The sequence below is a fragment of the bacterium genome, from assembly GCA_035505375.1.
Taxonomy (GTDB): Bacteria; Hydrothermota; Tepidihabitantia; order Tepidihabitantales; family Tepidihabitantaceae; genus UBA2258.
Window position 1 is genome coordinate 1 of sequence record DATJQV010000066.1, and the last position, 57,671, is coordinate 57,671.

Annotated in this window: 50 protein-coding genes (1 of these 50 running past the window's edge); 29 read left to right on the plus strand and 21 right to left on the minus strand. The window is 62.1% G+C overall.

Annotated elements, in window-relative coordinates:
* The 5 genes from VMH22_10045 to VMH22_10065 all read right to left on the minus strand — a co-directional run.
* On the minus strand, positions 1–331 hold a 331-nt coding region (locus tag VMH22_10045; GenBank protein ID HTW92035.1), incomplete at its 3' end, for a hypothetical protein.
* Positions 332–413: 82 nt separating this feature from the next.
* Positions 414–1,880, minus strand: coding sequence for a sialidase family protein (locus VMH22_10050; GenBank protein ID HTW92036.1), 1,467 nt, complete (start codon positions 1,878–1,880; stop codon positions 414–416).
* Positions 1,881–1,963: 83 nt separating this feature from the next.
* Complete coding sequence (locus tag VMH22_10055; protein HTW92037.1) at positions 1,964–2,131, minus strand: hypothetical protein; 168 nt, start codon at positions 2,129–2,131, stop codon at positions 1,964–1,966.
* 48 nt (positions 2,132–2,179) lie between these two features.
* Entirely contained in the window at positions 2,180–3,622 is a 1,443-nt protein-coding gene (locus VMH22_10060) for a FlgD immunoglobulin-like domain containing protein (protein HTW92038.1), read from the minus strand.
* A 51-nt stretch (positions 3,623–3,673) separates the two neighbouring features.
* On the minus strand, positions 3,674–5,257 hold the full coding sequence (locus tag VMH22_10065; protein ID HTW92039.1) for a hypothetical protein: 1,584 nt from the start codon (positions 5,255–5,257) through the stop codon (positions 3,674–3,676).
* An 812-nt stretch (positions 5,258–6,069) separates the two neighbouring features.
* Here VMH22_10065 and VMH22_10070 point away from each other — a divergent pair.
* The 8 genes from VMH22_10070 to VMH22_10105 all read left to right on the plus strand — a co-directional run bounded on the left by VMH22_10070 (position 6,070) and on the right by VMH22_10105 (position 15,275).
* Complete coding sequence (locus VMH22_10070; GenBank protein ID HTW92040.1) at positions 6,070–7,764, plus strand: hypothetical protein; 1,695 nt, start codon at positions 6,070–6,072, stop codon at positions 7,762–7,764.
* A gap of 11 nt (positions 7,765–7,775) precedes the next feature.
* Positions 7,776–8,429 carry a corrinoid protein gene (locus tag VMH22_10075; protein ID HTW92041.1) on the plus strand — a complete coding sequence of 218 codons (654 nt, stop codon included), beginning with the start codon at positions 7,776–7,778 and terminating at the stop codon, positions 8,427–8,429.
* A gap of 23 nt (positions 8,430–8,452) precedes the next feature.
* Positions 8,453–9,454, plus strand: a complete 1,002-nt coding sequence (locus VMH22_10080) for a uroporphyrinogen decarboxylase family protein (GenBank protein HTW92042.1) — start codon at positions 8,453–8,455, stop codon at positions 9,452–9,454.
* Entirely contained in the window at positions 9,454–10,851 is a 1,398-nt protein-coding gene (locus tag VMH22_10085) for an ASKHA domain-containing protein (protein ID HTW92043.1), read from the plus strand. The genes VMH22_10080 and VMH22_10085 overlap by 1 nt, the downstream gene beginning before the upstream one ends.
* Complete coding sequence (locus tag VMH22_10090) at positions 10,842–12,005, plus strand: 2-hydroxyacyl-CoA dehydratase family protein (GenBank protein HTW92044.1); 1,164 nt, start codon at positions 10,842–10,844, stop codon at positions 12,003–12,005. Before VMH22_10085 ends, VMH22_10090 begins: the two co-directional genes overlap by 10 nt.
* A 74-nt stretch (positions 12,006–12,079) precedes the next feature.
* Positions 12,080–13,453, plus strand: a complete 1,374-nt coding sequence (locus VMH22_10095; protein HTW92045.1) for a 2-hydroxyacyl-CoA dehydratase family protein — start codon at positions 12,080–12,082, stop codon at positions 13,451–13,453.
* Positions 13,450–14,502 (plus strand): uroporphyrinogen decarboxylase family protein, encoded by a 1,053-nt coding sequence (locus VMH22_10100; GenBank protein ID HTW92046.1) that lies wholly within the window; start codon positions 13,450–13,452, stop codon positions 14,500–14,502. Before VMH22_10095 ends, VMH22_10100 begins: the two co-directional genes overlap by 4 nt.
* A gap of 26 nt (positions 14,503–14,528) precedes the next feature.
* Positions 14,529–15,275, plus strand: coding sequence for an acyl-CoA dehydratase activase (locus VMH22_10105; protein HTW92047.1), 747 nt, complete (start codon positions 14,529–14,531; stop codon positions 15,273–15,275).
* On the opposite strand, the gene ispG is transcribed toward VMH22_10105, so the two are convergent.
* Both ispG and murA read right to left on the minus strand, forming a co-directional pair.
* Entirely contained in the window at positions 15,205–16,344 is a 1,140-nt protein-coding gene (gene ispG / locus VMH22_10110; GenBank protein HTW92048.1) for a flavodoxin-dependent (E)-4-hydroxy-3-methylbut-2-enyl-diphosphate synthase, read from the minus strand. The genes VMH22_10105 and ispG overlap by 71 nt on opposite strands.
* Entirely contained in the window at positions 16,325–17,584 is a 1,260-nt protein-coding gene (gene murA, locus VMH22_10115) for a UDP-N-acetylglucosamine 1-carboxyvinyltransferase (GenBank protein ID HTW92049.1), read from the minus strand. Before murA ends, ispG begins: the two co-directional genes overlap by 20 nt.
* Before the next feature lie 259 nt (positions 17,585–17,843).
* Here murA and VMH22_10120 point away from each other — a divergent pair, with 259 nt between their 5' ends.
* From VMH22_10120 to VMH22_10140, 5 genes are all read left to right on the plus strand, one after another.
* Positions 17,844–19,661: a T9SS type A sorting domain-containing protein gene (locus VMH22_10120; GenBank protein HTW92050.1), complete on the plus strand. Its 1,818-nt coding sequence runs from the start codon at positions 17,844–17,846 to the stop codon at positions 19,659–19,661.
* A 159-nt stretch (positions 19,662–19,820) separates the two neighbouring features.
* Entirely contained in the window at positions 19,821–19,997 is a 177-nt protein-coding gene (locus VMH22_10125; GenBank protein ID HTW92051.1) for a hypothetical protein, read from the plus strand.
* Positions 19,998–20,324: 327 nt separating this feature from the next.
* Complete coding sequence (locus tag VMH22_10130; GenBank protein ID HTW92052.1) at positions 20,325–23,108, plus strand: hypothetical protein; 2,784 nt, start codon at positions 20,325–20,327, stop codon at positions 23,106–23,108.
* Between the two features lie 9 nt (positions 23,109–23,117).
* Positions 23,118–25,700, plus strand: a complete 2,583-nt coding sequence (locus VMH22_10135; GenBank protein HTW92053.1) for a hypothetical protein — start codon at positions 23,118–23,120, stop codon at positions 25,698–25,700.
* A 647-nt stretch (positions 25,701–26,347) separates the two neighbouring features.
* Positions 26,348–26,617 (plus strand): hypothetical protein, encoded by a 270-nt coding sequence (locus tag VMH22_10140; protein HTW92054.1) that lies wholly within the window; start codon positions 26,348–26,350, stop codon positions 26,615–26,617.
* Between the two features lie 120 nt (positions 26,618–26,737).
* Here the strand turns inward: VMH22_10140 and VMH22_10145 are convergent, their stop codons facing one another.
* Genes VMH22_10145 through VMH22_10160 form a run of 4 tightly spaced genes read right to left on the minus strand, consistent with a single transcriptional unit; the run spans position 26,738 to position 31,552 of the window.
* Positions 26,738–27,889 (minus strand): glycosyltransferase, encoded by a 1,152-nt coding sequence (locus VMH22_10145; protein ID HTW92055.1) that lies wholly within the window; start codon positions 27,887–27,889, stop codon positions 26,738–26,740.
* Positions 27,886–28,422, minus strand: coding sequence for a glycerol-3-phosphate acyltransferase (locus VMH22_10150; protein ID HTW92056.1), 537 nt, complete (start codon positions 28,420–28,422; stop codon positions 27,886–27,888). Before VMH22_10150 ends, VMH22_10145 begins: the two co-directional genes overlap by 4 nt.
* Positions 28,423–28,454: 32 nt before the next feature.
* Positions 28,455–29,165 carry a hypothetical protein gene (locus tag VMH22_10155; GenBank protein HTW92057.1) on the minus strand — a complete coding sequence of 237 codons (711 nt, stop codon included), beginning with the start codon at positions 29,163–29,165 and terminating at the stop codon, positions 28,455–28,457.
* Complete coding sequence (locus tag VMH22_10160) at positions 29,162–31,552, minus strand: FAD-dependent oxidoreductase (GenBank protein HTW92058.1); 2,391 nt, start codon at positions 31,550–31,552, stop codon at positions 29,162–29,164. Before VMH22_10160 ends, VMH22_10155 begins: the two co-directional genes overlap by 4 nt.
* A 210-nt stretch (positions 31,553–31,762) precedes the next feature.
* On the opposite strand from VMH22_10160, the gene VMH22_10165 reads away from it, so the two are divergent.
* The 6 genes from VMH22_10165 (at position 31,763) to VMH22_10190 (ending at position 35,181) form a co-directional block, all read left to right on the plus strand.
* Entirely contained in the window at positions 31,763–31,918 is a 156-nt protein-coding gene (locus VMH22_10165; GenBank protein HTW92059.1) for a hypothetical protein, read from the plus strand.
* Positions 31,919–31,927: 9 nt separating this feature from the next.
* Positions 31,928–32,554: a DUF488 domain-containing protein gene (locus tag VMH22_10170; GenBank protein HTW92060.1), complete on the plus strand. Its 627-nt coding sequence runs from the start codon at positions 31,928–31,930 to the stop codon at positions 32,552–32,554.
* Positions 32,494–32,931, plus strand: a complete 438-nt coding sequence (locus VMH22_10175) for a DUF488 domain-containing protein (GenBank protein ID HTW92061.1) — start codon at positions 32,494–32,496, stop codon at positions 32,929–32,931. The genes VMH22_10170 and VMH22_10175 overlap by 61 nt, the downstream gene beginning before the upstream one ends.
* 10 nt (positions 32,932–32,941) lie before the next feature.
* Positions 32,942–33,625 carry a hypothetical protein gene (locus VMH22_10180; GenBank protein HTW92062.1) on the plus strand — a complete coding sequence of 228 codons (684 nt, stop codon included), beginning with the start codon at positions 32,942–32,944 and terminating at the stop codon, positions 33,623–33,625.
* A 107-nt stretch (positions 33,626–33,732) separates the two neighbouring features.
* The gene (locus VMH22_10185) at positions 33,733–34,431 is read left to right on the plus strand and encodes a hypothetical protein (GenBank protein ID HTW92063.1); all 699 of its coding nucleotides are present in this window, start codon (positions 33,733–33,735) and stop codon (positions 34,429–34,431) included.
* Positions 34,432–34,434: 3 nt separating this feature from the next.
* Positions 34,435–35,181, plus strand: coding sequence for a phage Gp37/Gp68 family protein (locus VMH22_10190; protein ID HTW92064.1), 747 nt, complete (start codon positions 34,435–34,437; stop codon positions 35,179–35,181).
* A gap of 26 nt (positions 35,182–35,207) precedes the next feature.
* Here the strand turns inward: VMH22_10190 and VMH22_10195 are convergent, their stop codons facing one another.
* Genes VMH22_10195 through VMH22_10220 form a run of 6 tightly spaced genes read right to left on the minus strand, consistent with a single transcriptional unit; the run spans position 35,208 to position 39,962 of the window.
* Positions 35,208–35,612 carry a four helix bundle protein gene (locus tag VMH22_10195; protein HTW92065.1) on the minus strand — a complete coding sequence of 135 codons (405 nt, stop codon included), beginning with the start codon at positions 35,610–35,612 and terminating at the stop codon, positions 35,208–35,210.
* 35 nt (positions 35,613–35,647) lie between these two features.
* A complete protein-coding gene (locus tag VMH22_10200) occupies positions 35,648–37,366 on the minus strand; it encodes a metallophosphoesterase (protein ID HTW92066.1) in 1,719 nt (572 codons plus the stop codon).
* Between the two features lie 55 nt (positions 37,367–37,421).
* The gene (locus VMH22_10205) at positions 37,422–38,108 is read right to left on the minus strand and encodes a DUF554 domain-containing protein (protein HTW92067.1); all 687 of its coding nucleotides are present in this window, start codon (positions 38,106–38,108) and stop codon (positions 37,422–37,424) included.
* Positions 38,109–38,110: 2 nt separating this feature from the next.
* Positions 38,111–38,980: an MBL fold metallo-hydrolase gene (locus tag VMH22_10210; GenBank protein ID HTW92068.1), complete on the minus strand. Its 870-nt coding sequence runs from the start codon at positions 38,978–38,980 to the stop codon at positions 38,111–38,113.
* A complete protein-coding gene (locus tag VMH22_10215; protein HTW92069.1) occupies positions 38,973–39,338 on the minus strand; it encodes a four helix bundle protein in 366 nt (121 codons plus the stop codon). The genes VMH22_10210 and VMH22_10215 overlap by 8 nt, the downstream gene beginning before the upstream one ends.
* Positions 39,339–39,341: 3 nt before the next feature.
* Entirely contained in the window at positions 39,342–39,962 is a 621-nt protein-coding gene (locus tag VMH22_10220; GenBank protein ID HTW92070.1) for a DNA-3-methyladenine glycosylase I, read from the minus strand.
* Between the two features lie 72 nt (positions 39,963–40,034).
* Here VMH22_10220 and VMH22_10225 point away from each other — a divergent pair, with 72 nt between their 5' ends.
* The 8 genes from VMH22_10225 (at position 40,035) to VMH22_10260 (ending at position 48,101) form a co-directional block, all read left to right on the plus strand.
* Positions 40,035–40,904 carry a hypothetical protein gene (locus VMH22_10225; protein HTW92071.1) on the plus strand — a complete coding sequence of 290 codons (870 nt, stop codon included), beginning with the start codon at positions 40,035–40,037 and terminating at the stop codon, positions 40,902–40,904.
* The gene (locus VMH22_10230; protein HTW92072.1) at positions 40,901–41,980 is read left to right on the plus strand and encodes a hypothetical protein; all 1,080 of its coding nucleotides are present in this window, start codon (positions 40,901–40,903) and stop codon (positions 41,978–41,980) included. The genes VMH22_10225 and VMH22_10230 overlap by 4 nt, the downstream gene beginning before the upstream one ends.
* 90 nt (positions 41,981–42,070) lie before the next feature.
* Entirely contained in the window at positions 42,071–43,051 is a 981-nt protein-coding gene (locus VMH22_10235) for a PhoH family protein (GenBank protein ID HTW92073.1), read from the plus strand.
* Positions 43,041–43,433, plus strand: a complete 393-nt coding sequence (gene ybeY / locus VMH22_10240; GenBank protein HTW92074.1) for an rRNA maturation RNase YbeY — start codon at positions 43,041–43,043, stop codon at positions 43,431–43,433. Before VMH22_10235 ends, ybeY begins: the two co-directional genes overlap by 11 nt.
* 94 nt (positions 43,434–43,527) lie before the next feature.
* Entirely contained in the window at positions 43,528–44,763 is a 1,236-nt protein-coding gene (locus VMH22_10245; protein HTW92075.1) for a hemolysin family protein, read from the plus strand.
* Between the two features lie 99 nt (positions 44,764–44,862).
* Positions 44,863–45,804, plus strand: coding sequence for a CNNM domain-containing protein (locus VMH22_10250; GenBank protein HTW92076.1), 942 nt, complete (start codon positions 44,863–44,865; stop codon positions 45,802–45,804).
* Positions 45,805–45,927: 123 nt separating this feature from the next.
* The gene (gene recO / locus VMH22_10255; protein HTW92077.1) at positions 45,928–46,860 is read left to right on the plus strand and encodes a DNA repair protein RecO; all 933 of its coding nucleotides are present in this window, start codon (positions 45,928–45,930) and stop codon (positions 46,858–46,860) included.
* 575 nt (positions 46,861–47,435) lie between these two features.
* Complete coding sequence (locus VMH22_10260; protein ID HTW92078.1) at positions 47,436–48,101, plus strand: transposase; 666 nt, start codon at positions 47,436–47,438, stop codon at positions 48,099–48,101.
* Positions 48,102–48,150: 49 nt separating this feature from the next.
* Here the strand turns inward: VMH22_10260 and VMH22_10265 are convergent, their stop codons facing one another.
* The 4 genes from VMH22_10265 to VMH22_10280 form a co-directional block, all read right to left on the minus strand.
* On the minus strand, positions 48,151–50,022 hold the full coding sequence (locus tag VMH22_10265) for a hypothetical protein (GenBank protein HTW92079.1): 1,872 nt from the start codon (positions 50,020–50,022) through the stop codon (positions 48,151–48,153).
* A gap of 114 nt (positions 50,023–50,136) precedes the next feature.
* Positions 50,137–50,454 (minus strand): hypothetical protein, encoded by a 318-nt coding sequence (locus VMH22_10270; protein HTW92080.1) that lies wholly within the window; start codon positions 50,452–50,454, stop codon positions 50,137–50,139.
* A 3-nt stretch (positions 50,455–50,457) separates the two neighbouring features.
* Positions 50,458–52,722, minus strand: coding sequence for a T9SS type A sorting domain-containing protein (locus tag VMH22_10275; GenBank protein ID HTW92081.1), 2,265 nt, complete (start codon positions 52,720–52,722; stop codon positions 50,458–50,460).
* 333 nt (positions 52,723–53,055) lie between these two features.
* A complete protein-coding gene (locus VMH22_10280; protein ID HTW92082.1) occupies positions 53,056–54,909 on the minus strand; it encodes a T9SS type A sorting domain-containing protein in 1,854 nt (617 codons plus the stop codon).
* A gap of 387 nt (positions 54,910–55,296) precedes the next feature.
* On the opposite strand from VMH22_10280, the gene holA reads away from it, so the two are divergent.
* Both holA and leuS read left to right on the plus strand, forming a co-directional pair.
* A complete protein-coding gene (gene holA / locus VMH22_10285; GenBank protein ID HTW92083.1) occupies positions 55,297–56,391 on the plus strand; it encodes a DNA polymerase III subunit delta in 1,095 nt (364 codons plus the stop codon).
* A gap of 36 nt (positions 56,392–56,427) precedes the next feature.
* On the plus strand, positions 56,428–57,671 hold the beginning of the coding sequence (leuS, locus tag VMH22_10290; protein ID HTW92084.1) for a leucine--tRNA ligase. Its footprint extends 1,276 nt past the window's final position; only the first 1,244 of its 2,520 coding nucleotides appear in the window; its start codon is at positions 56,428–56,430; its stop codon lies off the right edge, out of view.

The following is a 57,671-nucleotide window of genomic DNA, read 5'->3' on the forward strand; positions in this document are numbered from 1 at the left end:
AATCGGTCACTATGTCGGGCCATTCCGCAAGTGGACTGCCGCGGTGAATGAGCACATCAGCAGGCAGCCATGTCCTACCGCCGTCGGTCGATTTCTGGAACATGATACAGGAGGTGTTCGCCAGAGTGTTCGCCGAGCCGGTCAGCAGCAGCGAGTCTTTCTGGAACGCAACGTAGACCGTCTGACCAGATGGTGTACGTGGTCCAAGCGTTATCGCCGGAGATTGCATCCAATTCGTCGGCACATCACTATGGTCGATACGTACGCTCGGCCCGAACGAGGCAAAGGCGATGGTAACAGGCAAAGCGAGTAGGCATAGCGCATGCTTCATTGCAGGTGCTCCAATCCCGGAGGGGCGGCAATCCCGCCGCCCTGAAAGCTGCCTTCTGCTATACGCCGTCTACTTTCCTCTTCTACCGAGTAATGACGACCTTGGTGACGGCCGACGGCTGACGGCTCGCGGCTGACGGCTCGGCTCGGACGAAGTAGACACCAGGTGCCAGCGCCCGCACATCATTCGCGCCGGGCCTGAGGTCTATGACCTTCCGCCCGCTGACATCGAGCAGGCTTGTGACTTGTGGCTTGAGGCCTGAGGCCTCGGGCTGGAACAGCACGCCGCGGATGACGGTAGCGATTGGCCGTGCGGAGCTGGGCCTGCGGGATTCTTCGGCGATGGCAAGCGGGTTGTTGGTCGCGAACCAGATCCGGAACTGCCCGCCGGAGTTGGGCCCTTGCGCCCAGACCACGTCGGCGTAACCGGCGGAGTCGGCGCCGATGTCCGGGAAGCCGGTACTCAGGGTGTCTTCATTGACGAGTTCGGGATCGGACCAAGAGGCGCCGTGGTTCGACGAGGATGCGTAGTATACGTAGGTTTTGTTGGGTCCCATGGTATACATCGTCAACGCCGTGTGCACGCGGCCGTCGCCTGAGAGGGCGAGCTTGGCGTCGTCGCACGACGGTCGAATCGCTACAGGGCTGCCCCACGTGTCCGGCCCAGAGCAGAACGTACGGAACTCGGTGAGATCCTGGTGGCCGTAAAGACTCTCACCAGCGCCGGTGTAGTCGCAGATGATGTGGTCCCGTTCGGCGACGACATGAGGTGAGGAAGCGTAGTAATCAAACGTGTCGAGCTGGACCCCGGGTTGGAAAGTCAGGCCGCGGTCGAACGAGCGATACAGGTAGGCACACATCCCGATGTGCGGTGTCGAATCGTACCAGTGCGGAACCTCCGCAACCACAAGGTACTGATTCGTACCCGGCTGGATAAAGACATCTGGTTGGTAGCAGCCCCGGTTCGTCGTGTCGTCGTCCACTTGTACAACCTGGCCCCACGTCGCTCCCCGGTCGGTCGACGCGGATGACCAGATGTGTCGGCCGTTCCAGACGCAGAGGAGGTTGCCGGCTGGGTCCGCAGCGATCCGGGCCGAGCCGATCACTCTGTCTAAGCTGTCATCGACTCTGGCCGGTGCGGTCCACGTTGTCCCGCCGTCGCTTGAGCGCTGGCACGAGATATGGTAGTGGCGACCCCCAGTAGTGTCAATGTACTCGTCGATGTATTCGACATAGACGTTGCCGTCCGCGTCGGTCGTGATGTCAGGGTCGGCTGCGTAGCGGTCTCCGCGTCGAATCAGCATGTCCTCGGGCAGCCAGGTTCTGCCGGCATCGGTGGACTTCTGGAACCAGACGTCGCAGCGGCCGGTAGTATCGCCCTCGAACGCAATGTAGACTGGCTGGTGTGACGGCGCGCCTTGGCCGACGGCAATTGCGCAGTAGCCGCACTCGTATTGGGACTGGTACTGGTGATCAACGCGGACGTTCGGCCCAAACGAGGCAGAGGCGAGGGCAGCAGACCAGAGGAGCAGCAGAATCGGTTTCATCATTAGCGTCCAATCTCGGAGGGGCGGGACAGCCCGCCCCTCCCTGAATGCTGTCTCCTGCTATGCGCCATCTTCTTTCTTCTCGCCTACCGGGTAATGACGATCTTGGTGACGGCCGACGGCTGGCGGCTCACGGCTGATGGCTCTTCCCGCACAAAGTAGACACCGGATGCCAGCGCCCGCACATCATTCGAGCCCGGATGGAGGTCGAGGACCTTCCGGCCGCTGATGTCGAGCAGAGCGGCGCGGGACATGACCCCACCTGGGAGGGTGAATCACCGCCGCCGTAGTTGTACTGCGGCTCACCTTGTCATCACGACCTTGGTCACATCAGCGCGGCCCGGCGCGTCAAGACGAATGAAGTAGACGCCATGGGCAATTGCGGCTCCATTACGGTTGGTGCAGTTCCAGACCGCGGAGTGCTGACCTGTCGTCTGGTCTTCGCCGACAAGGCGTCTGACTTCTCGGCCCGTTAGGTCGTAGACAGAGAGGTCCACATGGCTTGGCGAGGCAAGGAAATACAGGACATCAAACCAACCCGGCATGGTCCTCACCTGCAATCCCGAAGACACACGCGGCTCGGTCTGCTTCGCTTCCGCGATCCCGTACCCGGTATCACGCAGAACGTAGATGTCATTCGTGTCAACCCCGACGACGAATATGCGCTGGCGTATCGGGTCGAGTTGGATATCTCGGATCGCCGCATGGTTCACCAGCATCTGTTTCACTATGAACGAATCGGTGTTGCAGTCGAGCACCTTTATGCAACTATTCCAATACGGGAGAGAGGCGGTGGTGACTTGATAAACACGATTGCTCCACGGCACCCACCGTACGATCCACGTGCCCCCGTCCGGACTGTAGTCGACCTTCTTTCGAACCGAGTCCGTGGCGCAGTCGACGACCCACATCGTATCCGAGTCGGCGCTACCATTTTCATCGGCGAAATAGACCTTGTCGTCCCGCTCGTCAACGGCTGCCTGGCCATAGAGCCCGCCCCAGATTCGCACCGGCAAGGTGCCGACCAGCGTGTCGCGTTCCGTATCAATGATACCTACATTCGAAGGTCCGGGCTCTCCCTGGAAAGGCGCGACGTACGCCTTGTGGAAGGAGTTATTGAAGAGAAGGGCATCGGGTTGTACTCCGCTCACTCGGCTCACATCAATCACCTTCAAGACCGAGTCGGCGACGTAGTCATAGACGTAGAGCTGCTTATCGCCCCCTTGCTCCACGTAGAGTTTCCGGCCGGCCGAGTCCCAGCACGCGTTCGTGCTCACCCCCCCAAGCGTAGCCCGGCGCACGACAGAGTCGGTAGCGCCGTCAAACGCGTAAAGAGTCTCCACCGCCGCCTTGTACAGACGGTCGACGTCACTCAAGTAGACCATCGAGGGCATACGACTGCAGAAGTGCAGCCAGCGTATGACCGTGTCGGCTGCGGCGTCAATGGCCAATATGCTGTCTGACATGTTGCGGCCAAGGGCGTAGAGCTTCAGCCTGCGCCAGTTCCAGGCGTGACCCATCTCACCATACACCTCATCAGAAATGGAGTCCACCACCCGATAAGTTGAGCAATCAATGACGTAGTACCGGTCGGGCTCGCTGGCGGCGTAGAGCTTGTTCAGCTCCGGCAGATAGGCCGCATTGCTCAGCATGCGGTCTGAGCCACGGGGAAGCCTTATGATAGTCTCCACCTGCACTTGCGCGAAGAGCGCGATAGGAACGAACAGCAGCAGGACGTTTCTCACCAGCATTCCTATCTCGGAGGGGCGGGAACTCCGCCCCTCCGAATATTGGGTCTATCTAATCACTGCCTTAAGCCTGGCTTTCTCCGCGCCCATGTCAAGCAAAACGAAATAGGCACCGGCGCTCAGCTTCTGTGCCACACGATCTGTATTCCAACTCAGCCGGTGCAACCCGGGCTTCTGTTCGCCGGCGTCGAGCACCCCAACTCGCCTGCCAAGCGCATCGTGCAGCGTCGCACGCACGTGGGTAGCCTTGCTCAGTTGGTATTCGACTTCTACGCCGCAGTAGCGCGAGACGGCATGAGCCTGTGTTCTTGCTGGACCGGTGACATTGGCCATCTGCTCAGCAGCCTGAAGGACTTCGTCCGACGGCGGGTCAACTCTGAAGAATTCGCATGAGCCAGTGACCATATACTGCACATGCTGCTCGCAGAACACCATCGAAGCCTCCGCGGTGACATTCTCAAGATACTGCGGGTCGTAGTACGGGCGGCTGTCGCGCGTATTCCACACGTACCAGGAATTCGAGAAGGGGCTGTAGAACCACGGAAAGTCCTCCCCACTCTGCTGCCCGCCGAACGACGCCCACGCATAGCGCCCATCGGTCACGCCGGTTGCATCCTGAGTAGTGAGCGAAGTTCCTTCATACTGCGGATAGGCAGCAGGACTGGACGTAAGCTGGTTCCACTCGCCCGACGTGAGGTTGTACTCCCAGAAGTGCGTTGAGCCACCCCCGACAAGCAGGAGAATCGAGGCGTGGCCTGAGTTGCCGAAGCTGCCCTTGTACGCCATCGACGCACCGACGCCTCCGCTATTGTCTGTTAGACCCGTGAGTTGTATCCATCCGTAGTCGACTATGAACTTGTGCGGGCCGTTCCAACACCAGCCGGGACCATTCGGGTCGGGAGTGCCGGTGCGCCAGTAGTAGCTGGCGTTGTCGAGCGCAGTCGTAACCTGATACTGCGGATCGGATCCAGTCACGTCTATTATGGTGCTGCAGAAGGACGAATCGGTCGCTACCTGCAACCGATATTGCGTAGTTGCAGCACTGTCCCACTGGAACAGTGGGGTCGAGTTGCCGGTAATGGTACCTTCGCCCGGGCAGATGCCGTCCACAACGACGTTATCAGACGATATCAGAGAGTAGCGCCAGAATTGCCCGCCGTTACTCTTGCTGAGGTAATACACCCAGCCAGGGGTGTTCCCGTACGGAACGTAGGTGATGCAGGAGCCGTCGCCAGGAGTAATGGGCAGATTGACCGAAGTAGGGTACCAAAAGTATCGCAGGTCGTCCATGTACAACTTACCGGTCTGGTTACTTGGCGCATACCCACTGAAGAAGAACACTCCGTTGCCCTGCCGCTGAAACGTGGCCGATGTCCACTCCAGATAGGGGAAGGGAGCGCCATAATCGATATTCCACTGCGGGGTGGTTTGGTCCACTCTGGCCCACCCGTAGTGCGTCTGGCTGCCGTATGGGAAAACACCGTATACCCAGTAGTGCCAATCGTTGTCGGCCAGTCTTCCGCCTGTGATTCGGGTGCCCTCGCCGTTCGTCACGGGGACGTTGTCCAACTGCACCCAGGCCATGGTCGCAGTGGCTGCGATCAGTACGCAGCAGAGAATCGCTCTGAGCATATAGACCTCCTTTTGTTGCTCAGATTGCGCGCACTTGTGTGCACGCTTCCCCCAGGCTATAATTCTCTTGGGCAGCACAGAGTTCATTCTCTGAACCTGACTATTCCTGGCTGGGAGTTTCAGGTGCTGCCCTTTTCGTTTGTGTTCTGCGCGAAACCATGAGAATTACGAGAGTGGCGGCGCAGAAATGGCCGTGCGGACGCAATGGCGTAATTGTATTGTGTTCTTGACGCAACTGGAATGCGCGGACAGGGGTTCGGGTTCGGGCCAGCGGAGGCCTCCGATTTCTGGTCGGATGCTGCATAGCTGATGGTTTGGCCCGTTCATGGTTCCACTAACTCCGCTAGACACCAAGATTCTAGTCCGTTCCCGCCGAAGTCAACAGAAATCTTCCTCCTTTCTGCCCCCCCCCCTAAGGCACGTAAATACGTTACTTACGATACAAGGGTATCGCTGACTACCACAATCGCATAGAAGGGGGTAGCGCGAACCCAAGTCTCGTGTCCAATTGGCGACCTGCTTGCCGCAGTGTGCGAGCACCGGGACACGACTCTTACGCGCATGCCGACTCGGTTTCTGTTGCCCGGTGACGGCTTCAGACTATCATAGTTGTGATGCTCAGACGGCAAGAGTCAGCGGCCCTGAATCCAGTACTTAACCACAGAGCGCACAGAGATACAGAGAGCGGGACCGGACTCCGGCCACGTCCTTTCTGCTTTCTACGTGACTTCTGTGGTGGACCTTTTCTTGGGGCAGCGGTTGACATCTTGCGAATCGTGGCGTAGGGTAGTCGCACGTAACAAGGAGGAGACGTGGCTCTGAAGACCGATGCGGAAATCAGGCAGGGGTTTGACAGCGACCAGTTCGTGGTCAAGAGGACCGTAACGTGGGAAGGCATGCGAGGGTATGCGGCCGAGCACAAGACCGCAAAGAACACGGCGACCGGCAAACCCAAGAAGGCGTTCTACGTCGAGGGCAACGGTTACCAGATGGGCCATCTGATGGGACAGCTTGCCGAGCCGGACGTGCGCCGCATGACGAGTGAGTTCGTGGACAAGATCGTGCTTGCGTTCATCGACCCGAAGCTGGAGGGGCTCGAACGCGAGAGGTTGTACCGGGCGCTGATGCACGGCATCAAGGATTGGTGTCAGATAGTCTACACTTTGCATCCGAATGACATTCCCGAGCCGCTGCGCCAGGAGATGCAGGGTATCGTTGACGGGTGCAAGTACGATGATTCGACGTCGCCGGTGACCTTCCAGAATCTGCTATCGCTGAACGTCGGCGTCGACGTGTTGGTCTCGGCAATCTACACGGGACTTGGGATTCTGGACTGGGTAGGGGCAATCGTGCCGAAGATGGCCGGTTCGGTTCCCGGGTTGACCGCGGCGGCGCCGCCCACGGCGGAGCTTTTCCGCGTGCCGCTGAACTTCGGGTGCAATGCCTTCGCCGCGTTCGGCAACGCCGTGGCGGCTCCGCACAACCAGTTCTTCTTTGGCCGCGATTTCCAGTTCCCGACCGCGGACGTGTTTCAGGATACGGCGTGCCTGGTTGTTTACAACCCGTCCTACAGTCTTCCTAACGGGCAGCCCGCGCTGCCGCTCGTAAGCCAGACCGCGCCGGGTTTTGCAGGTAGCGTCACGGCGGTGAACAGCATGGGCGTGGGCATCGGCGTGGACATGGTTCCGTCGGGCAATTGCGACCCCGGGCGGCCGGGACTGAATTCGCTCCTGATGGTACGGTACGCCGCCCACAGCGGGTACGGGGCCGCGAAGACCGTGGATGCGATTGTCGCGGCGCAGCGGGGCGCGTCATGGCTGTACCCAATCGGCGACGGCACGAACAAGCAGGCGGTGGTCTGCGAGACCGGCGTGACCACCGGAAACCTGAATTACCTCGGCTACCCGCCGGCCGAGATCAAGCATTTGCTGCCCACGACGGGCTTCCAGCCGTCGCAGCGAGGCGTGTTCGCCCGCTGGAACGGATGGCAGTACCCGGCTCAGTACCAGCAGTACAACCCCGGCCTGTTCAACTACATGAAGAGGCAGTACGACCCGGCGAAGTTCGGGGAGCACGCGTACTTGAACCCGAACTGGAAGCCGGGCCCGACCCAGGTGGACGAGGGCTACTTCTTTGCGCCCCAGCGCGAGTCCAAGCCTGACCTGCTGGTCGTCACCAATCACTACCTCGTGCCGGAGATGCGGTTGTGCGCGATGAAAGAGTGGACGAACGTCGTGGCAAAGTCAAAGATGCCGGACGTGCTTTGGCGCTACGACGAACTCAACAGCCAGTGTCTGGCGAACTACGGCAGTATCGACTACCCCAAGGCTTTGGAACTGATAGATTTCCTGTCGCCGTTCCGGAAGTTTCCCGACTACTACGGCGCGAACCACGTGATCGAGGGCAGCGTATCGCTTTGCGACCTGGTAGCCAAGACCATGGAGAGCCACTTCGGGTACCAGGAAGACGAATGGGTGAAGCTCGCTCTGCCGAAGTACATCAACTAGCGGCGTAGCACGTGACTGATACCGACCACCTGCTCGACCGGCTCGCCGAGGCCGTGACGACGATGAAGCCGGAACTCGTCGCCGAGCTGGCGCGCAAGGTGCTTGAGCAGGGCTTGTCGCCCCAGGACGCCATGACTCAAGGCCTCGCTGCAGGCATGCGCCGGATGGGTGAGAAGTTCGCGGCCAAGGAGTGCTTTGTTCCAGAAGTGCTGCTCGCGTCCAAGGCGATGTACGCCGGGTTCGAAATACTGAAGGCGAAAGTCGGGCGCGGAGAGTCGGGAATGGGGGGCAGAGGAAAGGTCGCGCTCGGGGTGGTACAGGGCGACATCCACGACATCGGCAAGAACATCGTGAAGGTAATGGTGCAGGCGGCCGGGTTCGAGGTGGTTGACCTCGGGCGGAACGTACCGCTGCCGGAGTTCGTGAAGGCTGCAGAGAACGGCGTCGCAGTGCTGGGCATATCTTCGCTGATGACTACTACAATGCCACGGATGGGCAAGGTGGTCGAAGCGTTGGACAAGGCCGGGCTGCGTCCGGGTGTGAAGGTCTTAGTGGGCGGCGCGCCGGTAACGGCGCAGTTCGCCAGAAATATCGGGGCCGATGGATTCGCGCCGGATGCCCACGCGGCGGTGATAGAGATAGAACGGCTGACGGCTAGGGGCTAGGGGTCAGGGGCTAGGGGATAGGGATGGAGTCGGACAGGAGCAGGCGGTTTGCTGCGCTGATGCGCGGGGTGAAGCCTGACCGGCCCGTAGTCTTCCCTATGATCGTGGCGAACCACGCGGCCCGTCTGGAGGGCTTCTCCATTTCCGAGGCCGTGACGCAGCCTGATACGCTGGCGCGGGTGCTGTACTCCGCGTACCGGTTCTACGGGTACGACCTGATAATGGTCTTCTCCGACACGATGGTGGAGGCTGAGGCGATGGGTGCGCAGGTGCTGATTCCCGAGGACGACGACCCGTTTCTGCTCGAACCGCCGCGTGTTTCCAAGCTTGAGCCGGCTGACCCGAAGAAGGATGGCCGAATGCCCGTCGTGCTTGAGGCCACGCGCCGGCTGAAGGCGCTGCTCGAGGACGAGGCGCCAATCCTGACTTCGCTAAAAGGGCCGTTCTCGCTTGCATCTTTCCTGCGCGGAATCGACAAGTTCCTCGAGGACCTGCTGACTGACCCCGGACGGGCACACGAGTATTTGAAGCTCGCGACCGAGAACCAACTTGCCTACACCGACGCGATTATCGAAGCTGGCGGGATTCCGTTCATCGGCGACCCGGTCGCATCCGGCAGCCTGATCAGCCCGGAGATGTTCCACGAGTTCGCCCTGCCATATCTTGCGCGACTGGTCCGTTCGGTCCGTGAGTCCGGCGTGAAGGCGGGTCTGCACATCTGCGGCGAGACGAAGAGCCTGCTCCGCGATATGGCCGCCACAGGTGCGGATTTCCTGAGTATCGACGAGATGGACCTGGCGTTGGCACGACCGGAGGTCGGCGACAAGACAATCCTGATGGGCAACGTCTCGACAAAGCTGATGCTCGAAGGGAATCCTGACCAGGTTACGACAGCGGCGCGGGAGTGTCTTGCGCGCGGGGGGCAGAATCTCATGCTTTCCACAAGTTGCGATGTGCCGCCCGAGACGCCGAAAGAGAATGTCAAGGCTCTGGTGGCGGCTGCCAGAGCGTGGGGGGCAGCCTGATGGTGACGGTATCACCACGCGGCGGACACAGCCTGCGACAGCTTCTCCACGACGCCGGGATAGGTCTGCGGTCGGATTGCGGCGGCGTCGGCACCTGCGGCAAGTGCCGGGTACGGGTGCTAGTCGCAGAAGGAGAGAAGAGCGTTCTCTCCTGTCAGTATGTCCCGACCGCCCCGATGGCGGTCGTGTCGGACGAGGTCGAACGAGTCCGACAAGTCGGACGGCGTGGCAAGGCGCGCACGAAGTCAGGGGCACTCCGTCTTGCTGCAGACATCGGAACGACCTCGATTTCGCTGGCCGCCGTTGATGAGAAGAAGCGCCGAGTCGTCGTAAGGCGGGAGGTGCTTAATCCGCAAATGATCTTCGGTGCCGATGTGATGAGCCGCATCGCCGCGGGCAAGAAGCTCCGTCGCGCCGGTCTGGAGCCGGTGCTGCTGCGGTTCATGGACGACGTTGGTATCGCGCGCAAACACCCGGTTGTGGCCGTGGGTAACACGGTGATGGCCCACTTCCTCATGGGCCGGAGCCCGGCATCGCTCGGCGAGTTTCCCTACAAGTCGCGGCTACCGCTGCGCAAGAGCCTGACTTACGAGCGCGGAGGCATCTGGTTTCAGATGCTGCCTTTGCTCGGATCTTTCGTCGGCAGCGACTGCACCGCGGCGATTCTTGCGTCCGGTATGTATCGAACAAGTAGGCTGTCGCTGCTGGTGGACGCGGGTACCAACGGCGAAGTGGCACTTGGTAACCGTGAGCGGATGCTTGTGACGTCGACCGCCGCAGGCCCTGCGTTCGAGGGCGCGACTCTTGAGTTCGGCAGCCTGGCGCAGACCGGCGCCGTCAAGTCCGTGCGCCACGAGCGGGACCGGTTTGTGTCGGAGGTTGTTGGCGGTGGCGAGGCGCGTAGCATCTGCGGTTCGGGTGTGCTCGACGCCGTTGCCGAGGCGGTGCGTGTCGGCAGAGTCGATGCCTCCGGCAGAACATGCGGCGGAGCGCGCCTTGAACTCAGCGACGGGCCGAAACCGGTTTTCCTCTCGCAGGCAGACATCCGTGAGGTGCAACTGGCGAAGGGCGCAATTGCCGCGGCCATACGCGTGCTGCTGGCCGAGTGGAACGCGCCGGCGTCTAAAGTCGAGCGTGTGTGCGTGACGGGCAAATTTGGGGCCGCGATGAACCCCGCTGCGGCGGTGAGAATCGGATTGCTGCCGCGGATACCGCTCGAGCGCATCCGCCGGCACAGCAACCTGGCTCTGCTCGGCGCGGTCAAGGCGGCTCTGGACACCAGGCTGTTCTTGGAAGCGGAGCGGCTCGCTGCAAAGTGCCGCGAGGTGGTGTTGAGCAGCCACCCGCAGTTCGAGCAAACCTTCATCGACTCGATGGGACTCGAACCATGGAACTGATACCGCGGGTGACGTTCGAGCAGATACGGTGGGAGCGGCTGGAGGAAATAGCCGCCGAACGTCGGAAGGGCGCTAAGGTCATCGGCTACTTCTGCATCTATGCTCCCGTCGAAATCGTCGAGGCAGCGGGCGCGATCCCGGTCCGACTGATGCGGGGCGGGCAAGCGGCCGAGGAGGCGGGCGAGAGATACCTGCGTGCCGACGCCTGCTCGTTCTGCAGCGCGTGCATGGGCAACTTTGATCTTGACCCAGCCTACAAGCAGGTCGACGCCGTGCTGGCGGTGAACACCTGTGATATGATGCGGCGTCTGCCCGAGTCTATCGAGAACCACTTCGGCATTCCCGTGTTCCAGCTCTACATGCCGCGGACGTCCGAGCCTTTGCCGCACCGCGTGGCCGAGTTCCGACGGCAATTGGATATACTCGCTGCGGATCTGGCCGGGCTGACCGGGCGGTCCGTTTCAGACGAGCGGCTGGAGTCAGAAATAGCCGCGTTCAACCATCTGCGGGCAATGCTGCGCCAGGCGAACGACACCCGGCGGGCTAACTCGCCTCTGCTTTCCGGCAGCACGACGCTTGACCTGACAGCCACAGCATGGTTGCTGGGGCCGGTGAAGGCCATCTCGCTCATCGACGAAGTGCTGCGCATGGTCGCGGCACGGCCTCGTCCGGAGACGCAGCGGCCACGGCTGATGCTCGGCGGCAGCATGCTGACCGAAGACGACCGCTGGCTGCTCGACCTTGTCGAAGAGAAAGCCGACATTGTGACCGACATCCTCTGCACTGGTACGCGGTGGTTCGCTGAGGACGTGCCTGGTGGAGGGGAAAGTGGAAATGGCGAAGTAGGGGGGCAAGAGCGCGTCCGGTCGGATGGCAACCCACTGGACCGGCTGGCGCGGTTCTATTTCAGTCGGCCGTGCATGCACCGCCGTCCGAACACCGACCTGCACACGTATGCGGAGGAACTAGTCCGCGAGTTCCGGGTGCAGGGACTTGTGTACAAGACGCTGCTCTATTGCGACCCGTGGAACTTCGAGGCCCGACGCCTGCAGGAAGCGCTGGGAATTCCCATACTGCATCTTGACACCGACTATTCAACCGAAAACCGGGAACAGATGCGCACTCGAGTCGAGGCGTTCTTGGAAACACTGTGAAAGCGGAAAGGGATCGAGAGATCAAGGGATCAAGGGATCAAGTGCCAGGTTGGGCGGACCCGAAGTCGGCGCGCGTGACCTTCGATCAGTGGCTTGACCTGTTTGACCGTGTGCCGGATGAGTTGATTGAGCGGTACCACTACTACGGCAATGGTGAGGCGTGGTCGAAGTACTTGTTCCCACCCCAGACGTTCTCGATCTACGGTGCGCGTCACCTGCGGCGACTCAAGTTCGATAATTCCCTGGCGGCCCTGCGGATGTGGGGATTTGTGCAAAATGAGACCGAGCGGCTGTTCCGAGCAAGGCAGACAGGACGTCGCGTCATCGCAACGATGGGCGACCTTGGCGCGGTCCCGGTCATCGTGAACTCGTTCCCGGGTTGCGTCGCCTTCTACCCCGACTGCATATGGTGGACGCCGTTCGTGATGGAGAGCCGGGTGCTGTTCGATGCCGCCGCCGAGCTGGGCATCGGTGATGCCACGTGCTTCTCGCGCGCGGCTCTGGGCGCATTTTCCAAGCACTCCTACTTCCCTGACCCGGACCTGGTTATTGCCTCGACCGGCGCGTCATGCGACGACTACTCCGGGGTCGAGCAACTGGTGGAGTCTTTCGCACCCGACATGCTCTGGGTCGAGGAGCCGCTTCGCGGAGAATGTCGAATGTCGAATGACGAATGTCGAATGGGCGGAGCCAGCGAGAGGCAAGCGCTCATCGAATTCCTGAAGCGGGAGTACGAGCGGGTCGTCGAGCGGATGGAGAAGCTTACCGGTCACGCTATCACCGAGGTCGAGCTACGCGAGGGCGTGCGTCGGGCGAATCGAGTGCGAAATCTGGTGGCGCGGCTGCGCGATCTGGCGTTCCGCCACGCGGCGTTGGCTGCTCTTGAGATGATGGTTGTTGAGTTCGGAAACCTGCACTACTACTCGGACATGGGCGAATGGACCGCGGTGCTGGAGCACCTCCTAGGCACGGCCGGAGGCCGCGCGAGGGAGGGAGAGCGGGTGCTTCCCGAAGACGCGTTGCGAGTCGTCTGGGTGACACCACCGGCTGACCCGTTGCTTCTCACGTATGTGGAGGACGCGGGCGCGAGGGTGATGGGCACGGAGTACGTCATCAACCAGGCGCTGGAGATCATGGACGAGTCGAAGCCACCGTTGGAGGCGATTGCCGAATCATTCATGGCCGCCTCGCTGATCGGCACTTCAGGGCAACGGGCCAAGTCGGTGATAAGGCAGGCGCGGGAGCGACAAGCCGAAGGTGTTATTATCTCGGGAATACTCGGCGGCTCGCACTGTGCAATGGAGACGCGGCTGATATCCGACATCGTGAAGCAGGAACTCGACCTGCCGGCATTGGAGTTCGATGTCGCGCCGGCTTCGAACGAAATCGGACGGCAGTTGCAGACCAGGATTGATGCTTTCCTTGAGGTGCTGAGGAGCCGCCGGTGAAAGACCTGCTGACCCCGCGTGAGCGCTTTGGCCTCCTGGTTATCGACGAGCCGCAGGACCGCGTGCCGGTATTCCCACTGGTCACGGCCCACGCGGCTCGCCTTGCCGGCATCCCGGTGCGCGAGTACTACACCGCTGGCGCGGCGATGGCGCGATGTCAGCTCGTCGCTCAGGAGACCTATGGCATCGACTTCATCTCCTTTTTCTCCGAGGTCGGGTTGGTAGCCGAGGCCTTGGGGTCGCAGTTCGACTATCCCGAGGACGACCTGCCGTTGCTGACGCGGCCGAAGTGGACCGATCTGACGAGATTGGACGACCGTGTTGTCGGCCCGTTGACCGATGGCCGGCTGCGCGTCTACATTGACGCCGTCACCTATGCTTACGAAGCAAGAGGGGACACGGTGCCGATTCTTGCCTATGTTCCGGCACCGTTCACGACCGCGCAGCAGCTCGTAGACCAGGAGGCGTTTCTCCTCGGTCTGCTGACCGAACCCGAGCGGGTGAAGGAACTGCTTGCCTACGCGACGCGCTCGATAGTTCGTTTCTGTCGCGCTATCATCGGCGCGGGCGGGCTGCCGATTCTTGTCGACCCGTTGGCGTCGGGTAGCGTCATCTCGGCTGAGCACTACCGCGAGTTTGCTCTTCCTTCCGAAGCAGAGGTGATTCGCTACCTTCACCGATATGACCTCGATGTCGTGCTTCACATCTGCGGTGACACCCGAACGACCATCGCCATGATGCCTGAGACCGGAGCTGACCTGCTGAGCATCGATCGTGTCGACGTGGCGGGCGCGATAGCCGGCGCGGGGCAAGCGTGCCGTATCATCGGCAACTACGACACGTCCGCGATCCTGCTGTCAGACCCGAAGACCATTGAACGCGAAGTGGCCGAGATGACAACGGCAGGGAAGAATTGTCCGAAGGGCTTCGTCGCCGCCACCGGCTGTGAGGTGCCGGTTGATACACCTCCCGAGAACGTGCGCGCCTTCGTGCGTTCGGCAAGGCAGGTTGGCTTCAACCCCGATTACGGTCGGAGGAGGAGAGCGTGATTACTGCCGGGATTGACGTTGGTTCGGTGAATACAAAGCTAGTGGTGTTCGACCGCGCGAGCCAACAGGTATTCTGCGAGAGAGTCGTCCCGACCGGGCCGCGACCCCGGGAAACCGCGCACCAGGTCATGGCCGAATGCCGTAGTGAACACAAGGACCTCAGTGGTCACGTGCGCGGTGTGGTGGCGACCGGCTATGCCCGTCATGTTGTGGACAAGGTTGAAGGGACCATCACCGAGATCAAGGCCGCTTCCCTCGGTATCCGCTACTGGCACCCGACGTGCCGGACAGTAATCGACATCGGGGGACAGGACTCCAAGGTGCTCAGCCTCGACGAATCGGGCAAGGTGCGTGACTTCGCAATGAACGACCGCTGCGCAGCCGGGACCGGCCACTTCCTGTCAGTGCTGGCGAAGACGCTGTCGGTGCCGCTCGAAGACTTCGGCCAGTTGAGCCTTGAGTCCCAAAGGCCGGTGCCGGTTTCGAGCCTTTGCGTAGTGATGGCTGAGTCAGAGATACTCTCACTGCTCGCGGCCGACACGCCGGTCGCTGATATCATCGCCGGTCTGCACGAGGCGCTTGCCAGACGCGTCGCCAACATGGCGGCGCGGCTGCGGGTCGAGCCCGATGTCGTCTTTACCGGTGGTGTGGCGCAGAACCCCGGGATGAGGGCAGCGTTGGAGAAGGCGCTGGGAACTCCAGTCACGGTTGCCCGGAAGCCATTGCTGGCCGCGGCGCTCGGCGCGGCTCTGTCCGCTGGGGCCAGCGACTAGACTTCTCGACCTCGCGAAGCAGTGCCTCGACGAGTTCGTCTTCGGCGCAGGTCCTGACTACCCGGCCGTGAGCGAAGACAATGCCGCGGCCTTTGCCGCCGGCAATCCCGAAGTCGGCCTCACGCGCCTCACCGGGCCCATTCACGACGCAACCCATTACCGCTACCTTGATCGGCTCCGCGTGCGCGCTCAGCGCCTGCTTCGTTTTGCGAGTCAGGCCAATGACGTCGATGCCGGTACGACCACAGGTGGGGCAGGAATAGACCAGCGGCCCGCGGCGGCGCAGCCCCAGCGCGCCCAGTAGTTCGTACCCGGCTGTGACTTCCTGCACCGGATCACCGGTCAGCGAGATGCGGATTGTGTCGCCGATACCCTCCAGAAGCAGGACCGACAGCGCGGCGGTGGAGCGAATTGCGCCCTCGAAGGGTGGTCCGGCTTCGGTCAGCCCAACGTGAAGCGGGTACGGCCAGTGCCGTGACAGCTGGCGATACACGGCGATAGTCTCAGGTACATCAGTGGACTTGGCCGACAGCACAATCCTCTTGAACCCAAGCTTCTCGAACGGCTCCAGGCAGACCGTCATGCTTTCGGCCATTGCCGCGACCGTGGGGTGCCGGTGTTTTCGCAAGACTGATTTCTCGACGGAACCGGCATTGACCCCGACTCGGATTGCCGCTCCCGAGTCCTTTGCCGCGTTGACGATCTCGCGCACCTTCCACTCCGCGCCGATGTTACCGGGGTTGATTCGCACTTTGTCGAACCCGGCCTTGATCGCGGCCAGGGCCAGGCGATAGTCGAAGTGGACGTCGGCAACCAGCGGCAAAGCGACACGCTTGCGGATTTCGGGCAGTGCTGCGGCAGCGTTCATGTCGGGCACGGCCATGCGCACCATTTCGCAGCCCGCACGTTCCAGCCGACGGATCTGGCGTACGGTTCCCCTCACGTCGTCGGTGCGCGTCTTGGTCATGGATTGGATAGAGACCGGCGACCGGCCACCGATTGCCAGTGAGCCGACGCCGAAGGCCAGCGTCTTGTGTCGTGGCTTCTGGCTAGTAGCTGACGCGCTCAATCTTCGCCCCGACGGCTCCTAGCTTCGATTCAAGCGACTCGTATCCCCGGTCGAGGTGGTAAATACGTTGGACTTCGGTCTCGCCTTTCGCGGCGAGCCCAGCCAGGACCAGTGCGGCCGACGCGCGGAGGTCGGACGCCATGACCTGTGCCCCAGACAGGTTCTCGACGCCCTGAACGACCGCGGTCCGGCCATTAATGTCGATCCTGGCGCCCATGCGGTTAAGCTCCAGCGCGTGCAGGAACCGGGCTTCGAAGACATTCTCGGTCACTACACTCGTGCCCTGGCCGCATGCCAGGAGCGCCGTGAACTGAGCCTGCAGATCGGTCGCGAATCCGGGGTATGGCGCGGTTGTGATCGTGACCGATGCGGGACGTCGCTCCGCGCTGACAATGAGCTTGCGTTTTCCCGTCTCCACGGTTGCGCCAGTCTTGCGCAGGCAGTCGATGGCCGATGTCAGGTGGGCTGGTTCGCAATCGGTGATCTCCAGGTCGCCGTGCGTTATGGCGGCTGCGACCGCAAGCGTGCCGGCCTCAACCCGGTCCGGAATCGGCCGGTACTCGGTGCCGCGCAGGCGCTTCACACCCCTGATTCTGATGACCGGCGTACCGCCGCCTTCGATCCTGGCGCCCATGCCGGTCAGGAAATCAGCGAGGTCCGTGACTTCCGGCTCGCAGGCGGCGCCCTGGATGACCGTGTCGCCTTCGGCAAGCACTGCAGCCATCATCGTGTTGGCGGTCGCGCCCACGCTGGGCCCGGATGCGCCTTCGAGCAGCATGCTGCCGCCGCGCAGACGGCCGGTGGCGTGGATGTAACCGTGTTCGATGTTCACTTCCGCCCCGAGCGCGGCGATGCCCTTCAAATGCAGGTCAACCGGGCGCGGACCAATAGCGCAGCCGCCCGGCAACGAGACCCGCGCGTCGCCGAAGCGTCCCAGCAAGGGTCCGAGCACGTAGTAGCTGGCGCGCATCTTGCGCACGATATCGTAGCTGGCGATGCGTTCGACTTTGCCTGCCGCTGTGATTCGGACGGTGTGCTTTCGCTGTTCGACCTGGATGCCGAGCGAGCGGAGGAGCTTGGTCATGGTTTTGACGTCCTCCAGGAGCGGCACGTCACGGATCGTGCACGTTTCCTCGGTCAGCAGGCACGCGGCAAGAATGGGAAGGACCGCGTTCTTGGCGGCAGCGACGGCGACCGAACCTTCGAGGCGGGTCGGACCACGGATGATAAACTTGTCCATCGAACACATATTCTTGGGTCCCGAGATGGAAAGTCAAGGACAGGAGTCGTGAAGTCCGATCCGTCCGCGGGCATCGCACCGTCGGCAAGTCGGGCCGTTCGGGCCGGACCATACCTCCTTGACTTCCGCTTTGGGCAGCCTATAGTAGTCCTCGCTTGCTCCGACCGGCGCAGAGCGAGGTGCTGCGTGGTCGCAATGGTTCAGCTTTCAGGATAAACAGAACAACGGCTCTGTCCGAGCAGAGCCGAAAGGAGGATCGATGTTCGTTGCTATTCTGTCAATTGTGCTGCTGTCGGTCACGCCGGGCGGCCCGGTGCCACCCAGCGGGCCGGTGCCGCTCGGCGGCGGCGGGCCGGACACATTCGGTTACAAGTACCTGGACTCGGACACGACCGGGCCGGGCGCCCCTACGTACAATTGGTTCAGCATCAAGGGCGTGGGCACCAAGATAACCAGCCTCGGTGACGACAACACTGCCGGGCCGTTTGCGATCGGGTTCAACTTCCCTTATTACTGGTACCGTGTCAGCTCAGTCATCGTCGGTTCCAACGGCTACATCACGTTCGGCGACGCTTCTTCGAATGCATCGCCTTTCCACGCGGTCCCGAGCACGTCCAAGCCGAACAACCAGCTTGCCCCGTTATTGACTGACCTTGACTGCGGCTCCACCTATTCGCCTCACGGATCGGTCTGGTACTGGACGAACCACAGCGACAGCTTCATCGTTGAGTACGACAGCATCGGGTTCTGGAGCACGGGCGGCAACAACACGTTCCAGATTCTTCTGACCAAGGCGGACTCGTCCATCAAGTTCCAGTACCAGCAACAGAGCGGCGCGCCGTACAACGGCTGGAGTGCCACCGACAACCAGACCGGTATCGAGAATGTCTCGGGCGCTATCGGCCTGAACTACCTGTCCGGCACGACTCCGGCGAGTAACGCAATCCACGACAGCCTCGCGGTCCGTTTCTTTCCGCCCGAGTCAACCACGCTGAAGGTCCACGACGTGGGTGTCCGCAATGCGATGAACGACCGCAACGGCGGTGTGTTCACGGTCAACGGCCGGCCGCTCTCCTTCTGGGCAGTGGTCAAGAACTACGGCAACCAGGCCGAGGCCGGGTACCAGACCTACTTCAAGGTGCTGCGGCAGAGCGGTACGACTCTCTTCTCTGACTCAACGTGGGCCTCGCCGTCGAATGCCGGCCAGACCGAATCACTGCCGCTCGCGGGCCAGTGGCGGCCAGCCACGAACGGCACCTATGTCATCAAGATCTACACCAAGATGAGCGGTGACATGCTGGCCGCGAACGACACGGCGACGATCGAACTCCACGTGGTCTCCATGCCGGCACTGCTCACTTACGACAGCGGCACGCCCCCCAGCTCGATGTACTGGAATGCCCCGGGCGGCTTCGGCAACCGGTTCGTGCCGCCGGTCTACCCGTGCTCGATACAGGGCGCGCGGGTCTACATGCAGGAGAACGCGGTGACTTCGACGCCGTCTATCTCCATCTGCGCCCCGGACTCCCTGGGCGCGCCGGGTGCGGTGTTGTACGAATCGACGGTCACGGTTTCCTCCGCGGCCTGGTACACTGTGACTCCGTCCAGCGCGGTGGTCATTGACAGCGGTGCGTTCTTTGTCTGCGCCATGTCGGACACGACCGGCGAACCGTCGTTCGGCATGGATTCCGTCCCGCCGCTCTCCAACCAGGGTTGGGAAAACAGCGGGGTATGGGCACCGAGCCGCGACGGCGACGTGCGTGACGTCGCCGCGAACGCGACGATTTCCGGACCGGTCGGGATTCTGGAGCCGGTGAAGGCGACGCCGATCCGGGCGCCGGCGCGGATTGATGTCAACCCGAATCCGTTCGGCGGCATGACCACAATTCGACTGCTCAACCCGACCGGGCTGGAGAAGGCGGTGGAGCTCTACGATGCAACCGGCAGCGTGGTGCGGACACTCAGCCTGAGCCGCGACCAGGCGATACTCGATGGCCGGCATCTGGCGGGCGGCATCTACTTCGCTCGCGTGGCCGGGGCCGAGGCGCCGGTGGCCAAGGTCATCGTCACGCACTAGGCGAGTAACTCTCCACACAGCGGCGGGGAGGCAACTCCCCGCCGCTTCGTTCACGCGGGCTCCGCGCCGCTGTGCCAGATGCCTTGACAAACGGACTGAGCGGGTGTATAACAAACCAAGGTATGGTCGAGAAATGGCCCAGCCGGGCCCGGATGCATGGTGAAAATCGCTCTCCTGCTTGCGCTGCTTCGACGGGGGCAGAGCTTGAAGCCGGGTGCGAACGACGTCAGCCGCCTCAGCCCCGGCGTTTACTTTGTGCGTCCGGCGTCGGGCGTGATGCGTGATGCGTCAAGCGTCACCAAAACGGTCGTGACGAAGTGGGGACTCACCACTTAGACACAGAGAGGAAGGGATGAAACCGGAAAGGCTGAACCGGGAAGCCGGAACCGGCATTCATCCTTCATCCCTCCGCCTTCATCCCTTCTGTCGTATGCTTGGCGTTCTTGGCGTCTTGGCGGTTCAATATCGGATTCGGGACTACCGTGATTGCTTGACATTATGGAAGACGTCGCCACACTGTTGGTACGCATTGGCCGTGGCCGGCCGGCATGGACTGAGAGCGCGTGCCGCCTCAGGGGGCGGGGTACGCTCAGCAACAGCGGCACTGCCCGGCGCCGGGTTGAAGGAAGCCGACGGCGGCTCAATGCCGCAAAAGGAGGAGGCATGTTCGGAAGGAAAGTAGCTTGTGCAGCATCTATTTGCGCCCTGTGGAGCCTGCTCGTAGCCGGTGAGGCGCGGACGCTCCCGGGCAGCAACCATCGGACCCGTAGTCAGTATTCCAATTACAACCACATCGCCCGAGTTCTGCGCGGGGAGCACCAAGCGGTCTGGCCGCCGCGCAGACCAATTGCGGAAAACAGGGACAGCCCCTCGGAGCGCTTGCGTCGGACGTGCCCGGGGCACCGTAGGAACGAGCAGCGCGGTACAGTCCCTGTTTTCCATGGCGGGAGATTCGACGACGCGTTCATGGTCGACACCGGCGTAGTGCTTGGGCCGGCATCCGGCTCGCAGTACTGCTACGGCGCGGCGTCGAACGGGAACGGATGGCGCGTGATGTGGTCGGACGACAACAACTACTCTGTTCGTACCAGCGGCATTGGTACGGGTGGATCCTTGCTCGACCCTCAAGGAAGTCTGGTTGGACAAGAGCAGTATTCGTATACAGGACTGACCCGGTCGATCACCGGCACGGGTTCCGGCTTCATCGCGGTCTGGACTTCCGGGTACGACGATAGCATCTGGGCGGCGCGGCTGGACTCGGCCGGGACGCCCCTGGATTCGTTTCTCGTCTGGGCCAGCGATAGCGGGCAGAACACACCGGCGGTCGCGTTCGACGGCGATTCCACCTGTCTTGTGGTGTGGACTGAAAACCCCTATGGGAACAGCGACATCTATGCGTCACGAGTGACGACCGGCGGCCGGGTCTTGGACACGGTGCCGTTTCCGGTGGCAAAGGAGTCCCTGCAATACGAGATGACGCCCACCGTTGCGTTCGGACACGGATTATTCCTGGTGGCATGGACTGCGTACGATACGATTTCGGCGACGGCCAAGGCGACAAGAGTATCGAGAACCGGCAGCGTACTCGGTCGCGCCATATTCCTGCGCCACGATCCGGCAAGCATACAGGCATTCCCGTCACTGGCATTCGGTGACACGTGCTTTCTTGCGTCATGGGCCGAAGGCACGGCGCAACCTGATATTTACGCGGCTCGCGTTTCCGTGTCCGGAAACCTTGTCGACACTACCGGCATACAACTGTGCAGCGGCCCGACCTATGACGAGTATCCATCGGTCGGGTTCGACGGCACCAGGTATCTTGTCATGTGGTGCGCGCTTGATACCACGTCGTACCGTGGTTCTCTGCGTGGCCGCAGGATGACGGTGGACGGCGTTCCGCTCGATTCAGGTCTGATTCGGCCCGACGCGGGAGGATTCTCCTGCGAGTACCCCGGCGTGGCCGCGGACCACGCGAACTTCCTCGTCGCCTTCAGCGAGTATGACACTCTCTCCTATGACTACGGCGTGAGCTGCACACGTATCAGCCCGGGCGGGGCAGTGCTCGATTCCGGCATCTTTTTCCCGTTGGGTCCGGATGCCCAATCCGGTCCAAGCAGCGCCTCCAACGGGACCGACTACTTCGCCGCGTGGCTTGAGTCTGCGGACCAGGGCTCGGCAGTCAGCGCAGCACGGATTAGCGCCGGCGGCATCGTGCTCGACCCGGTCGGATTCCCGGTCAACGATGCGCCGGGGAACAAGCAGAGTCTGGCGACCGGGTTCGGAGATTCACTCTATTTAGTGGCCTGGGCGGACTATCGGAGCGTAGATGGCAGTACGGACATTTGGTGTGCGCGGGTAGACAGTAATGGGACGGTTCTTGACTCGGCGGGCATCGTGGTCTGCGCCGCGACGGGTTATCAGGACCAGCCCGACATCAGCTTCGACGGCCAGAACTTCCTGGTGGTCTGGCAGGACTATCGCTCCGGGATGACCGACAACATCTACGCGGCCCGAGTCAGCCCGGCCGGAGTCGTGCTCGACCCGGGCGGCTTTGTGGTGGCTGCTGCCGACACGTTTGACGATGTGCAACCGGCAGTCTGCTTCTCGGGAAGCGACTTTCTCGTTACTTGGCCAGGTACGAACACCAATGCATATGGGAGCAGAGTCTATGGAGCTCTTGTCAGCCCTGCCGGCCAGGTTACCAAGCCGAGGTTCGTAGTCGGCGGCGCGGACAACTACCAGACCTCGCCATCGGTTGCGCGCGGGCCGTCCAGCTCGCTTGTGGCATGGGAGGACGACCGCTCCGGCTATAGCAGCGTATACGCAGCCCGAGTCCGGGCTGACGGGACCGTTCCGGACCCCAACGGCATATTCATGGATTCGACCGGCTATACCTCACCCTCCCCACGCGTCACTTCCAGCGGGTCCGCATTCAAAGTGCTGTGGCGTCGCCAGAACTACGCCGGAGATACCACCTACTTCGTCGCGGCCCAGGTTGACACGGCCGGAAACGTCGTCCGGAAAGGAGATTGGTTCGGGCTGCCCGGTTACGACGACGGGTTCGACGCGGTCTATGGCAGCGGCCCGGATTTGTTGCTGCTGTTCAGTTGCTACACCGACACGGCGATGGGTCATTACTACGGCGTCGACCGCCTGTGGGGAACGCTCGGAGTGCCACTCGGAATCCAACATGCCGACAGCCGGCAGTTGAGGAAAACGACCAGCGGGGCCACAGTGATCCACGGCGTGCTGGTGCTGGGCGCAGTAGACAGTAGACAGCAGACAGTAGACAGGACGGAACTGCTGGACGCAGCCGGACGGAAGGTCGCCGAGTTGCACACAGGCACGAACGACGTGAGCCGCCTCAGCCCCGGCGTGTACTTCGTCCGGGCTGAAAGCCGTAAGCTGTCAGCCGCAAGCTGTCGCAAGGTGGTCATCGCGAGATAGGAGGATGGAATGAAGTTCCGTGCTGCCCTATCTGCCGTCTGCATCCTGATTTCATACGGACTAGCCCTGACGCCTCATTTCAACCCCCGGGATGGAGTCCGGCAGGCGCACTCCAGTCACTCCGAGCCTCGGCCCAGCAGCGCGTTTCTGGTCGACACGAGCATTACGTATGTTAACCCAGCCGAGGACCGCAGCGCCCCGGCGGTCGCGTTTGACGGCACCAACTACCTTGCAGTCTGGGAGGACTTTCGCAACTCAGAATGGAACATCATCGGAGCGCGAGTCACGCAGGCCGGCGTGTTGCTTGACACGGGCGGTTTCCTGATCTCCGAGAATTCGGACCAGCACGACCCGGCGGTCGCGTTCGATGGCACAGTCTTCCTCGTTGTCTGGTCGGAAATTCGCGATACCGTAAGAGACATTCGCGGGGCGCGGGTGACGCCGGCCGGCACGGTGCTTGACCCGGCGGGCATCGAGATCTCCACCGCTCCCGGCGGCCAATTCTATCCCGCGGTTACGTATGACGGCACGAATTTCGTGGTAGTATGGAGCTACACACAGGGAGGCATCCATGGCATCCATGGTGCGAGAGTGTCGTCGGCGGGCGCAGTGCTGGACACTGCCGCTATTGTGATTTCGACCCATACGGACGACAGCCCATCGGCCGTTGCTTCTGACGGAACGGGTTCTCTGGTTGTTTGGCAGTTTAGTGGTTCCGTCATTTGCGGTGTGAGGTTGGCGCCAGGCGGGACGGTGCTTGATTCTGCGGCCATCACGATATCGGATGGGTCCCAAGGGCGAGCGTATCCCGCAGCAACGTATGACGGCACGGACTACGTTGTTGTATGGCAAGACAGCAGAAGTTCGCTGTGGGACATCTACGGCGCACGGGTGAGTAAGCAGGGCGTTGTTCTCGATACATCAGGCATAGCGGTCACTGCCGTTGGTAACCAGACGTACCCGTCGGTTACGTTCGATGGCGAGAACAATCTGGTGACATGGAGTGACAAGCGGAATGGGGCGGATATCTATGGTGCCCGTCTGAGTCCCCAAGGGACCGTTCTCGATACGTCGGCGATTCAGATCTGTGGGGCGCCCAACCGGCATGATGATCCGGTAATCGCGGCCGGTCCTGAGAACTGCCTCGTAGTCTGGTGGGACCAACGGCATGAGTACACTACTATCTCTGGTGCACGCGTCGACCACAACTGCACTGTGCTCGACCCCGAAGGCATTCCGCTATCCCTGGCCGCGAATTTCGAGGAGCATCCGGCTGCTGCGTTTGATGGCGAGAATTTCCTCGTCGTGTGGCAGAGCTACAATGGCAACGACTGGGACATCTTGGGCATCCGCGTGGCCCCGACGGGCAAGATTCTCGACCCGGTGCCCATCCCCATCTGTACACTTGCCACCGACCAATCTGCTCCGAAGGTCGCCTTCGATGGCGCCAACTACCTGGTCGTCTGGGAAGACTGTCGCAGCAACAGCTATGGGAGCATCTACGGAACACGTCTGACACCAGGTGGCGTTGTTCTTGACGTGGGCGGGTTTCCTATTGGCGGTTCTGCGCCCGCCCAAGACGGCTTCGAGCCGGCAGTCGCGTTTGGCGGCGGCTACTATCTTGTGACATGGGCCGGTGACGCCGGGACGGATAATATCTACTGTACGCGTGTTGCCACGGACGGCCGCGTCCTGGAAACCCAATTGCTGGGCTATTATCCCTTTTCGGGCAGTCTCGAACCGGCGCTTGACTACAACGGCGATAACTTCCTTGTTGTCTGGGAGCGTTGGCCCTTGAGCTACCCTGTTGACATCTATGGTGGTCGCGTAACTCCGGCCGGCCAGGTGCTCGACGGTTATGGCTTTGAGATATCCGGGGCCGCAGGCGATCAGCGAACCCCAGTGGTTGTAAAAGGAAAACCTGCCTCGCTCGTCGTGTGGGAGGACGCGCGTCGCGGTGAGTCTGACATCTATGGCGCGCGGGTGACCGCCGATGGTGTGGTTCTGGATGTCTCGGGCATTCCTATCTGCACGGCCGCGCGGACCCAGATGGCCCCGGCGGCCACTCCGGACGACAGTAACTTCTTCGTGGCGTGGTCAGACGACCGCAGCCGCGACTGGGACATTTACGCTGCACGAGTCAGTTCGCAGGGCAGCGTTGTCGATTCGGTCGCGCTCGTGGCGCAGCAGTACGGCCAGGTGAATCCGGCTTTCGGGCGGGGCACGGCAGGGCTGAGCCTCATGGTGTACCAGAGTCTTGCCCCGACGATTCTGGGCCGATCAGCGGACGCGCCCCGCATCTGGGGGTTCTTGCTGAACACGCCCTTCGGCGTGACCGGTGACGTGGCAAAGGCGACTTCATTCGCATCGCATGCGACGGTCGTCCGCGGCATCCTCTTCCTGCCGCGGGACATGACCGAATTGCCCGGCAATTCGGATCGTGTCCCAAGGCCCGTGCTGCTCGACATCTCGGGCCGCAAGGTGCTCGATCTTCGTTCCGGCGCGAACGACGTCAGTCGCCTCAGCCCCGGCGTGTACTTCGTGCGAGAAGCTCAAGCCAAAGCTGTCCGGAAGGTGGTCCTGACGCGCTAGAGCGCGGCCTCAACAGCACCAGTCGGGACTGGCCTCGCGGCTCGTCAGAAGGCTCCACAGATTGCTCGCCCAAGAGCTTGCTGGATGGCCTCTTGCATTCCTGGTGTCTGCGTACCGCCGCAAGCTGCCGTCCTTGGAATGATGAAGGCCATGGTCAGCGCCCAATCAGCCGACACGCTGCATACCGGTCTTCAAACCACTCAGCAAACCACTCGGTAATTCACTCGGCGAGTCACTCGGCGTGTCACTTGGCAAGTAACTTACCGTCTCACTCGGCAAGTCACTTACCGACTCACTAGACGAGTCACTGGGTAAGTCACTCGGCAACTCACTGGGCAAGTAACTGGGCATGTCACTTACCATGTCAGTCGGTAAGTAACCAGGCGAGTCACTCACCGAGTCACTCGGTGACTCACCAGGCAAGTGACTCGGTAAGTCACTCGGTAAGTGACTGGGGGAGTCACTGGGGGAGTGACTGGGGGAATCACTGGGGGAGTGACTTACCGAGTGCTGGCGCAGGTCACGCTGCATGCCAATTATAGCATTGAATATCAATAGCTTAAGCTTGTTGATAGCGCCAGTTGATGGGTGGAATACGCTCTGGTACTATGGCGTTGCAACGAGCAGGACACGAATGGAGGAACGACATGACTGCCCCGAAGAAGAGAGCGGTTCGCTGGAAGGCTAAGTGCAACCTGAGACGAGTCGGGGAGAAGCTTGGCGACCTGCGCGAGGACCTGGCCGTGCGCCAGGAAGCAACCATTCCCCGGGTGTCCGCCATGGAAACCAAGGTCAAAGCGGTCCTCAACGCCTGCGTGGTCTCGACCTTACGGGCTCGCCGCTTGTGCTTCACGGACTCGACAACTGGACCTCTGGACCACTCGACCCCTTGTTGTGGACATCGACTCGCCTTCTGACGGGGCCGTCGAGGCCAGCCGGCCTGGCAACAGCGGTCAGCAGGAGCCGACTCGGCCTTGCCGCGCGTCGGTAAGTCTCTGTCCTCGTCCGAGCATGACGCGATTGCGTAGCTCGCCCGTTCAGATGAGTCGCGGCCTCCGCGTCGCAAGGCGACGGCCCTTCCAACGGGCGCGGCCGGTCAATGCCAGCACCATTGCCCGTATGCCGGTGAACGCTGATACGGTGACGATTGCCGGGCCGAGGAGAAACAGGTGCCAAGGGAGGCCGAACTCGAGCGAGGCCAGCAGCCAGATGCCGGCTTCGATGACGATTGTCGCCGCCGGCACGAGAGGCACCGGGTGGCCGGCCGCCACTGCCGCGGCAACGCCGGCTATCGGGTGCCAGGTTATCGTCAGCAGCCAGCACCACACGAACAACGCTACCAGCACGCGGTAGTTGAACAAGGCGAACAGGTTTTTGCTGAATCCGGCGACCGCGTCCCGCAGACCGCAGTACATCCGCGCGCTGGCCAATGACGTCGCGTCCAGCAGGCAGGTGCGAAATCCCTTGCGCCGAGCCAGCTTGGCGAGCGCAATGTCCTCAGTGGCGTGGTCCCTGACCGCGTGGAACCTGCCAACTGCCTCGTATGCCTCTCGCCGGAAAAGGAGGAACTTCCCGTTCGCGGCAGTGAACGCGACGCCGCGCGGAAACAGCCGACTCACGGCCATCGGCAGCAACGACAGAATCGACCACGGCACGAATGGGACCGTCAACTGCTCGCCCAGGGTCGGAACTCGGTTCGCGGTGACCGCGGTCAGCAGGTCGGCCCGCATCGCACTCATGGCGTTCACCGCCGACCTTACCGCCTGCGGCTGAAACACGGTGTCGGCGTCAGTGAAGAACAGCAAATCGCCTTTCGCGGCGTCGGCCAGTTGCTCGCACGCCCATGCTTTGCCGTTCCAGTCGGCGGGCAGCGGCTGTCCCTGCAGTACGCGCAGCCGGTCCGAATTCAGCTCGGCGAGTATAGCCGCAGTGCGGTCCTGAGAGCCGTCGTCCAGCACAATGACTTCGAGGTCAGCGTAGTCCTGCGCCAGCAGCGAGCGCACGCAGGCTCCGATGGCCTGCTCCTCGTCGCGGGCCGGCACCAGCACCGAGACCTTCGGCCTGCCTGGCGCCGGCGGGAACCGGTCCACGCGCTTGAGCAGCAGCGCGTTGGTCACGGCAATCAGCGTCTGCACGCAGACGAAGCCGAGAATGTGAGTCGAGTGGACCAGCCAGTCGAGCAAGCTCACCCGACAGGTCTGGAGTTCAGGTGCTTGAGGGCGACCACTGCCGCATTCACGGTCCATGCCGCGACCAACGGCGCCTGGGGGTGTCGCCAGAATAGGTATATGAGTAGAAAGGCCAAGGCGACCAGCGTGCTCCAGTCGTCACGCAGCCGGAATACCAGCTTGCAGAGAGCAAGCACGGCGCCCAGCAGGCACGGCGCTTCCCACAAAGTCATGCCCGACCAGACACCGAACGTTACCGTAATCGCCTTGCCACCGCGCAGACGCAGGAACGGCGAGAATGCGTGCCCGAGTACCGGCGCGACCATGACCGCGGCCAGCCACCATCCGCGGAAACCGAGGAGCCAGTAGGCTGCGGCTACCGGCAGCCAGCCTTTCAGGAAATCGAGCAGCAGCGCGAGGCTGCCGACGAGCGGGCCCGCGGCCCGGAATGCGTTGACCGGGCCCGGGTTGCCGTCACCAACCCGGCGTACGTCGCCTCCGGCCAGCCGCGCTAGCCACATGGAGAACATCAGCGAACCTGTGTAGAATCCCACCACGACCATCACGATGCCGCGCAGCAGCAGGACTAGTTTCCTCCGGTTGCCGGACTCAGGATGAACTCATGGTCGCTGTACACGTCCTGGATTGTGATGCGCCTTCGCATCAGGTCGAAGAGGAACTTGAGCTTGAGGTCCATGTTCATGTCGAACCGTACCGGCACCCAGAACCCGTTGACCCGGTCATAGTCGAGTACCATGCTCGCGTCGGTCACGACGAATGGCAGGCGCGCGGGCAGAAACTCCATCCGCACCACGTCGAAGCTGTCCTTCAGCACCCAGGCCTGTCCGCGCACGGTCTTGTCCGAAGGTGATACCGGCTCGAACCCGACAATCCAGGCGTCCAGTCCGTGGCAGGTCCCGGACGAGATTACGTCGTAGTGGTAGTCTGCCCGAGTCTGAAGCATGAAGGGCATCCTGGAATCGGTCGACATCACGCCTTTGCTGCGCAGGTCGGCGATGGTGCGTTCCCGATCGCGGCCCTGTAACTCGCGCCCGTTGGCGGTGACCGAGAGGAACTCATTCTCCTGCTGCCCGCCACGCCTCCATGAAACGCGCCGAGTGCAACCGATGGTCTTCGCCGTACCGGCTTTCAGGTCCTGCTCCTCATACCGGTAGACCGCGTTGTAGCTGACACCCGCTGTCAGGCGATTCGTCTGTGCCAGCCGGTCAAACACGCGGTCTACTACCGAGTCTTGCCCGATTGTTGCTATTGCCAGGACAAGTGCCAGCCAGCTCATGTGTACGATTCTCCAATCATCCGCGCGGCCGCGCGGCCGTCGGCAACCGCCTGCAGGGCAGAGCAGTGACCACGCACGACCGCCCCACACGCGACGACATTGTTCTTCGCCTTCAGCCCATCCCCAACCGCGTCCAGTCCGGCAACAAGCGATTTACCTTCAATGCCCGCGGCAATCACGACCGCGGTGTGTTCCTGGGCAAGCCCGCCGACATACTTGACCGGCTTGTCGCCGCTGAATATGGCTCCGGCGTGAAGCACGCCGTTGAGGTCGCGTGCCAGGACGTCCTTTGTCAGCAGCGCCGGGTCGAGGTCAAGCAGACTGCCGCCCGGCTCGGCGCGCTTGTCCCACAGCGTCACTTTCCATCCGGCGCGGGCAAGGAAGTAGGCGCAACTCAGACCGGCCGGGCCGGCGCCGATGATGGTGGCGGACTTGCCTGATTGTTCGGGTTGGTCGGTTCGCCAGCCGCGGTCGCCGGCCTCGCGGCAAACCCACGCCTCGAGTTCGGCAATCCGCACCGGGCCGTCGGCAAAGCTCATGCGCAGGCAGTGCCGTTCGCAGCTCGGGCCCGGCCGGCAGATGTGTCCGAAGACTTCGGCCAGCGGGTTGGTCTGACGCAGGGCCCGGGCCGCGCCCGCGAAGTTGCCGGCTTCGATCCGGCGCATCACGTTCCGTATGTCATTCCCGGTCGGGCAGGCGCAGGTGCAGTCCGGCGCCTCGCAGTATTGGCACTCGCGCGCAAGCCGCATCGCCCGTACCGGGTCGAGCGGCTCGCCCTGACTCGGCAGCGGGGCAAGCGGCTTGCCTTTGACGATGTGGACACGCTGACGCTCGAATTCACGGCGGCCGTACTCGGGTTTGCCGGCCGCACGCAGGACAAGGTTGGCAGCGCCGATTCCGGAAACCGTGACCGCCGGCGTGCCCATGCCCATCACGGTTGAATCACCGCATAGAAACAGATTGGGCCAGTCGCTCTGCCCGTGCAGGCGTTTCATCAACTGCTGGCCGATGGCCTGCTTCGGCCCGCCGACCGCGCCGCCATTCTTGAGCGTATAGCGTTCGATGGTGGCGGGCGTCCCTGCTTCAAGTACGAGGATGTTGCGGCGCAGGTCCGGGAACAACGTCTCAATCTGGTCCATGGTCCGCGCCACCGCCGCGGCCTTGCGCTCGCGGTAGTCCGCGCTCCGGTATTCCTCGCTCCAAGGGCTGGGCCAAGGCTCGGGCGAAGGCGCAATGGTCGTGATGGCATGGGTGCCGGGCGGACAGATGGACGGGTCGTCGAGCGATGAAATGTAGAGCGTGAGATCGCCCTGGTTCACGCCCTCGATGTCGGCAATCAGCATCTCGACCGGGAGAGTGCCGGCAGGAATCGCTTCGGCCTTGACCCCGATGTAGAGCACGAGGCTGGCATAGGTCGGGACCAGGCTCTTCGCCCAATCGGCCCGTCCCGGCTTCTGGAACTCGGGCCGCACGAGTTTCCCGTACAAGTTCCAGACTGTGACACCGGCAACAATGGCGCGGGCTCGCACAATCGTGCCGTCCTCGAACCGCACCCCGGTCGCCTTGCCGCCTTCGATGAGAATCTCGTCCACGCGGCGGCCATACAGCGTCTGTCCGCCCGCATCTTCAAGCGCCTTCTCCAGCGTGGAGGAGTAGACCTGCGGTGAGCGGGCCGGGTAATACGCGCCGCCCACGTGGTTGTCCACGAACATCGTCGCCGCGAGGATGGCCGGGGTCTCGGCCGCGGTGCAGTAGACATAGACCGAGCAAAGCTTGTCGAAGAAGGCCATCAGCTCCGGGTCCTTGACGAACCGGCGCAGGACCTTCTCAGTCGGCATCGAGAGCATTCGGAGCGACGCGAGCATGGCGGCGGGGTGGCGCAGCAGCTTCTTCAGGTTCTCCTGGGGAGGGATTTCGGTCGGGGGCACGACCATCTGCTGGCTGGCGATGACGTTGAAGTAGAGCTTGTGCAGATAGGAGTAGAGTGCTCGCACCTCGTCGGCCTGCTTCGGAAACGCGGCGCAGAGCTCGGAGACGAACCGGTCGTAGTCCGGCCAGAAAACGATGGGCTTGCCGTTGAAGTGCATCCGGAGCAGGGCCTGGTGCTCGATGACGTCCACGTCCGCTTCGAGCTGATTCATCACGAACCGGTGCGGGTTGACGCCGCGCTCGCCGAACCCGTACATCAGCGCGGTGCCGGTGTCGAAAGAGAAACCCTTGCGCCGGAGGGTCGTGCACATCCCGCCGGGCAGGTAGTGGTGCTCGACCAGGAGCGTAGAGAGCCCGCCCCGCGCGACCAGTGCCGCCGCGGTCAGGCTCGATAGCCCGGAACCGACGACGATTACATCGTACCGGTCTCGAACCTCACCCTCAGGCAGCAGTTTCATCGCGGCCTCGCTGAGCAATCCGGAGAACTGCGTCGGGCGGACAACATGACCGGCACGCCGGCAGACCCGTGGCGTCGGATTGGTGCAGTGATGTCGTCTCGGTTTGGCATTTATCCATCATAGCCGGTGCGGCAGCACGGTCAAAGCTCGGTATGGCGTGTGCCGCCGCGCCGGCTTGACTTTCGCCCCGCCAGGCGGCATATTACTGACGTGCTCAACCCGCGACGCAGAGCGTCAGCGACCGGGACTCATGCCGTCGTCGTGACCTTCAAAGAAACCATACGTCCGATGTCCGAGATCGACCGGGCCGTACCCAATTGGCCGACACAGCAGGCGGTGTCTAGACCAACGCCGGACATCGGCTAGAATCGGCGTATGATGGAAGGCGCGACGCAGCAGACTAGCGGACCAGTGGTCTTCACTATCGGACACTCGAACGTCACGCAGGAGGCATTCGTTGCTCTTCTGAAGACGCACAACATCGAGGTGCTGGTAGACGTGCGTTCGGCACCGTACTCGAAGTACGTGCCGCACTTTAATGGCGACGCGCTGAAGCAGGCCGTGCTGAAAGCGGGCATCAAGTACTTGTACCTTGGCGCAGAACTCGGCGGCAGGCCGCGCGAGCGGGGGTTCTACGATGAGAAGGGCCACGTTCGCTATGACCTGATTGCCGAGTCGCCCGAATTCCGCGAGGGCATCGAACGGCTCCTGCGCGGGATTCGGGAACACCGCGTCGCGCTCATGTGCAACGAAGAGGACCCGCATGAGTGTCACCGCCGGTTGCTGGTGGGGCGGGTGCTGACCGCGCGCGGCGTGACCGTGCTTCACATCCGGGGCGACGGTCGCGTTCAGGCTGAAGCCGAACTGGCCGAGGCCGAGCGAAAGCACGCGCCGCCGGAGGTGCAACAGGAGTTCGGATTCGTGACAAAGGAGAAGCCGGAGTGGAAATCTACACGGTCGGTTTCGCAGGCAAGACCGCCGAAGCTTTCTTCGGGGCGCTGAAGCGGGCCGGGGTCCGTCGCGTCGTAGACATACGCTTGAGGCCGAACGGCGGTTTGTCGCTCTTCGCGCGCGGCACCGACCTGCCTTACTTCCTGCGCGAGTTGCTGGATGCGAACTACGTGCACCTGCCGCTGCTTGCGCCCACGAAGGAGCTTCTAGACGATTACCGCAAGAAGAAGATTGACTGGCCGGAGTACGAACGCCGCTTCCTGGCACTGCTGGATGAGAGGAAGGTGGCGGCGGAGTTGGACCGCGAGTTGTTCTCAGCTCCGGCGGCGCTGCTCTGCAGCGAGGCTGAACCCAAGCGATGTCACAGGCGACTGGTTGTCGAGTACCTAGCACTGCACTGGAAGGACATGAAGGTCGTTCATCTCTAGACGTGACCACATGCGCATAGTCGTCACCCATGTTACGCAAATGGGTGAGAACCACGTGTGCGTGGCCGGCATCGACGACACGCACTACCACGTCCGGCCGCAGACACTCTCCGGCAGGGCGCTCGGACCGGAAACGCTGCTGGAGAATGGAGGACCTTTTGAGCTCGGACTTGAAGTCGCACTCGGTGCTGGCACGCCGCGCCCAGTTCCTCCACATGTCGAGGACTTCGTTTGCGATCCCTACATCGCCGAAGTCCTGCGCCCAGTGCCGCCGACCGAGTTCTGGAGTCTGATACGGGAAGTCTCTCAGCCGTCGCTACGGGAGATATTCGGCGAGGCCCTCCACCTTTGGCATGACCACTGGGTGACAGAGTGCGGTCAGGGCACGCGTTCCCTTGGCTTCCTGCGGCCTGAAGCCGCGGAACTACGGCTAAGCCCTGAGGAGAAGCCACGCGTGCTGCTCTCGAACGGGATAGATGTCGCGCTCAACGACCTACGCTTCCATATGCCACAGGGAGCTACGGTCGTCGAACTGCTGGATGCTACCAATCGGCGCATTCGCGCAGGCGAGGATCTCATACTCGGCGTGGGTCTGACACGGTTCTACGACGATCCCGGGTACCACTTTCTGCAAGTCACGGGCGTCTTCTTGCACGATTCGCCGCTCAATCTGACCGGACCGGAGGATTATTAGTCATGATCGAAGATGCGCGGTTAGAAACGAGGATCACTGACGTTTGGTGGCGGAGTATCGGCAGTCGTACGAGCGGGATGTCCGCGTGAAACACCTGTAGTTACTACGTGCGAATCGTCGTCAACCACGTAACCCGGATGCAGCCTGGGTTCGTCTGCATCGCTGGGATCGACCCCAAGACTGGTCGTCACGTCCGACCGGTGTTGCGCGACCGCATTGGAGTTGAGATGCTGGAACCGAACGGCGGGCCCTTCAACATGGCAACCGAGGTGGACCTGGGTCGTGCCAAGCCGAAGCCAAGTCCGCCTGAAGTCGAGGACTGCGAGATACGGGCCTCCTCGGCAAGCAAGCTGCGCGACGTGCCGGCTGACGAGTTCTGGCAGTTGTTGCGGGGGGTCGGTCAACTTAGGTTGGTTGATGTGTTCGGTGCAGCCCTGTGCCGACACGGGAACACCTGCATACTGGAACCCGCAACAGGCGAAGCATCACTCGGCTGTCTAATCCCCGGGGACGCGCCGCTACTTGAGGTCTGCACCGAAGCGTATCAAGGTCAGACTAAGAAGCGCATCCGTTGCCATGTCCGAGACTTGGACGGCGAGTATTCTCCCGCGGTCACAGACTTTCGGCTGTACCATGACGACCAGCAGACGCCTCGCTCGGAGCTGATTGCCAACTTGAACCGGCGAATGAACGAGGGCGCGGCTGCGATTCTAAGTGTCGGCGTCACCAGGGCGATGAGCCAGGGCAAGCATTGGCTGCAGGTCAATAACATCCACCTGCAGGACGACCCGACGTGGCGTCTGTAGGCCATGGCCGACCACTCCTCCATCGAATGGACTGAGGCGACGTGGAACCCGGTAACGGGGTGCTCGCACATCAGCGCGGGGTGCGCGCACTGCTATGCGGAACGGTTCGCCCTGCGGCTGCAGGCCGCGGGCATGCCGAAGTACAAGAACGGGTTCAAGGTGACGACCCACGAGAGCGAGTTGCTCACTCCGCAGTCTTGGCGCAAGCCGCACGATGTATTCCTCTGTTCCATGGGTGACCTTTTCCATGAGAAGGTGCCATCGGGATTCATCCAGCGCGTGTTCGACGTGATGAAGTCGTGCCGACAGCACCGATTCCAGGTTCTCACCAAGCGCAGTCAACGGCTCAGGCAGTTGGCTCCGACGCTACCTTGGCCTGAGAACATCTGGATGGGAGTGACGGTCGAGGACTCTCGGAACGTGAAGCGCATCGCCGATCTCGTCGCGACGCCTGCCAGGGTTAAGTTCCTTTCAGTGGAGCCGCTACTGGGCGAAATTCCGGACCTCCCTCTTGGTGACATCGACTGGGTAATTGTCGGCGGCGAGTCCGGACCGGGAGCGCGACCAATCAGGAAGGAATGGGTCATTTCCATCCGGAATCAGTGCAAGAAGGCCGGGGTTGCCTTCTACTTCAAGCAGTGGGGCGGGACGAGGAAGCACGCGAACGGCCGCACACTCGACGGCAGGATATACGACGCGATGCCACGGCAGGCAGTAGACGGTAGACAGCAGACAGTAGACAGCATGTAGCAGACAGCGAACTCCAGCGGGCTACGTCACGCGCGACCGACGATTGAGACAATCAGACCATGCAGCATTCGACCAACCACGTCCAAAGAGGCCGTGACGGGTTCGACGTTAGTCACGTAACCGAGGTCACGACTAAGGAGCAGGTAGTAGCGTAATTCTTCCAGCGAGCCCTGGGAGATGTTGTAGAACCTCACCTTGTCCGGACTGCTCCGCTTCTTGAAGCCTTCGGCGATGTTCGCGGGCACCGATACGGCCGCCCGCCGCATCTGTGACACGAGTCCGAACTGCTCCTCGCGAGGGAAGCGCGCGGTCATGCGATACACCACGAGCGTGAGTTCGTGAGCCCTCTGCCAGACCGAGAGATCCTCAAACCTCTCCAGCTTCCGTACGCCAGGCTTCTCTGCCCCCTGGCCCCCTTCACACTCCTTCATGTGCCCTTCCCTGTCTACTGTCTACTGCCTACAGTCTACTTCATGAGCATCAGCCCCAAGCCGTGCGGGTCGTAGGTGATGGGCTGCCAGTCGGCATTCGCCTTGCGGCCTGGTTGCTTGCGCCGGAAGTTGAGGCCCCAGACACTGCCCGGCTTCGCAGTGACTCCGAATTGGGCCAGCGGCAGCTTGGCTTCCACCGACCAGTAGTTCTTGCCTTTCGTCGTCTTAACGTCCACGTCAGCGTTCCAGGACATGTCCACATCCATCTTGCCCGCCGGGCTGGCCGTTATCTTCTGGTCCAGCACGACCGCGTTCGGGTTGAAGTATATCTGGTAGATGACGCCTCGTGATGTATCAGGCGCAAGGAACCAGCCGACGCAGTCGTCAAGGTGCACTCCCTTGTCGCGCTCGGTGGCATTGGCCCTGAGACTCTCCGGATGCGGGTCGAAGCAGACAGCGGCGAGGTAGAGATCCGTTGAGTCGGCCGCGAAGTAGAACCGGACCGAGTCGGTCTTCATCGATTCGCTGTCGTTGGTGAAAAGGTCCATAACCGGCTTCTGCCAGAGTTTCTCGATGACCTTGCCGTCAATCACCGGCGGCTTCCTGACGAAGCCGCACCGGGCGGTGCGGGCCACGTCGAGCGAGGCGGTAATCGGACTCGACTTGCCTTTGGCGTACGGGAACCGGAGCGTCAGCTTGGGCGCCGGGAACGGCCGGCCCGCGCCGGCCACGGCAAATCGGTACTCGGCTTCGGCTCCGGGAGCGACGCTGACTGCCGCCGCCTTGGGTGAGACATTCCAGGTGGCAGGTACGTCCCAGCGGAGCGTGTCCTGAAGCGGAGTCTCAAGCGGCCGGTTCCTGATGATGAGCGTCACGGTATCAGAAGCCATGAGATTGTCGCCGACGAGCACCGGCCGGCTGAACCTGAGCCCGGTCAGCTCGTTCCGGTCCACGGACTGGATGTCTTCCCAGGTCACGTCGTTCCACGCCCGCTTCTCTCCGCCGAGCAGAATCGGCTCGATGGTGATGCCCTTCTCGTCGTCCACGGTCACCATCGCCCAGTGATAGAGAATGCCGGTCGGGCCCGTCTCGGTTTCACCGCCGGAGCTGCCGATCGCCGTGTACTTGATGCCGTCATAGGTCGCGCTGAAATACTCGTGGATGTGGCCGTTGAACACCGCGTTCACGCCGTACTTCTTGAACAGGCTGTGCAGGGTATCCGGCTTACCCTCAGCAAGAGAGGCGGTCCAAAAAGGCTTGTGGTAGAAGACGAGCTTGAACTTTGCCTTGCGCGCAGCGGCCAGGTCGGAAGCCAGCCAGTTGAGCTGCTCTGCCGGCAGCGATTCGCTCGCTTCCCAGCGGCTGGCGTCGAGCACGGTGATGTGCAGGCCCTTGTAGTCGAACGAGTAGTAGGGTTTGCCTGCGTTTCGTTCATACGGACCTAGTGCGTTGTCGAAGGTGATGTCGTGGTTGCCCGGCGTGTAGTAGAATGGCATCTTCAGCGGGGCAATAATGGCCTTGTATTCCTTCCACTCCTGGTCGAGCTTCAGCGTGTCGGTCCGCTCGTAGCCTTCAATGTGGTCGCCGACGGTGATGACGAAATCGGGGTTGGCCTTCGCGACCTCGGCCACGATCTTCTCGTGGACGCTGTCCTGGTGGTCGCCGGTCCGGTCGCCGAGTATCGCGAACCTGACCGGCGCCGCGACCGCCACCACCGCCAGCAGGAACACAGTTGTCATAATCACTCTCTTCATGAATGTCTCCTCTCTTCCGTTTTGCTCCTAGTCCTCGATCCCTGACCCCTGGTCCCTATCTGAGAAACACCGCTGCCAGCACGCCGGCGAACACCAGCGCTGGAAGCATGTTCAGAACCTTGAGCTGTTTGATTTCGAGAATAGTAATACCCAGACCGATGAGAATCAAGCCGCCCGCAGCCGAGACCTCACCGACTACGGTGTTTGACAACACCGCGTGCAGTGAGCCGGCGAGCAGGGTCAGCCCGCCCTGGTAGATGAACAGCGGGATGACCGAGAAGAGAACGCCTATTCCGAGCGAAGAGGCGAGGGCCAGCGACGCGAACCCGTCGAGCACCGACTTGGCCACAAGCAGGTTCGGCCTGCCGCCCAGACCTTCTTCGATTGCACCGAGCACGGTCATCGAGCCCATGCAGAAGAGCAGGAACGCCGTAACCAGTCCCTCAGCGAACCGCTCGCCGCCGAGCTGTAGTCGTGCCTTCAGCCATTCTCCGAATCGGTTGAGCAGCCGGTCGATGTCGAGCAGTTCCCCGGTAATCGCGCCCAGAACTATCGAGAAGACAAGCACAAGCAGGCTCTTTGTCTTCGCGGCCATTGTGAACCCGATGAACAGCGTGAAAAGGCCGATGCCCTGGAACGCCACGGTAGTGAACCGTCTGGGCAGACGGGCGTGGAAGAAGGTGCCGACCATGCTGCCGGCTATGACAGCGCCGACGTTAATCAGCGTCCCGAGAAGCCTCATCGCTATTGGAACCGGTTCCAGCCCGGGTGTTTGGCATCGGCCTGCCCGCCGAGCTCGATGAAGGCGGTTTCGATGTTCAGACGGTGCGCTTCCTTGTTCTGGTCGCGGTCAGCGTATGTCATGCCGGCGCAGTCTCTGAGAGCATCGGAGATGCGTCGCCCTGCTGCCACTGCTGCTTCCACTCTGCGCTGCAGTTCAGCAAGGTAGGCGCGGTCCGTGTCGAACCTCGCCCTGACTTCCGACCGGCCGCTGGCCGGCGTGCCGTGGCCCGGCACGAGCGTGGTCACATCAAGTTGCGCAAGTCGGTCGAGAGTCTGGCGATACGCCTCCAGGCTGTGCATCACAAATGGAATCTCGATGTCACTCAGCATGTCCGCGGCCCAGAGGGTGGTCTCGCTTTGGTCATAGACGACCAGTTGTTCGGGCGCGTGGCCCGGCGCGTGTAGCAGTTCGATCGTCCTGTCCCCGAGCCTGAGCTCGAGTTGGTCGGCGAAAGTCTGGTCCGGCTCGCGCAGCAGGAAGGGCATGTCACGTTGCACTCCCGACTGCCGTTCCCACTCGGTAACCTGGCGCTCGATTCGTGCACCTGACTCGGCCAGCACCGCCTGGCTCTCCTGCAGCTGGACGACCGGCACTCCCGGAAAGTACTCGGGACCGAGAACGTGGTCCCAGTGGTTGTGGGTCACGACCAGGTACGTCGGGCTTGCGCCGTGCGCGTAGATGTGGGACCGCAGCCGGTCAATCTCGTCAGGGAAAAGGCCAGGGTCGATGAGCAGAGCGTCCCTGCCGTAAACGAGAACGCCGGCGTTGTAGGACATGGAACGGCTTGGAAAGAGAGTAAGGGAGGAGAGAGGAGGGAGGAGTTCAGTCATCGCGCGATAATGCTCCAATGAGACCATTCAACATTCGACTCAACTCATCCAGCTTGCTCTGAAGCTCGCCGGCCGTCTTCGGTGAAATGTACCGCAGTCGGGCCGCGACTTCGACCTGCGTATCGAGCTCGCTGAGCGAGCCGCGTGACGTGTACAGGAAGCGGACGTATTCCTTGCGCCCTTTTCTGGCCGATCCCTCCGCTATGTTGCTGGGAATAGACAGGGCAGCCCTCCGCATCTGTGACACCATCCCGAATTTCTCGGCGGCCGGGAATCGCGCAGTGACCTCGTGCACCTGAATGACGAAATCCATTGCCTTCATCCATACCGTGAGTCGGCGGTGCGGCTTCTCATCCATTTCTCATCTCCTCCCTCCTCCCTCACTCCCTGCTCCCTGAACCTCTGAGTGCCGAAAGCAACCGACGAGGTGATCGTTCACCATCCCTGCCGCCTGCATGAATGCGTAGCAGATGGTCGAACCGACGAAGCGGAACCCGCGCGCCTTCAAGTCCTTGCTCATTGCATCGGACTCGCGGCTCCGGCAGGGAATCCGGCCGATGGCCCGCCATCGGTTCTTCTTGGTCTTGCTGCCGGTGAACTGCCAGATGTAGCGGTCGAAGCTGCCGTACTCCTGTCTTACCGCCAGGAAGGCACGCGCGTTGGCGATCGTGGCTTCTATCTTCATGCGGTTGCGGATGATGTCGCAGTCGGCGAGCAGTTGTTGTACCTTGCGGCTGTCGAACCTCGCCACCTTGCGCGGGTCGAAGTTCGCAAATGCCCTTCGGAATCCCTCGCGTTTCTTCAGGACGATTGCCCAGCTCAGTCCGGCTTGAAAGGCATCGAGCACGAGGAACTCAAACAGCTTCCGGTCGTCGTGCAGCGGCACGCCCCATTCGCTGTCGTGGTAGCGAATCATCAGCTCGTTGTCCGCCGGCCACGGGCAGCGTCGTACGGGCTTTGCAGTTATGGTGTCAGCGGACATGGTGCAGGCACGTTACCTCAAACTCCGCTCGTGGTCAAGCCACACCGCTTGACCCCGTTGATGTCGTCCCATATGCTACTCGCCTTGCTGGGCCGCCCTGATTCGGTCCAGCCTGACACTGTCGAGAGGAAACTGCTGCTCCGATTCAGCCCCCGCGAGTTTGGCGTCGGCCTGTCGTCGGGCCGACGGCTGCGCTGCTTCCGCTTCCCCGGACGCTGGATGGCTGGGTCCGAACTGGACCGGCTCCGCGAGGACGTCAGGGCCGTGGCACTCGCCCGGCTCGGTACCGTACCCGAATACGGCGTATTCCTGCCGGGTCGCGCCCCCTGGTGCAACCGCGTGGTGACATGCCTGTACGACCGAGATGGTAGGGCGATCGCGTTCAGCACCGTGATGGCGTACGCACTCCCGGTAGACGGTCGGGTCCACCAAGTGTTTCAGCTCGGCTTAGTGGTATCCGACGGCAGGTCGCGGCAGAGCACCATCGGTTCGGTTTACTTCTGGCCGCTTGCCTACATCCTGGCGCTGCGCGGATTCCGACAGTACTGGGTTGCCTCCGCGACAATGATACCCAACATCGTGGGCATCTTCGCCGATGCCTTCGTCGACGTGTTCCCTCACTATCGGCGTCGCCGCCGTCCTTCACCGGCGGTTCTGGCCATTGCCCGCCTCCTGGTGTCAAGGCACGGCGCCGAGTTCGCAGCCGGGCCGGAGAGTCGATTCGACGAGGAGACCTTCGCGGTCAGCGACGGGTACATTGCCGCAGCCGCGCCTCTCCACAAGACATGGGACCAGGTCGCGAAGCACGCCGACCCACGCTGCAACGAGCTCTGCCGCCGTGTGCTGGACTACCAACGCGGCGACGACCTGTTGCAGATTGGTCGCGTCAACCTCGGTCTGCTGCTGCGCCGAACCATAGGCGGGGTCGAGAAGCGACGATGAACGGACCCAAATCGGTCATCGTCCGCGCCTGGCAGCCATCGGACAACGACGCCCTGATTCGAATCGCCCGCACAGCCTCATTCCCGGCCAGGGTCCGACTCGGCATCGACCGCGCGCCCGACTTCGCAGCGTTCAGCCAGTCGGCAGGTGACGGGTTCGACATCCTGGTCGCCGAGGTGCGCGGGCAAGTGGCCGGCTTCCTTGAGACGCGCCGGCTCACATTCCTGCTGCGCGGCAGACCAGTGCCGACCAGCTACTTCGCGCTGGCCGGAGTCGAGCGAGGCGGCCGCGGCCTGGGCATATATCCTCGCCTCATCGCCGAGGCTGAGCTACGCAGCCGGGCCGCTGGCGTGCGCCTCGGCCTGGGCCTCGCGAACGTCCGCAACCCGCGGGTGACCCGTTTCTTTGCGGCAAATCGTGACGACATTATCCTGGGTCGCAGAATTGTTGTCTCTTCGATACTGCTCGGTCCACGCCATCTGGTCCGGCGCGGTATCGCCTGCGACCGTGCGACCCCGATGGACCTGCCGGCGATCCTGGAACTAGTCAAACGCAGCTATTCGCGGCACGTCCTGGCACCGGTTGTCGATGAAGCCGGCCTGATGGCGGCGGGGACGGAGAACCTGGCCGTGGCCCGTGACGGAGGCAGCATCGTGGCAACCCTCGGTATCTGGGACCAGCGCGCGCTGCGCCGCGTCATGGTTGCAGGGTACGGCCACATCGAAGTCTGGCTCCGCCGTCTGCTCAACTCGGCCACCGCCCTGACCAGCCTCGCTCGCCTGCCGGCACCAGGCGAGGAACTGCGCGTGCTGCACGCGACGTACGCGGCGGCTGAACCGGAACGCGGGGACGCACTCGCAGGACTGCTGCGGTGGGTCTGCAACCGCTGTGCGGGACAGGGCTATCACGCATTGCTGCTGGGGCTGCCGGAGGATGACCCGCTGGCCGCGGCGACTCGCGGCCTCTGGCAGTTCCGCAACGTGGACTTGCCGGTTCTTGTTCCGCATCCGGATATCCGGCACGCGCTGCTGGAGGCCGGAACGCCGTCGGTCCGCTTCGAATACGCGCTTGCCTGAGCGGACGCCCATATCCTTGACTCGACCGATTCTCCTGCCTACAATAGCGTGCCAGTTGGACAATACCATCAAGACCCCGACCAGAGAATAGTGAAACCGGACAACAGTTGCAGCCATTCCATCTCGGTCGAGGACATCGACCCCCTCGCCCTGCTCGGCCCGGCCGACGTCAATCTGACTACCCTCGGCAAGCACTACAAGACAGCGATTGTCGTGCGCGACGGCCGGATCATGCTGCACGGCCCCAAGACCGAAGAAACCGAGCTGATGAGGCTGCTCGACCGGCTGCTCGCGCGCGTCCGGCAGGGCGAACCCCTGAGCCCGGAGCTCATCAACGCTGAGGTGGACCGGATCCGCCGCTGCCGCGAACCCGGCGCGGGCGATTCCGAGCCGGAAGTGCTCGCGATCAAGACTCCCCGGAAGGCGATATTCGCGAAGACGCGCAACCAGCGGAGCTACCTGCAGGCGATGCAGCGCCATGACATCATCCTCGCGGTCGGGCCGGCCGGAACGGGCAAGACCTATCTCGCGGTCGCCGCGGCGCTTGAATCCCTCGTTTCGGGCCACTCGAGTCGCATTGTCCTCACCCGGCCCGCGGTGGAGGCCGGAGAGTCGCTCGGCTACCTGCCCGGCACTTTCAAGGAGAAAGTAGACCCCTACCTGCGTCCGCTCTACGATGCCCTGTTCGACATGATGCCGATGGAGCGGGTCCAGCGCCTGATTGAGCAGGAAGTTATCGAGGTCGCACCGCTCGCGTTCATGCGGGGCCGGACTCTATCCGACGCCTACATTATTCTCGACGAGGCGCAGAACACCACCTCGACTCAGATGCGCATGTTCCTGACCCGGCTCGGCTGGAACTCGAAGGCCATCGTCACCGGTGACATCACCCAGATCGACCTTGCCGCTGAGCACAGGTCCGGCCTGATTGAGGCGGTCGAGCGGCTCGAAGGCGTCACCGGCATCAGCATCGTCCACCTGACCGACGCCGACGTGGTCCGGCCGCCGCTGGTCTCGCGCATCATCCGCGCGTACGAGAACCGGAAGGCTACCGGCGCTGATGCGTCCTGAAATCTACGGGACGCAGGACAGCCGCCTGCGTGCCGATATCCGGCGTCTCTGCCGCCGGATTGACCGTGACCTCAAGCCGGAGCCCTCGGTCGTGAACGTTGTCTTCGTGACCGATCCACAAATACACGCGCTTAATCGCCGGTTCCTGAGACGCGACCGGCCGACGAACGTCATCTCATTCAACTCGCCTGAGTCGCATTTGCCGGGCGAACCCAGGCTTCTCGGCGAGGTCTACGTCTCGCGCGACCGGGCGCGGGCCCAGGCGCGCGAATACGGTGTCACCTACGCGTCGGAACTCCGCCGACTCGTGCTCCACGGGTTGCTGCATCTGCTCGGCCTGACCCACCGCGAGATGGAACCGTACTATAACAAATACCTTTGAGGACAATGACCAGTTTGCAGTTTGCAGGTCGCAGTGGGGTCAGGACATGACTGCCAACTGCCAACTGCAGACTGCAGACTCAATTGCCTAGTCCATGCTCTGGCACCTGCTCGTCATTCTGGTCCTGCTCGTCCTGTCTGCCTTCTTCGCCGTCTCGGAGACCGCACTCTTCTCCCTGACCCCGGGCAGGCGCGAGGAGCTGAGGAATAGCCGCCCCAAGGCGGCACGACGGATTGACGCGCTGCTATCCGACACGGGCCGCCTGCTTGGCACTCTGCTGCTTGGGAACCTCGTCGTCAACACCGCCGCCTCCAGCATCTTCACCCTGATGCTGCTGGGGCTGTCCCGCCGCCACGGCATGAATGAGGCGCTGCTGCTCGGCGTCGGCGGAATCGTCCTGACTTTGGTGCTGCTCATGTTCTGCGAAGTTACACCCAAGGTGGTGACCAGCAGAAGCCCGGAGCGGTTTGCGCCACTTGTCACCGGTCCGATCGAAGTAGCCAGATTGCTCTTGTGGCCCTTTACGGCGTTGTTGATGATGGTGAGCCGGCGACTGACTCCGCGTCGGCGCGAACCGGAGACGCTCACCGACGATGAACTCCATACGATGATCGACATCGGCAGGCAGCGCGGCGTCCTGCTCGGTTCCGAGGAGGACATCCTCGCCAACCTCGTCGGTCTCGAGAGGCGCACTGTCTCCGAAGTGATGACCCCGCGGATTGACATCGTCGCCATTCCCGAGGGTATGACCATCCGTGAGGCAATCGTCGTCTGCCGCAACGCAGGCTTCTCCCGGGTTCCGGTCTACAGCGACACCATCGACCACATCAGCGGCACGGCGTACGCCAAGGATCTGCTGAGCGCCGCCGACCCCGGCGCACCGGTCTGTTCCCGGTGCCGCCCGGCCTACTTTGTGCCTGAGGTCAAGCGGCTGCCCTCGCTGCTCGACGAACTGAGGCGCCGAGGTTCGCACATCGCGGTCGTGGTCGACGAGTTCGGCCAGACGTCGGGGCTGGTTACGCTCGAAGACCTGCTCGAAGCCGTTTTCGGAGAGATCGTCGACGAGCACGACGTGGCCGAGGAGTTGCCTTACTCCAAGCTGGACGAGCACAGCTACCTGGTGGATGGTGAGATCGACCTTGCGACCCTCAACCGGCTCTTCCGACGTGCGTTCACCGGGCTCGGGCACGAGAGGTTGTCGGGTTTCATACAGGACAGGCTCGGCCGGCTCCCTCGCGAGGGCGACGTCATCGCCCATCGTTCCCTCGAGATAATCGTGAAGGAGACCGACGGCCCGAAGCTGGAGAAAGTTCTGATAAAGAGGAAATGACCAATCCCCAATTTCTAATGCCGGACGAATGTCCAACTCAGGAGAATAGCTCTGCATTCGTTAGGAATTGGCAATTGGGAATTGGGAATTGCGCCTGACATGGAACTTCTTTTCGGGTTCGTCCTGATTCTCGCCACCGGCTTCTTCGCCGGGTCGGAAACTGCCGTCTACCGCGCCAACTGGATTCGGCTGACCAACTGGGCAAGCCACAACCTTCCGGGCGCGAAGTCCGCACTTCAGTTCCTGGACCGGCGCGAGTCGACCGTGGTCGTGACTTTGGTCGGCACCAGTTTCTGCGTCGTCTTCGCTACCGAGCTCTTCTCGCACTTCTTCGAGAGACAGTTCGGTCCGGCATCGGCCACCGCGGCTGTTGTCATTGTCGTCGTCCTCACCATCATCATCGGCGATTACGTACCCAAGGCAGTGGCCCAGGCGTTCCCCGACCGTTGGCTGCAGCGGGCCGTACTGCCTCTGTCGGTCAGCCGTCTGGTATTCGCGCCCGCCGTCCTGGTCCTCTCCGGGATCGCCCGCCTGCTCGCCGCACCCGTCGCCGGTACCGGCCAGCGATTTCCGCTCACGCGTCAGGACTTCCTGGCAGCCATGCAGAGGCGAGACACCGAGTCCGGTTCGCCCCGAACGGTGACGAACATCGTGTCACGGCTCTTTCGGTTCTCGGCCATGAAGGTCGCCGAGGTCCGCATCCCGCTCGGGCAAGTGAAAGCCGTGCCCCACACCGCCGGTCTGAACGAGGTGCTGGCGGTCATCAGTCAGTTCGGCTACTCGCGCATCCCGGTCTACCAGGGCGACCTTGCCAACATCACCGGCGTCATCGTCGCCAAGGACCTGCTCTCGGCTCCGGCCTGGCGCGTCCGGAAGATACCGCGGGTCAACGAGACCGACCGCGCCATGGAGGTCCTGCGCATGATGCAGCGCCGCGGCGAGCACCTCGCGGCCGTCGAGAGCGTAGACCATCAGGTCACCGGCATCGTGTCGCTCGAGGACTTGATCGAAGAGCTCGTGGGCGAAATCCGCTCCGAATGATGACGGCGGAGAGAATGACCAATCCCCAGTTTCCAATGCCCAACGAGTTTTCAATTCACAAGAACAGCTCCGCCTTCGCTGGGAATTGGCAATTGGGACTTGGTAATTACGATTCTGAGCGCCGTGCGTAGAATCGTCAGGTCCGAGGCCGTCTGTCTCAGCGTCAAGGACTACCACGAGTCGTCCAAGCTCTTGATGTTCTTCACGCTTGAATACGGGAAGGTAAGCTGCCTGGCCAAAGGCGCGCGCCGGCTCAGGAGCAAGTTCGGCGCTGCGCTCGATCTCTTCGCTCAGTCCCGCATCATATACTACATGCGCGAGAACCGCACGCTCTTCACGCTCTCCGACGCCGAGCTTGTCCATTCCTTCAGCTGCTCTCAACTCCCCACTCCCGACTCCCTGTCCCGCTTCCTCGCCGCCGAACAGATGACCGAATTCGTTCTCCGGGTCACGCAGCCCAACGACCCGAGCCCACATCTCTACCGGCTTCTTCTCAGCTACCTCTCAACCCTTGAGTCGCTCCCGCCGTATTCCTCAACTCCCGACTCTCGACTCTCGACTCCCTGTTCTGCTCTTGTCTGCTCCTTCCTGCTCAAGGCCGCGAGCTTTCTTGGGTTTCGGCCCGAACTCCGTCGCTGCCTCATCTGCCAGCGTCCCATCGAGAGCCAGCGCCCGGCCTACTTCGACCCCGGACGCGGCGGCATCGTCTGCCCGCGCTGCGCCGGTGAGAACCCGCGGGGGACAAGGCTCGATCCTGCCGGCCTCGACGCCATCGCCTTCCTGCTCTACACCCCTGCCGCCGAGATCGCGCACGTCTTCTCGTCTGGTCCGGAGCCGACAACCGGAGACAACCGCCAAGAACGCCAAGGCCGCCAGGATTCCGATCCGGAGAATCTCCAATCTCCGCCTCCCGTCTCCTCATCCGCTAATCCACAATCTACAATCTACAATCTGCAATCTCCTCTCGACCTCGTCCTCGGTTTCCTTGGCCACCACTTCGACCCGCTCGTGCTCAACTCCTTCCGCTGGCACGCGGGCCTCGAGCGCAAAGTTTAGCCGGCCAGCAACCCGTTATCCGCTACGCAACCTGTCGATTTCTTGGTCCTTCTGTCCGGGCGCAACGTTCGGACTGACTCGGCGAGCAACTCGGGAAGCAATTCTCCGGGCAGTCCGGAGAACAACGGCCGGAGCTACCTCGGGACCAACCCGGACAGGAACCCGCGGAGTTAGTCGGGCCGCAACGCTCCGACCAACCCGGAGAGGAACGGGTGGAGCAACGGGTAGACTAACCGGGAAAGCTAACCGGAGAGCAACCGGTGCGGCAACCGGGCAAGTTGCGGAGGGAGTTCCTCGGGGAATTGCGTGGGATGCAACCCCCGGGACAAGGGAGAGGGCAACGGATCGGACAACCTCGCAGATGACTCGGTAGGCAATCCCCCGGACGAGGGAGGGGACTTTCGGGAAGGCGGCCTAGCGCTCGATTATTCAAGTGGTTAGACTGGTTTCTGGTCCCGCGGGCATGTATCCAAAGACTAAACTCTCATCCCCCGCCCACATGCACTTTGGGGGATTTCGGGGACACAATACTTAATTACACTTGACTTTGGAGAGGGTGACGTGTAAGCTCGGGCATGGCGAGAATAGCGCGAGTGGTTGCGGCGCAGGTGCCGCATCATGTTGTCCAGCGTGGGAACCGGCGCCAGCCGGTCTTCTTCAGCACAGCCGACTACAAGGCGTATGTACGAATGATGGCCGCATGGTGCGGGCAGGAGAAAGTCGAGATCTGGGCGTACTGCCTGATGCCCAACCATGTGCACCTCGTAGCAGTACCCGATACCGAACAGGGTCTTGCCCGGGCGATCGGCGAGGCCCACCGTCGGTACACAGTCCGAGTAAATCAGCGTGAGAACTGGCGCGGTTACCTCTGGCAGGGACGCTTCTCATCATACCCGCTCGATGAGCAGTACCTGCTGGCAGCGGTCCGCTACGTAGAACTGAATCCGGTGCGGGCCGGTCTGGTCGAGCGGCCATGGCAGTATCCCTGGTCCAGCGCGGCGGCTCATGCACGCGGTCGTGACGATACACTAGTGAAGGTGAAGCCGATGCTGAACCGGGTAGAGGACTGGCGCGAGTATCTCACGGGCGAGCAGGACAGCACCGACCTGGAACTCATTCGCCGTCACACGCGCAACGGTCGTCCCCTGGGGAACAGCGACTTCGTCGAATCGCTCGAAGCCAGGACTGGCCGAACGCTGGCTCCACTCAGGCGCGGACCCAAGCCGCGGCAACGGACTTGAGATAAGTATTGTGTCCCCGAAATAGGAGGTGTGGTCTCGGATGCCGCGGCTACGGCTTTAGCACATACCCGGCGTTGTCGTCGGTCCCGAGTTCGACGTAGATCTGGGCCGGATTCACCTTGACCGTAAGGAGGACTGACGACGGTTGAGCGATGCCGAGATTGAACTTGAATGTGACCTGCTGGTTCACCCCAATCGAGTCGGTGCAGACCTGCTGGGTCAGGGAATCTCCGTTTGCACACAACACAGCCCACGTCGGGTACGGCTGATTTCCCGGTGACTGGCGAGGCGTTGCCCGGTTGCCACGATTCGTGACCCACGCCAACACGGTGTTCGGTGCCTGCAGAATGTACTTGACGCTATCCACCACCAAGTCGGGCCGCGACGGATTGCTCTTCTCGGCGATGAAAATCGGCCGAGTCCCAAGGTTCTCCCGCAGCCAGCCGTCAGCATCTGCGTAGCTCGAATTCGGCGAAGAGTGATCGCCATAGTCCAGAGCGACCGCAAACGTCGTGTCCGACCGTGCCGGGAGCGTGACAGAGATCGGCGGGGCCGTGACCTTGTTGCTCCAGCACACCCACGTCTTCTTGGAGGTGGCCGGGTCCTCGAACTCATACATCCGCGAGCGCGCGTCGATTGCCGTGTCGCCAGTCAACACCCGTCCGTTGAGCCGCTTGCCGGTGAGTCTCTCCGCGGTCTGCTTGAAGGCCCAAAGCGGCACATTCGGGCAGTTCCCGTGGGCCCACACAAGCCCCTCGTGTTCAAGCATGTCCGCCGCCCGGAGCTTCCACCAGTAGTTCCGGTCGAAGCAACCTCCGGGCAGTCCCTTCATGCCCTCCGCCGTCGTGAATGTCTCGCAGCAGTAGTCTGCCTCCTGTTCCGGCGTCGAGACGGTAGAGTCGATCCACGATGAATCCCACCAGCAGCTCCCCGGCATACTGTGCTCGGTGTTCCATAACTCGCCATAGTCCCCATACTGGCGCATGATGCTGCGTAACGTCTCAGCGTGTGCCTCCAGCGACCGAGGCTCAAACGGCCAGCACTTCGGAGGACTCGGTGGTAAGGTCTCCTGGTAGGGATGCGCCGAGATTGCATCCCAGAAAGGTGGCTTCCCATTGACCAGACCATAGAACTCTCGCAGCCAATCCCTCCCGGCGTAGATCGGCCCGCGGGAGTCAAATCGGCCCGAGGTATCATTCACCCAGTTTACCGAGTTCACGGCAATCCGGTCGGCCTCATGCCCTTGGATGGCATGAACCGCGGAGTCCACCACCATGGCGTAGCGGACGTAGAGTGCACACATGTCGTGAAGTCCCGGCCCCACGTGCGGGGCGGAATCGCCGGTGTAGTAGAAATTCGGGTGTACCCACCAGCTTGCGCCGGGGTCGACCGAGTCCTCGCTATTGACTTCGTTTCCTACCTCCCAGTCGTGAATCGCGTAGCGACAGCTATCACAATGAGCGATGAGATGTCTCAGGTAGCGCACCAGATAGTTGTTGGTGTCGGCGGCCGAGTATTCCAACCTACGGGGTGGGGACCGATAGCACCACGTCGTCCCGTGTGTAGTATCATTGACTTGGAACCGCGAACTCGCCCAGTCGGGCACCTGCGTTAGCAGCCCCAGGATTCGGCACCCTGCGGCACTGTCCAAGAAACGCAGCGATGAGTCGAGATTCGTGTAACTCCAGCTATCGAGTCCACCGAACTGGATCTCGTGCCAGTCGACGTCGAGCCGCACCGTCCGTACATGAGCACTACTCGTCAACTCAGCAAACTCCGCTGGGTCAAAGCCATCTTTTGGCAACCCCCACCACGAAACCTCACACGCCCCGAAGTCCAACGAGTCAATCGTATCATGCAGACCCTCCACGCGCAGCGCGATGTCGGCAGTATCGGGTAGCGACGGACTGCTGCCCGTCACAACAGCGTTGCCGAAGTGGTACGGGTTCCTCGGGTCGTATCCGAACGAGATCGCCGCGCCTGTCGTCGGCCGCGTGACTTTGATGAGATAGGTTCGTCCGCGAACCGGCTTGTATTATGGGTCAGGAACGAGTGGTACGTTCATCCAGTACCAGCATTGCGTTGCGTGCGCGCCCTCGAAGTGTGCGATCCGGTGACTCGTTACCGAATCCTCTATCCTTATGTTGAACCTCGAAGTATCAATCGTGTCCCCGACCCAGAAGCTGACTTGAGTAATGCTGTCCAGCGTGTTGCGTACATATTGGGAGACGCCATGCGAGAGGTCGCCCGATACCGTCCCGATGTTGTCCGAGTACGGAACTACGTCATAACTCTTGGCCAGCGGCCACATCACCCCGGCCAGAACTAGCAGCAAGAACGCTGCTCTCCTCATACGTTACCTCCTGGTCTTTATGATTTTCGTTGTGCTTCTGCCTTCCTCCGTTTTGACCATGACCAGATACGCGCCGTCAGGCGCACTCGTCAGGTCCACAGACACGGTCCCTTTCGCGGAGCCGGTCTTCCTCCGCACTAGATTCCCTGCTACATCATACACCTCCAGCTCCATGGTCCTCACCGGCATGCTCGCGGTTACGAGAACCGGACCCCGAGTAACGCTGGGCGCGACTTGGACGCGATTCAGCGTGGACTGTCTCGCCGGCTCACTGATGCCGCTCAGTAACGTCTCCACGATGCACACCCCGCCGTCATCGCAAGCCAAGTAGAGATATGGGGCCACCCAGGTCAGCCGTTTGACGGCCAGGGACGGCGGCTTCCAGCGCGTCCCGACTTCGCGCGGATTCCTGGGGTCGGCTACGCTCACGAACTTGATAGACGTACCGCCTATGTAGGCGATTGTATCTATGACCTCAATGTCTTCATTGAACACTGCATAATGTTGCCCGCCTGAGAAATCAAGGCCGCCTAGTCGTACGGGTGCGGCCGGGTTAGCGACGCTGAAAACAAACATGGAGTCGTAATCCATCGCGAGATAGGCGAGTGTATCTCTGACGTACACGCCGGTAAGCGGCATCGGGAAGCACCCGACCGATTCCGGATGAGTGGGGTCGCTCACATCGATGATCGGCGACGGCCAGCTTCCCACGTAGGCCAGTGTATCCTGCAGGAACAGATCCACCGAGGCATCTGGAAGTCTACATGTCCCCACTTCGACGGGCACGGGCGGGCGGGCGACGTTGATTACGTCGAACCGGCTATATTGGACCGCGTAGACAAAACTGTCCCGTAGCACCATGGCCAGAGGTTCTTCGTCAGGAGGAATGCAGGCTCCGAGAGGCTGTGGCTGGGCAGGGTTCGATAGGCCGTAGGTGCGGAAGTACGGGAAGTAAAAGCAAGCGTACATGATGCTGTCGCGAGCCGTGACCGAGTAGCTCATAAGTCCTTCGTAGAACGTATCGACCGCTCCCACTTCGGCGAGTTTTGACAGGTCAGACATGTCGAGTATCCGTATTCCGGCCATGAAGTCGGCCACGTAGCAGTAGTGCCCGTCAACCGCCACGTCCTCCGCTGAAGCAGCGTGCATGACAATGGTATCCAGCACGGGGTTGTTCAAGTTGGCAACATTGACAATGGCAAGGCCACCGTACTCGCCGGCCACCAGCGCGCGGTCCAGCCCGGCGTTCTCCCATACACCATACGGATACCTGGTCGTGGTCCGGCACGAATCAATGAACGCCGGGTGCGAGCTGTCGGCAATGCTCAGTATCTGGAACGGCAGCGGTTCCTCCGTGCCCTTGTCACCGCCCGAAACGAAGGCCAGCGGACCGTCAAGGAAAATATCGTAGCCGCCGAGGTCGTTTAGCCTGGCCAGAAGGCGCGGCGAGCTCGGTATCGAGATGTCCAGCGTGATGAAGCGGGTTGGGTACGGGTAACCGGCTTCCTCGTAGCTTGCACAAACGAGGCTACCACGGGCCGTGGCGGTAAGCGTGTAGCCGCAGGGATAGGTGCTGACCTCGTGCGGGCCGGCCGGGTTTGATACGTCAACGAATGCGAAACCTCCGCTCTGGCACACGACCACCATGTTGCCCGAGCCGGTCGTGACTGAGCCCGATTCAATGCATGAACCCAGCTCGCGCAAGTTGGCTGAGTTGGCAATGCTGAGACAATGGAACGTGTCGCTGCGGATGTAGAAGAGGAACGTGTCCCGTATCCAGAAGTCACCGACCGGAGCCTGCAACACTCCCCGCTTGGCCGGCTGCGTCGGGTCGGATACGTTCCAGACCTCAAGGTCGGCGTTGCTGCTGGTATAGAGCAGAGAATCTTCAAGATAAGACTGCGCCGTGAGCGACGGGAACTGAATCTCAGATAGCACCTGCGGGCTGTCCGGCTTGGCGAAGTTGAGCAGCGCCACCTCGCTGCCCAGCGTCAGCACGACCAGCGTCTCCTTCCCCGTGACCTCCGCCGCCGGCCCACGACCCCACTTGCCGACTAGTTTCAACCCCGAGTCGCCTGCCGTTGGTCCGGCATTCGTCATTCGGACTTCGGAATTCGTCATTCCCCTGGAGTGCATCCACTCCATCCTCATCTTCGGCGGAATCCTGCGCAGCGAGTCTCGGAACGCCAGTTCGCCTCGCATCGGCGACGTCGCAACCGCGAACACAACAAATCCCAACCCCAAGAGAAGAACAAATGTCCTTTTCATAGGACTATTTTAGTCCTAACCCCTCCAAGGTCAAACCGCCATCGCCTGCATCCGCGAATGCACCCGCCCAAGGGATTCCTGCCCCGCTGCCCGCCATTGGAAGGACAGCCCGCTGCCAACGGCCTTTGCTGCAAGACAGAGCGTCATTGACGCGAGAAGTCTCGGTCCTAAGCGTCGCCCCAGTCGCATCGGTCTAGAACCACATGTCTTTCTGTCAAGCCCAGAGAAGAGCTGGTGCAACCAATCCTCACGATACGAAACAGCGTCCGTGCCGGGCGCAAGAAGAGTACGGCGGGGAGTCGCCTCCCCGCCGCTGTGTGTAGAGTTACTCGCCTAGTGCGTGACGATGACTTTGGCGACAGGCGCCTCGGTCCCGGCGATGCGGGCGAAGTAGATGCCGTCCGCCAGCCGTTTCCCGTCAAGCATGGCCCGTCCGCGGTTGATGGCCAGCGTCCGCACGATGCTGCCGGTAGCATCGTAGATTTCGAACGCCTTCTCGCGTCCGGTCGGGTTGAGCAGCCGGATGGAGGTCATACCGCCGAAGGGGTTCGGGCTGACGTCGATCCGTGCCGGAACCTTCATCGGAGCCGGATCCGTCGTCTCGAAGATGCCGACCGGACCGGATATCGTGGCGTTCATCATTACGTCACGCAGGTTCTGGTCGGGGTCCGGCGCCCACGTGCCGGACAGGCATTCCCACTTCTGGTACGAAAGCGGCGGCACCGAGTCCGTGCCGAACGTCGGTTCGCTGTCCACGGTCGAGACCGCACCGACGTAGAACGCGCCACTGTTGATGACCACCGAGTGGGATGGAGTCACCGTGTACCACTGCTGCGTAGATACGCTGACGAGCGAGTCGTAGAGCGTGTCGCCCGGTATGCCGCCCGGGCCGTTGTCGGCGAAAATGCCCACGAACGTATTCGCAGCCGCGGCCCGCTCAGCCAGGTAGACCCGCGCGCTCTGTACCGTGCAGGGATACACCGGCGGCACGAAGCGGTTGGCCCAGCCGTTGTGCGCGTAGAAGAAGTACCACATGTTGCCCGCGGTGCCGTTGTCATAGGTGAGAAGCGCCGGCATCGTGACGACGTGAAGCTCAATCGTCGCGGTATCGTTCGAAGGTGCCATGTCCCCGGTCAGCTTCGTGAATATCTTGATAATGTAGGTGCCGTTCGTGCTCGGACGCCAGGCGTTGCCGAGCAGCAGAGATTCGGCAATGCCCGGGTTGGACGGCGAAGCCCAGATCGAGTCAGAGAAGAGAGCCGCGCCGCCGCTCTGCCTCGTGACCTTGAAGTAGGTCTGGTACCCGGCTTCGGCCTGGTTGCCGTAGTTCTCTACGACTGCCCAGAACGACAGCGGCCGGCCGTTGACCGTAAACATGCCGCCGCTGCGGTCATTCATCGCGTTGCGGACGCCAACGTCGTGAATGTGCAGGGTGGTGGACTCGGGCGGGAAGAAACGGACCGCCAGGCTGTCGTGGATGGCGTTGGCCACCGGGGTCGTGCCGTGCAGATAGTTAAGGCCGATGGCGCCCGTGAAGTTCTCGATGCCGACCTGAATGGTCGTGTCAGCCCAGCCGCCGTACGGAGTGCCGCTCTGCTGCTGGTACTGGCACTTGATCGATGAGTCGGCTTTGGTCAGGATAATCTGGAAGGTGTTGTTGCCGCCGGTGCTCCAGAATTTGATACTGTCGTATTCGACGATGAAGCTGTCGCTGTGGTTCGTCCAGTACCAGACTGAGCCGTTAGTAGAGACCGTGTCCGTGCAGTCGAGGTCGGACAGGAGCGGGGCCACCAGGTTGTTCGGCTTCGCAGTATTCGGAATCCCCTTGAACGGGTAGCGGTCGATGGTTGCGTCGCCGAACGAGATGTAGCCGTTCGAGCCGACGATGACGGAGTTGACGCGGTACCAGTAGTAAGGGAAGTTGAACCCGATTGAGAACGGCCCCTCGACGTTGTCGTCGAGCAGACCCGTTACCTTGGTTCCTACGCCCTTGATGCTCTTCCAGCTATAGGTCGGAGCACCCGGGCAGTTCGTATCCGAGTCCAGATACCGGTAGCCGTACGTATCCGGGCCACCGCCGCCAAGCGGCGCGCGCGGGAAGAAGCCGACTGGCGCCAGCGCATGGGTCGGCGCCGTGCCGGCCGGGCTGAAAGCCACCAGCACAATTGACAGAACGGTCGCGAACATCAGTCCTCCTTTGGGGCCCTGACTGGACAGAGCCGTATTTCTCTTTGTCCTGAAAGCCGTATGACGCCGGGCCGGGACAGCGCAGCGCGGCCCGGACGACGGTGCAGGTGCCTAGCGGTAACCGCACCGCTGCCATTCTATCTCGATAGCGTCGCCGGTCAAGAGCACTTTTTCCGCGGCCCTGGACCCGGAATAGACAGCCACGAAGACAGGAGCGAAACAGACTCCGTGCAGTCAGGGTCTCCAGGCCCGAAATCCGAAGCACGAATGACGATTGAGATCCGAATTCCTCATTTGTCTGCATTCGGGCCTAGCTTCGGCTCCGTGTCGTCGCCGGGCATGCGGTCGGCGGATTTGACAGCCCGGCATCGGCGAATATCATGAGCAGTGGCAGGTTCTTCGGCCGGTTCACCACGCAAACCAGCGCAGGTTCTCGCAGACATCAAACGCGGGAAGTTCGTGCCGGTCTACATCCTGTTCGGGGCGGACTCAGCGGCGGCCGACGAGCTGCTGCGGGCGCTGAAGGAAGCGCTGGTCCAGCCCGGCATGGAAGCATTCGACTTTGAGTCGGTTCACGCCGGTGAACTGGAGGTTCCGATTCTGCTGCAGCACGTTCGTCAGCCGCCGGTGGCGTCGAAGCGCAGGCTGGTCGTGGCGCGCGCTATTGAGCAGTTGTCGAAGGGCCGGTCCCAGAGCGCCGATCGCCAGGCGCCGGGCGCAAAGCGTCAGCCGGCGGGCCAGCTCGGCGAACTGCTGGCCGGACTGGCTGCGCTGCCGAACGAGTGCGCGGTGGCGCTCACCTGCGACTACAGCGGGCCCATGCAGAAGGCGATTGCCGGAGCGGGCCTCACCAGGTTTGTGGTTGACCTCAGGCAGCCGGACTCGGCCGAGCTGTCGGCTCTGCTTCACCGCCGGTCCAAGGAACTCGGTATCTCGCTTGAGCCGGGGGCCATGCGGCTGCTGCTGGATGTGTCCGGGGAAGAGACCACGCTGCTCCTGGGTGAGATCGAGAAACTCGCGACCGCGGTTGAGCCGGGCGACACGATTGCCGAGGATGACGTGCGAAGGCTGGCGGGCCAGTCGCGCGAGTTCGAACTTAACGAGTATGTCGGACGGGTTGTGCGACGAGACAGCGCCGGCGCGCTGGCAGTGCTCGAGCGTCTGCGCAACTGGGGCGAGGAGCCGGTGAAGATCGTCGGATGGCTGGCTGGCGCGTTCCTGGGGCGGTCCGTTGACCGGGACGGCGACAAGCTCATCCGGCTGTGCCTGCTCCAGCTATACGAGATTAACCGGGATATCATCAGCGGGCACCCGGAGCCGTTCGCGCTGTTGGAGATGTTCACCGTCTGCGCCGCGTGCCCGGAGTCCGAGCGTTACTGCTCGATCTACGCTGAGGCTCGGCCGCCCGAGTTCTGCCTGAGGCGCAAGGTGCGGCGTGACCGAACTCGCGGCCGGGTGAAGAAAGCCCTGGATGTCAGGTAGCAAGTGAAAGACCAGGACGGTAGGAGTCATCGGACCATGGCGAATGAAGAGTCAGGTAGCAACGAGAGCGGCGACCGTACGCACATCGCCTATCCGGCGCGCGAGATTGAGGAACGCTGGCAGGCGTATTGGAACGGGCAAGGTACGTTCCGGACCAACCCGGACCCGAAGCGGAAGTTCTATGTGCTGGTCATGTTCTTCTATCCGTCGGGAGACGTGCACATGGGCCATTGCCGGAACTACGTCATCGGCGACGTGCTCTGCCGATTCCGGAAGATGCAGGGCTATGATGTGCTCCACCCGTTCGGGTGGGATGCGTTCGGCCTGCCGGCTGAGAACGCAGCCATCGCGCACGGGAATCACCCGAGCTATTGGACGTTCGAGTCCATCAAGACCGCGCGTCAGAGCTTGAAGCTGCTGGGCATCGGCTACGACTGGGACCGTGAGGTAACGACCTGCCTGCCCGAGTACTATCGCTGGAATCAGTGGCTGTTCATCAAGTTCTACGAGCGCGGGCTGGCGTACCGCAAGGAAGCGTCGGTGAACTGGTGTCCGAACTGCCAGACGGTGCTGGCCAACGAGCAGGTCAAAGACGGGCTCTGCTACCGGTGCAAAGCGACCGTGGAGAAGCGGAAGCTGACGCAGTGGTTCCTCAAGATCTCCCAGTACGCCCAGGAGATGCTCGACGGCATCGATAAGCTCGACCGCTGGCCCGAGAACGTGCGTACGATGCAGCGGCACTGGATTGGGCGGTCCGAGGGTGTCGAGGTCGATTTCACGCTGGCTGAGACCGGCGAGAAGATACCGGTGTTCACGACCCGGCCGGACACGCTTTACGGGGTCACGTTCATGGCGCTGGCCCCGGACTCGGTGCTGGCTGAGACGATAGCGAAGGGAACGGAACACGAGAAGGAAGTTGACGAGTTCCGCAAGCGTATCAACGTCAGGCCGGAAATCGAGCGGCTGGCCGCTACCGGCGACAAGGAAGGCGTCTTCACCGGTAAGTACGCGGTCAACCCGCTGACCGGAGACAAGGTGCCGATTTACCTCGCGGACTTCGTGCTGGGTTCCTACGGAACCGGGATGGTGATGGCCGTGCCCGGGCACGACCAGCGCGACTTCGAGTTCGCCCGCAAGTACAAGATTCCAATCAAAGTCGTCATCCGGCCTGAACCCTCGAACCCTCGAACCCTTGAACCCTCCTCGATGGCCGCGGCTTACACCGACGTTGGGACCATGGTGAACTCGGGTCCCTTTGACGGCACGCGTTCGGACGTGGG

What these genes read in the sequence shown, in the direction of transcription:
- VMH22_10050 (HTW92036.1), bottom strand. Translation starts at nt 1,880, where the DNA reads ATGATGAAACCGATTCTGCTGCTCCTCTGGTCTGCTGCCCTCGCCTCT.
- VMH22_10055 (HTW92037.1), bottom strand. Translation starts at nt 2,131, where the DNA reads ATGTCCCGCGCCGCTCTGCTCGACATCAGCGGCCGGAAGGTCCTCGAC.
- VMH22_10065 (HTW92039.1), bottom strand. Translation starts at nt 5,257, where the DNA reads ATGCTCAGAGCGATTCTCTGCTGCGTACTGATCGCAGCCACTGCGACC.
- VMH22_10080 (HTW92042.1), top strand. Translation starts at nt 8,453, where the DNA reads ATGGAGTCGGACAGGAGCAGGCGGTTTGCTGCGCTGATGCGCGGGGTG.
- VMH22_10085 (HTW92043.1), top strand. Translation starts at nt 9,454, where the DNA reads ATGGTGACGGTATCACCACGCGGCGGACACAGCCTGCGACAGCTTCTC.
- VMH22_10090 (HTW92044.1), top strand. Translation starts at nt 10,842, where the DNA reads ATGGAACTGATACCGCGGGTGACGTTCGAGCAGATACGGTGGGAGCGG.
- murA (HTW92049.1), bottom strand. Translation starts at nt 17,584, where the DNA reads ATGGACAAGTTTATCATCCGTGGTCCGACCCGCCTCGAAGGTTCGGTC.
- VMH22_10120 (HTW92050.1), top strand. Translation starts at nt 17,844, where the DNA reads ATGTTCGTTGCTATTCTGTCAATTGTGCTGCTGTCGGTCACGCCGGGC.
- VMH22_10130 (HTW92052.1), top strand. Translation starts at nt 20,325, where the DNA reads ATGTTCGGAAGGAAAGTAGCTTGTGCAGCATCTATTTGCGCCCTGTGG.
- VMH22_10135 (HTW92053.1), top strand. Translation starts at nt 23,118, where the DNA reads ATGAAGTTCCGTGCTGCCCTATCTGCCGTCTGCATCCTGATTTCATAC.
- VMH22_10140 (HTW92054.1), top strand. Translation starts at nt 26,348, where the DNA reads ATGACTGCCCCGAAGAAGAGAGCGGTTCGCTGGAAGGCTAAGTGCAAC.
- VMH22_10155 (HTW92057.1), bottom strand. Translation starts at nt 29,165, where the DNA reads ATGAGCTGGCTGGCACTTGTCCTGGCAATAGCAACAATCGGGCAAGAC.
- VMH22_10160 (HTW92058.1), bottom strand. Translation starts at nt 31,552, where the DNA reads ATGAAACTGCTGCCTGAGGGTGAGGTTCGAGACCGGTACGATGTAATC.
- VMH22_10170 (HTW92060.1), top strand. Translation starts at nt 31,928, where the DNA reads ATGATGGAAGGCGCGACGCAGCAGACTAGCGGACCAGTGGTCTTCACT.
- VMH22_10180 (HTW92062.1), top strand. Translation starts at nt 32,942, where the DNA reads ATGCGCATAGTCGTCACCCATGTTACGCAAATGGGTGAGAACCACGTG.
- VMH22_10190 (HTW92064.1), top strand. Translation starts at nt 34,435, where the DNA reads ATGGCCGACCACTCCTCCATCGAATGGACTGAGGCGACGTGGAACCCG.
- VMH22_10195 (HTW92065.1), bottom strand. Translation starts at nt 35,612, where the DNA reads ATGAAGGAGTGTGAAGGGGGCCAGGGGGCAGAGAAGCCTGGCGTACGG.
- VMH22_10200 (HTW92066.1), bottom strand. Translation starts at nt 37,366, where the DNA reads ATGAAGAGAGTGATTATGACAACTGTGTTCCTGCTGGCGGTGGTGGCG.
- VMH22_10205 (HTW92067.1), bottom strand. Translation starts at nt 38,108, where the DNA reads ATGAGGCTTCTCGGGACGCTGATTAACGTCGGCGCTGTCATAGCCGGC.
- VMH22_10210 (HTW92068.1), bottom strand. Translation starts at nt 38,980, where the DNA reads ATGACTGAACTCCTCCCTCCTCTCTCCTCCCTTACTCTCTTTCCAAGC.
- VMH22_10215 (HTW92069.1), bottom strand. Translation starts at nt 39,338, where the DNA reads ATGGATGAGAAGCCGCACCGCCGACTCACGGTATGGATGAAGGCAATG.
- VMH22_10220 (HTW92070.1), bottom strand. Translation starts at nt 39,962, where the DNA reads ATGTCCGCTGACACCATAACTGCAAAGCCCGTACGACGCTGCCCGTGG.
- VMH22_10225 (HTW92071.1), top strand. Translation starts at nt 40,035, where the DNA reads ATGCTACTCGCCTTGCTGGGCCGCCCTGATTCGGTCCAGCCTGACACT.
- VMH22_10230 (HTW92072.1), top strand. Translation starts at nt 40,901, where the DNA reads ATGAACGGACCCAAATCGGTCATCGTCCGCGCCTGGCAGCCATCGGAC.
- ybeY (HTW92074.1), top strand. Translation starts at nt 43,041, where the DNA reads ATGCGTCCTGAAATCTACGGGACGCAGGACAGCCGCCTGCGTGCCGAT.
- VMH22_10245 (HTW92075.1), top strand. Translation starts at nt 43,528, where the DNA reads ATGCTCTGGCACCTGCTCGTCATTCTGGTCCTGCTCGTCCTGTCTGCC.
- VMH22_10250 (HTW92076.1), top strand. Translation starts at nt 44,863, where the DNA reads ATGGAACTTCTTTTCGGGTTCGTCCTGATTCTCGCCACCGGCTTCTTC.
- VMH22_10260 (HTW92078.1), top strand. Translation starts at nt 47,436, where the DNA reads ATGGCGAGAATAGCGCGAGTGGTTGCGGCGCAGGTGCCGCATCATGTT.
- VMH22_10270 (HTW92080.1), bottom strand. Translation starts at nt 50,454, where the DNA reads ATGAGGAGAGCAGCGTTCTTGCTGCTAGTTCTGGCCGGGGTGATGTGG.
- VMH22_10275 (HTW92081.1), bottom strand. Translation starts at nt 52,722, where the DNA reads ATGAAAAGGACATTTGTTCTTCTCTTGGGGTTGGGATTTGTTGTGTTC.
- VMH22_10280 (HTW92082.1), bottom strand. Translation starts at nt 54,909, where the DNA reads ATGTTCGCGACCGTTCTGTCAATTGTGCTGGTGGCTTTCAGCCCGGCC.